Here is a 57,671-nt window from a genome sequence, read left to right as displayed (position 1 = left end):
CTTGTTATTGCTACTCATTTCCACGACGATCCCCTTCTGAGTGGTTTGTGCCCAAACACATTGAAAGCCAGTCAGAAAGATAGAAAGCACTAAGAATATTTCCTTTTGATGATTCCCCATATCACAAATCCTAATCCATTTTATAGTTTTCCGTCCTGCTTCACAATCAAAAGCAGATGCCGTGTCAAAGCAATATCATATTTCTCACTGCCATTCCGCAAATCGTTGTAAGGGCGAATGTCATAATGAGCATATTCTTCATCCCGCTTTTTATTCTTCAAGGCTGCCTTTTGTTCTATCTCTTCCTGTTCCTTTTTTGTCACAGGTCTATATCCCAGTAACAGTTCTTCCACATTCCAGCGGTTGTGTTCCACTTCTGCCAAAATCGCCACCTGCTTTTCGCTAAGTTGCTTTCCGTTGTCCCAATGTTCCTTGGTGTAGCCGATTGAACGCAATTTGGTAGGAATGGCATTCGCATTATAAATATTAGACCATTTCTTTACCGTTTTGAACTTCGGATTGTGCCATAGTTCGTCCATTTCTTTCGCAGATGGCAGTTCTGTCAAGACTTTATCTCCTTCACACTTTTCATACACCGCATTTACACGCTTGGCATACATCTCGTCTGCCATGCACAAGTCGAAACAATCATCCAACATCCCGAACGGACGAAGATTCTTGAAACGCTGATTGGTTCCTCCTTTTCCCTTCAACGGATTACCGGATAATTTTTCAATGATAGCCGATGTTATCCGTTGCTGAACCAGCACCGGAACACCTTTCTCATAGACACAACGCGGGAGATAGACAGCAGAAGAAATAGACTGATGAGTCAGGTTCAGGCAGACTGCAACCGTCATCAGCGCATCCTCATCTTCACACCAGCCTGTAATCAAATCACGGACTTCCGGCGACTCGATAGTTCCCTGTACAAACTGCCATTCTATGTCTATAAAATCTGTTCCCAAATGAGCATAGACCTCAGCAGGTTCATCCCTGCGGACCATTCCGTTTTCTGTATCTATAAAGGTAGAATAAGATACATCAAACAGGTTTTCATACGCTTGTTTGAAGCTGTTCATCTCACGCATTGCTTCATTATCGATAAAAGTGATGCGCGTTTTCTTCTTTTTATCCCGGATAAAGTTGGGATAGTGGGCTATATGGGCAGCCTCGACAGCCAGAGCAATTCCCATCCTCGACATTCCCACAATTACCAGATGCACATATTTCTCTGATTCGTAAGTGACAGGCTGATAATCCAGAGGCAGATAATTAATCTCACGGATACTACACGCATTTCGCACAAATACTTTTTGCGCCCATGTTTCGTAAAAGTTAAACGGACAGAAATCAATATATTCCTTTATATCATCATCAATATCCGAGAATTGGAAGACAGCAAAAGTAGATTGATATTCAAAGAGTACGTTGCACTTCAAAGGAGGTTTCCGATTCTCTTCCTTGCAAAGTTCGCCTATCAGATTCAGACAGTCGACATTCATCGAGTCATGATAATATTCCACATCATCCAGCTCTCCGCTATCTCCCAATATAAAGACTTCTTTCGCATCCGCCACATACAACTTTTTCAGTTCTTCTTTAGAGTCTCTCATGGCATGAACCAAAACGATTCTCTTCTCCTCATCCTTTGTGAGATTGGAAAATAATTCCATCCGTACTTCATTGACGTCTTTGGAAGTCTGAATGACTAACGTGCAATCCTTCTCCCGTTGGCATAACTGTCGTATCAGACAGGGTAACATTGCATCTGCACCGATGATCACAAAATGATCAGATAGTTTATAATGAATCAACCCGTTTCTGCAATTTTCCACCCGCCTTTCAATGATATTGGAAAGCGTGGAGATCAACAATCCGCCCAAAACGACGGAACCCAGCAAACTAATAATCAATGCCCACGGGCGGTCTTCCGGACTTATGCTGATCAGGTTGCCCGAATCAACAAAGTTATTGTATACATTCCACAGGGTCTTCTGAAAAGAATGGTTCGCCGCAGAGTCAGTAGCCAGCACAGTCATCTCTTCCGAAGGAGTCATCTGATACTTGCTTCCCCAGTGCACTCCCAAACAAGATAAAACAATCAGCGAAACGACTATAATAATCAGGAAACGTATCTGTTTCCAAGCCCCGCCATAAATAATCCGGTCAAACCAACGAGCATTCATAACTTAATCCTCCTTTTCTATTCTGAAACCTAATTTCTTCACCATCTTGATCGTATTCATAGCCGTATTCCGGTCGTACTCTTTTTCTTCTTCCGGCAACTCATCATAAGGTACCAGACAAGGATGCTTTTTATGGATATCATCGCGTTTTTCGCCATATGTCCAGCCTTCATCTATACGGGCTTTTGCCCACACTTCATGTACATTTTCAGCGATGCGCTCTGATAATTGGATTAAAGATTCGGGAAGGTCAACCAATGAAAGGTCCATCGGTTCGGGGATGTAATCCAGTTTATTTTCTTTCATATTTTATATTCTGTATTTATCTAATGTATTAAGATGCAAGGCATGTCATTGATGCAAAGATAATAAAAAGACTAAGATTTACAGCTTTCAATACTATTTCTTAATGGCTATAGTGCTAAAATCTAAGTCTCGCATTGCATAAAACTATTCGTCTGACAGTTGTTGAACTTTCGTCTGACAACTGTTAATCTTTCGTCTAACAGCTGTCAGACGAAAAGAAAACAGCTGTCAGACGAATAAATTCAAGCATAAACAATGTTAGTTTACGGCTAGCAGAAGAGTAATCTCATGCTATTCTCCAAGTAATCCGTCGCATACGAAAAATTAAATTATACTATCAACGCCCTAAACTATTGTTTATCATCGGCAAACTACGTACTTTTGCACGCCATTTTTAAGAGGCTAAAATAATGAATAACAAGACCAAAGGTTTTATTTATGGAGCCATTGCCGCTGCAAGCTACGGTATGAATCCTCTCTTCACACTCCCGCTCTATGCTGCCGGCATGAGTGTCGATATTGTTTTATTCTACCGTTACGCATTTGCCGTAATTGTATTGGGTGTCTTGATGAAGCTGCAAGGGCAGTCTTTTACTCTTCGCAAGGCAGACATTCTCCCCTTGGTAATCATGGGATTGCTGTTTTCGTTTTCATCTCTGCTTCTATTCATGAGTTACAACTATATGGATGCCGGTATTGCTTCTACCATTCTGTTCGTTTATCCGGTGATGGTAGCTGTGATCATGGGCGCCTTTTTCAAAGAGAAGATTTCCGCAATCACCGTTTTTTCGATCCTGTTGGCACTTTCGGGCATTGCCCTGCTCTATCAGGGAGATGGCAACAAACCACTCTCCACCGTAGGAATTATCTTTGTTTTACTGTCGTCTCTCTCCTATGCCATTTATATCGTAGGAGTCAACCGGTCTTCATTAAAAACATTACCGACTACCAAACTGACTTTTTATGCTATATTATTCGGATTATCGGTTTACATAGTCCGCTTGAATTTCTGCACGGAATTGCAAATCATACCCTCTCCCTTATTGTGGGCAGATGTTCTGGCCTTGGCCATTCTCCCCACTGCCGTGTCATTGATTTGCACCGCATTAGCCATTCAATCTATAGGCTCCACTCCTACTGCTATACTCGGTGCTCTGGAGCCTGTGACAGCGTTATTTTTCGGGGTCCTCCTGTTTCACGAAAAACTGACTCCCCGATTAATGGTCGGTATTTTAATGATTATCACTGCCGTTACATTGATTATCATCGGCAAGTCGCTTATAAAAAAGATGAGTGTGCTGTTGCAGATAAGCAAAAAATAGTATACTTTTGCTAATCAATCAACCAAATAGCAACTTTAATTATCAAAAAATATGGTAGACGTAAAGACTTGCCTTGACAATGCACAAGAAAAAATGGATATGGCTGTAATGTATCTCGAAGAAGCATTGGCACATATCCGCGCTGGAAAAGCGAGTACCCGACTGTTGGATGGTATCCGCGTAGACTCTTACGGAAGTATGGTTCCTATCAGCAATGTAGCTGCTTTATCCACTCCGGATGCTCGCAGTATCACCATCAAACCGTGGGACAAAAGTATGTTCCGTGCCATCGAAAAAGCCATTATCGACTCTGACCTTGGCATTATGCCCGAAAATAATGGTGAAGTAATCCGTATTGGTATTCCTCCTCTGACGGAAGAACGTCGTAGACAGCTCGCTAAACAGTGTAAAGCGGAAGGCGAAACTGCCAAAGTAAGTGTACGCAACGCTCGTCGCGATGGCATCGACGCACTGAAAAAAGCAGTAAAAGACGGACTGGCAGAAGACGAGCAGAAGAATGCGGAAGCCAAGTTACAAAAAATCCATGATAAGTATATCAAACAGATTGAAGATATGCTTGCTGACAAGGATAAAGAAATCATGACGGTTTAATGGAAAATGGAGAATGGACAATGGATAATTACTATGCAGTCCCATTGCCCATTCTCCATTATCCATTATCCATTATCCATTATCCATTAAATAAATGAAGGGATTAGTAATCAAGAACACGGGCAGTTGGTATCAGGTGAAGACCGACGACGGACAATTTATTGAATGTAAAATCAAAGGTAATTTCCGGTTAAAAGGTATTCGCAGCACCAATCCGGTAGCCGTGGGCGACCGCGTTCAGATTATACTCAATCAGGAAGGTACTGCCTTTATCAATGAAATAGAAGACAGAAAGAACTACATCATCCGCCGTTCTTCCAATCTTTCCAAACAATCTCACATTCTTGCCGCTAACCTCGATCAATGTATGTTAGTGGTTACTGTCAACTATCCCGAAACATCCACCATTTTTATCGACCGTTTTCTCGCTTCTGCCGAAGCATATCGTGTACCTGTCAAACTGGTATTTAATAAGGTAGATGCTTATAACGAGGATGAGCTCCGTTATCTGGACGCTCTTATTAATCTGTATACGCATATCGGTTATCCTTGTTTCAAGGTTTCTGCCAAGGAAGGAACCGGAGTGGATGCCATCAAAAAAGACCTGGAAGGCAAGATCACACTTTTCTCCGGTCATTCGGGAGTTGGAAAATCGACGCTCATCAACGCCATTTTACCGGGAACCAAAGTAAAAACCGGTGAGATATCGACCTATCACAACAAAGGTATGCATACGACTACCTTCTCTGAAATGTTCTCTGTAGACGGGGATGGATATATTATCGATACTCCGGGAATCAAAGGATTCGGAACGTTCGATATGGAGGAAGAAGAAATCGGGCATTATTTCCCTGAAATATTCAAGGTTTCCGCTGATTGCAAATATGGTAACTGTACACATCGGCATGAGCCGGGATGTGCGGTACGTGAGGCAGTGGAAAAGCATCTTATCAGTGAGTCTCGTTATACTTCTTATCTGAATATGCTGGAGGATAAGGAGGAGGGAAAGTATCGGGCGGCATACTAATCTCTTAACTAATCAGCAAGAAATTACACATAAAAAATAAATCTAATTTCTATTAAAAAAACGACAACAATCGAACATTCTGATTCCAAAATTCAAACAACAAACACAACTTTGATTTTAATTTAAACTTCAAGCAAAATCTCACTAATTTAAATAAGTAAATTAGATGAAAAGTCGAAATTCTCCTTTTGTCTGTTATTAAAGCCAGACACAACATTAACTTTCTTTTACTTTATCCAGCATTAAACCTTTTCTTTCAAGTGTCGTCTAATCATCAGAAGATATTATATAACATGCTATATACTATACTAAACCATGAATAAAAAAACTAAATGGGGCATCATTATTCTTATCGGTGCCGGAATTATCGGTGGGGGAATTTACTCACAGTTACCAAAAACTAACGACGAACTGGCTGCTGCTGACAAGGTAAAAAATACCCAAAAGAATGGAAAAAAGATTCTGAACGTCAACGCCAAAGTAATAAAGCCTCAACTGTTAACAGACGAATACACTACTACCGGCGTACTTCTGCCGGATGAAGAAGTTGATTTGTCTTTTGAGACTTCCGGGAAAGTAATAGAGATCAACTTCGAAGAAGGAACTCCCGTAAAAAAAGGACAACTTCTTGCCAAAGTCAACGACCGCCAGCTACAAGCACAACTTCAACGGTTGGTTTCACAACTAAAGTTAGCTGAGGACCGTGTATTCCGACAAGATGCTCTGCTTAAACGAGATGCAGTCAGTAAAGAAGCTTATGAACAAGTAAAGACTGACCTGGCAACTCTAAATGCTGATATAGAAATAGTAAAAGCGAACATTGCCCTAACCGAGCTCCGTGCTCCATTTGACGGAATCATCGGACTTCGGCAAATCAGTGTCGGTTCATACGCTTCGCCGACAACTATCGTTGCCAAACTGACAAAGATTACTCCGCTGAAAGTAGAATTTTCAGTACCGGAACGCTATGCAAGCCAGATTAAGAAAGGTACGAACCTGAATTTTAGAATTGAAGGAAAACTAGATGCCTTCAGCGCAAAAGTATATGCTGTAGAATCAACGATTGATCCCAACCTGCATCAATTTACAGCACGCGCACTTTATCCAAATACCAATCGCGCCTTACTTCCCGGCCGATATACAAGTATCCAATTAAAGAAAGAAGAAATCCCGAATGCGATTGCCATTCCGACGGAAGCTATCGTACCGGAGATGGGAAAGGATAAAGTTTTCTTGTATAAATCAGGAAAAGCCGAACCTGTAGAAGTGACAACAGGCATTCGTACAGATGCTGAAGTACAAATTGTAAGAGGACTTCAAGTAGGAGATACCATTCTTACATCAGGAACACTGCAACTTCGCCTGGGACTTCCTGTTACATTGGATAATATTGACTAATACCTGCCATGCCTTATGAATATATCTGAATTAAGTATACGCCGTCCGGTATTAGCTACGGTACTGACAATCATTATTCTCCTTTTTGGATTTATCGGATACAGTTATCTGGGTGTCCGTGAATATCCATCGGTGGACAACCCGATCATTTCTGTCAGTTGTTCTTATCCGGGAGCCAATGCCGACGTCATTGAGAACCAGATAACCGAGCCACTGGAACAAAATATCAATGGTATCCCGGGCATCCGGTCTCTATCCAGCGTCAGCCAGCAGGGACAAAGCCGTATTACGGTAGAATTTGAACTTTCAGTCGATCTGGAAACTGCAGCAAATGACGTACGTGACAAAGTTTCCCGTGCCCAACGTTATCTGCCCCGGGACTGTGACCCGCCGACTGTATCAAAAGCCGATGCCGATGCGATGCCTATTTTAATGGTTGCCCTCCAAAGCGACAAACGCTCACTGCTTGAATTAAGTGAGATTGCAGACTTGACTGTCAAAGAGCAGTTACAGACCATCTCTGATGTAAGTAGTGTATCTATTTGGGGTGAAAAGCGTTATTCCATGCGCCTTTGGCTCGATCCGGTCAAGATGGCAGGATATGGCATCACTCCGATTGATGTAAAGAATGCGGTAGACAATGAGAATGTCGAACTTCCTTCGGGTAGTATTGAAGGAAACACTACCGAACTGACAATCCGTACATTGGGATTAATGCATACTGCCGATGAGTTCAATAATCTTATTGTAAAAGAAGATAACAACCGTATCGTCCGTTTCAGTGACATCGGACGTGCAGAACTTGGTCCTGCCGACATCAAGAGTTACATGAAAATGAACGGTGTACCCATGGTAGGTGTTGTTGTTATTCCACAGCCGGGAGCCAATCACATCGAAATTGCCGATGCTGTGTACAAACGCATGGAACAGATGAAGAAGGACCTGCCGGAAGATGTGACGTATAGCTATGGTTTTGATAATACCAAATTTATCCGGGCATCTATCAATGAGGTAAAAGAGACTGTATATGTAGCCTTTATTCTGGTTATCATCATCATCTTCCTTTTCTTACGCGACTGGCGGGTGACGCTGGTTCCGTGCATCGTAATTCCCGTATCGCTGATTGGAGCATTCTTCGTCATGTATCTTGCCGGATTCTCCATTAACGTACTTTCCATGCTTGCCATTGTGCTGGCCGTGGGACTGGTGGTGGATGACGCCATCGTAATGACGGAGAACATCTATATCCGTATCGAAAAAGGAATGAGTCCGAAAGAAGCGGGAATAGAAGGAGCCAAAGAGATCTTCTTTGCCGTTATTTCAACGACCATCACACTGGTTGCAGTATTCTTCCCGATTGTCTTCATGCAAGGTATGACAGGACGTTTGTTCCGGGAATTCAGTATTGTAATTTCGGGTTCTGTCATTATCTCTTCATTTGCGGCACTGACTTTCACTCCGATGCTGGCCACGAAGTTACTCATCAAACGTGAAAAACAAAACTGGTTCTACACTAAGACGGAACCGTTTTTTGAAGGGATGAACCGATGGTACAGCCGTTCGCTCGCTGCTTTTTTGCGTAAGCGCTGGCTAGCACTTCCGTTCACTTTTATAACCATCTGCCTGATCGGTTTCTTATGGAATGCTATTCCGGCAGAAATGGCTCCACTTGAAGACCGGTCGCAAATCTCTATCAACACCCGAGGTGCAGAAGGTGTCACTTATGAATATATCCGTGACTATACCGAAGATATCAACCAGCTTGTAGATTCTATTCTACCGGATGCGGAAGCGGTAACAGCACGTGTATCCAGTGGTAGCGGAAACGTACGCATTACACTGAAAGACATGAAAGACCGTGACTACACGCAGATGGAAGTTGCGGAAAAGATATCAAAGGCCGTACAGAAAAAGACCATGGCACGCTCGTTCGTACAACAGCAGTCTTCTTTCGGCGGACGCCGGGGAAGTATGCCTGTTCAATACGTACTCCAGGCTACCAATCTGGAAAAGCTGCAGGAGGTATTACCGCAGTTCATGGCCAAAGTATATGAGAATCCGGTTTTCCAGATGGCAGACGTAGACTTGAAGTTCAGTAAACCGGAAGCCCGTATCAGAATCAACCGTGACAAAGCGAGCGTAATGGGAGTCAGTACTAAAAATATCGCCCAAACGCTGCAATACGGATTGAGCGGCCAGCGTATGGGATATTTCTATATGAACGGAAAGCAGTATGAAATTTTAGGTGAAATCAACCGCCAGCAACGAAACAAGCCTGCCGATCTGAAAGCTATCTATATCCGTAGCAGCAATGGAGATATGATACAGCTGGACAATCTGATTGAACTGGAAAACGGTATCGCCCCTCCCAAACTGTACCGTTACAACCGATTTGTATCAGCCACAATTTCCGCCGGACTGGCTGACGGAAAGACCATCGGACAAGGACTGGATGAAATGGATAAGATTGCCAAGGAAACATTGGACGATACTTTCCGTACCGCATTATCCGGAGACTCCAAGGAATACCGTGAAAGTTCTTCGAGCCTGATGTTTGCTTTTATACTGGCTATCCTTCTGATTTATCTGATCCTGGCAGCACAGTTTGAAAGTTTCAAGGACCCGTTAATTATCATGTTAACAGTGCCTTTGGCTATTGCCGGAGCCTTGGTATTCATGTATTTCGGAGATATCACAATGAATATTTTCAGTCAGATCGGTATTATCATGCTGATTGGTCTCGTGGCTAAAAACGGTATCCTGATCGTGGAATTCGCCAATCAGAAACAAGAAGCAGGCGAGGATAAGATGAGTGCCATCAAAGATGCCGCATTACAGCGTCTGCGCCCGATTTTAATGACAAGCGCTTCTACTGTACTGGGACTTATTCCATTGGCATTTGCCAGCGGAGAAGGCGCCAATCAGCGTATCGCCATGGGTACGGCTGTAGTAGGTGGTATGGTTGTTTCCACACTGCTTACGATGTATATTGTGCCGGCCATCTACAGTTATATTTCGACTAACCGAATCAAAATAACAAAAGAATGAAACAGAAAGGTATTTGCATGAAACGAATCATATATATAGTTACCGCATGTGTCTTCGTATCAGTTTCTACTGCGAAGGCACAGCGAATCTATTCCTTAAGAGACTGCCTGGAAGAAGGGCTGCAAAACAATTATTCTCTGCGCATCGTCCATAACGAAGAACAGATCAGCAAGAATAACGCGACACTCGGAAATGCGGGTTATCTGCCTACCCTGGACTTTTCTGCCGGATATACCGGAAACCTGGACAATATCGAGACGAAAGCCCGTGCCACCGGAGAGGTCACCAAAAATAATGGAGTCTACGACCAGACAGTTAACGTCGGCCTCAACCTCAACTGGACCATCTTCGACGGATTCAACATCAGCACTACGTACAAGCAGCTAAAAGAACTGGAACGGCAGGGCGAAACCAACACCCGCATTGCCATTGAAGACTTCATCGCCGATCTTGCCTCGGAATACTACAACTTCATCCAACAAAAGATCCGTCTGAAGAACTTTCATTATGCGATGTCACTTTCCAAAGAACGCCTGCGTATAGCAGAAGCAAGCCATCTTGTCGGTAAATTCTCGGGTCTGGATTATCAGCAAGCCAAAGTGGACTTCAATGCGGACAGCGCCCAATACATCAAGCAACAGGAATTGCTGCACTCCTCGCGCATCCAACTTAATGAATTGATGGCCAACAATAATGTAAATCAGATTATCGTCATCAAAGATTCTACCATTGACGTACACAGTGACTTACTGTTCGACGATTTATGGAATGCTACCTTATCCACCAATGCTTCTTTGCTGAAAGCCGACCAGAACACTGTACTGGCACAGCTGGATTACAAAAAGATCAACTCCCGCAACTACCCATACCTCAAACTGAATACCGGCTATGGATATACCTTTAATAAATACGATATCAATGCAAACAGCAGAAGAGGCAACTTAGGCTTTAATGCCGGGGTTACTGTCGGTTTTAATATCTTCGACGGCAACCGCCGCCGTGAAAAGCGCAACGCAACCCTTGCCTTCAAGAATCGTCGTCTGGAACGACAGGAACTGGAGTTAGCCCTTCGTTCCGATCTCAGCAACTTGTGGCAAGCATACCGTAACAATCTTCAGCTGCTGAATCTGGAACGGCAGAATCTTGTGACCGCCAAAGACAATCATGATATCGCCATGGACCGTTATATACAGGGAGACCTTTCCGGTTTTGAAGTACGCGAGGCACAAAAGAGTCTGCTGGATGCCGAAGAACGTATTCTCTCGGCAGAATACAACACCAAACTTTGCGAGATATCACTACTGCAAATCAGCGGAAAAATCACCAAATATCTGGAGCAATAAGACTTTTATTCTCCTGTTTTCATTGGGCTAATCATCTGATAAAAGCGATTAGCCCAATTTTTATGCCATAAAGAACAGATATTACCCTTCATTCCCGACCTTTTCTTCTACATTTGCACGCACCATAACATTCACTTAACAATAGAAGTCATGAGACAAACAGCCTTTTTCTTTCTGTTACTTTTCATTCAGACTGGAATTTCAGCCCAAGCAACAGATTACAGGAAACAACAGAATTACAAAGAATGGGTACACCTCGCTCCCAAGTTCGATGATGCCTTTTTCCGGACAGAAGAAGCACAACGCATTGGAGACAATGTATTGCTATACCAGCAAGTCACCGGAGGCTGGCCCAAAAACATCTATATGCCGGCAGAACTGACAGAGCAGGAATACACCAAAGCATGGAATGCGAAAGGAGACGTCAACCAAAGTACCATTGACAACAACGCCACGACAACCGAAATTCAATATCTAGCCCGTCTTTATCAAGCTACACAAAAAGAGAAATACAAAGAAGGAGTACTGAAAGGTATCCAATATCTGCTCAAAGCACAATATGACAATGGCGGATGGCCTCAGTTTTATCCGCGTCCTACAGGATACTATATCCAAATCACCTACAATGATAACGCAATGGTCAGAGTCATGCAGCAGTTACGGGAAATCTACGAAAAGCAGTCCCCTTATACTTTCATCCCCGATGAAACCTGCCAGCAAGCACGTAAAGCCTTTGACAAAGGAATAGAATGTATCCTCCGGACACAGGTTCGCCAAAACGGGGAACTGACAGTATGGTGCGCGCAGCATGACCGCATCACACTGGAGCCCTGCAAGGCACGTGCATATGAGTTGCCTTCATTGAGCGGACAAGAATCTGACAATATCGTGCTTTTGCTCATGTCTCTCCCCCATCCATCGGAAAAAGTAATTGAATCGATAGAATCAGCCGTCAAATGGTTCAAGAAGTCCGAAATAAAAGGAATACAAAAAGAATACTTCACCAACAGTGACGGAAAAAGAGATTACCAGATGATCCCTTGCGAAGATTGTCCCGTACTATGGGCACGTTTTTATGAACTGGACACCAATCGTCCTTTCTTCTCCGACCGCGACGGAATTAAAAAATACGATATCTCAGAAATCGGACATGAACGCCGGAACGGATATAGCTGGTACAATAAAGACGGCAGCAAAGTACTGGCAAAATATGAGAAATGGAAGAAGGAATTAAATAGGAAATAATACCGGAGGATGCGATAAGAGGGGATGTCAAAAGTCAATAGTAACTAAACTCTCCTCCTTCCTGAAGGAGTTTAGTTACTATTGACTTTTGATAACCTCTCATCTATTTCTATTTTCTATGACTATCCTACTATATATTTAGCAACCTTTCCTGCACGATAGATCAGCCATACCAATCCCCATGAAACGGCGAAAGCAAGAATAGCGGCTACAGGTATCTGCAAACCAATCGGCATATTAATAGCTCTCATCAGCACGACCGACGGCCCTGTAAAGAAATAATGTATCATATAAATACCGAATCCGCAAACAGTGAGATTCGCCAATGCCTTTTTCATCCTTTCCGAGTTCACTTTTACTTTCTTTGCCAACATAAACACAGGTATCGTCATCATTACAACATTAAGAGAACAATAGGTAAAGAAGAGTTCCAGCATCTCATCCGTATATTCCGGCAATGCGGTTATATGCCTGAAACCTAAGAATGTCACCGCATAACCGACTGCAAACATCGGAATGCCAATCGCCAACGTTTTCTTCAAGCTCCATTCCAGATTTTTCAGATAATGCCCCAACAACAGATAGCCATTGAAACCGGCAAAAGCATACAGCATTCCAAAAGAGTTCCATGAACAGGTTCCCCATAAATAATTAGAAACAAACTGATAATAATAAGGAAGCAGCAAAGTTACCCCCCAAGCCAGCAGAAACATCAGTTTGGCACGTTCCGAAGCCTTCTCTACCCAAGCTGAGAAAACCGGCAAATACAGATACAGCCCGATAAGCAGATAAATATACCACATATGCACGGCTAAAATGGAGAAGTTGAACGGAATCATCAAAATATATTCCAAAGATACAGAGAATGATTGCTGCATCACTTCCTCTCCCGCATACGGGAAGAAATCAAGAATAATCTGAGGATTCAGTCCCAACAGGCCTGTAATCCAAGGGAACAGATTATAGAGCACCGACCATATCAGGAACGGATAAAAGACGCGGGGAATACGTTTCTTGTAAAAAGTAGAAGCATCACCTCTTACAGGCAGAAGCAATGCACCGGTAATCATCACAAACAGAGGCACGCACGGACGCAGTACAGATCCGTAAATAGCCCCCCAAAGTTTTATTTCTCCGATATTCGGAGCCGTGCCGGGATAAAAATTAAACGGATCGGTGCAATGACAGCAGACAACTGTAAACATCGCAATAAAACGAACGACATCCAGCCAAACAATATGCTGGTTCTTTTGATTGGATAAATTCATCACTAGTGGTTTCATGGTGTTTTAATTATTAGATAAGCAAGTTTATAAAAAAAGGGATACCCATACGAAAACTGACAGGTATCCCAAATGAATGTTTATGTAATCAACCGCAAGAATAACTTGCCATTACTTATTACTTGTTACTTATTACTTGTTATTTGGCACAACGTGGTTTTATCTGTTTGAAGAAGTCATTTCCTTTGTCATCTACCAAAATAAATGCCGGGAAATCTTCCACTTCAATTTTCCAGATTGCTTCCATGCCCAGTTCCGGATATTCTACGCACTCAATGCTCTTGATGTTGTTCTGAGCAAGGATTGCAGCCGGTCCGCCGATAGAACCCAGATAGAAGCCGCCATATTTCTGACAAGCATCTGTAACCTGCTGGCTACGGTTACCTTTCGCCAACATAACCATGCTGCCACCGTGGCTCTGGAACAGCTCAACATACGAGTCCATACGTCCGGCAGTTGTCGGGCCCATTGAACCGCAAGCCATACCAGCCGGAGTCTTGGCCGGACCAGCATAGTAAATAGGATGATCCTTGATATACTGAGGCAAATCTTCTCCACGATCCAAGCGTTCTTTCAGTTTAGCGTGAGCGATGTCACGGCCAACGATGATAGTACCGTTCAGTGACAGACGAGTAGATACAGGATATTTGGTCAGTTCTTTCAGAATCTCAGCCATCGGACGGTTCAGATCAATCTTCACTACATCACCTTCACCGGCCTGACGCAATTCTGCCGGAATCAGGCTACCCGGATTTGAATCCAGTTTCTCAATCCAGATACCATCTTTATTGATTTTACATTTGATGTTACGGTCGGCAGAACAAGATACGCCCAGACCTACCGGACAAGAAGCACCGTGACGAGGCAGACGAATGATACGAACATCATGTGCCAGATATTTACCGCCGAATTGTGCACCCAGACCTATCTTGCGAGCTTCTTCCAGTACTTGTTTTTCCAGTTCGATATCACGGAAAGCACGGCCAAATTCATTTCCCGTAGTCGGCAGATTATCGTAGAAGTGAGTAGAAGCCAGTTTCACTGTCAGCAGGTTCTTCTCAGCAGAAGTACCGCCGATCACAAAAGCGATATGATAAGGAGGACAAGCGGCAGTTCCCAGAGTCTTCATTTTTTCCACCAGGAACGGAACCAGTGTACCAGGGTTCAAAATTGCTTTTGTTTCCTGATACAGATATGTTTTGTTGGCAGAACCACCACCTTTCGTTACGCAGAGGAATTCGTATTCCATGCCTTCGGTAGCTTCGATGTCAATCTGTGCAGGCAGGTTACATTTTGTATTTACCTCATCATACATATTCAGAGGCGCATTCTGAGAGTAACGCAGGTTTTCTTCGGTATATGTTTTGTAAACACCCAGTGACAGAGCTTCCTCGTCGGTATAGCCGGTCCACACTTGCTGTCCCTTTTCACCGTGGATAATAGCAGTACCGGTATCCTGACAGAATGGAAGTACACCTTTGGCAGCCACTTCCGCATTACGCAGGAAAGTCAGTGCTACGTACTTATCGTTCTCGCTGGCTTCCGGATCACTCAGAATCTTAGCAACCTGTTCATTGTGCGAACGGCGAAGCATGAATGACACATCACGAAAAGCTGCATTTGCCATCGCAGTCAAGCCTTCTTTCTCAATTTTCAGGATAGGATTTCCTTCAAACTCGCTTACCGATACATAGTCTTTTGTAAGCAGATAATACTCAGTGGTATCTTTTCCCTTTTCAAACATGGGCTGATACTTAAACGGAGGTGTTGCCATAATCTCTTATTTTATTACGTAATGTTAGTTAGTGAGGCAAAGGTAGTAATTAAAAATAAAGAATGATAACGGAAGAATGAAGAATTAAGAATGAATAACGCAGAAAGGAACTATGCCCACCGCAACAAGAATTTATTCTCATTGCAGTGAGAACTTTTTCTCATACCTATGAGTATTTTTTCTCACTGCGATGAGAAAATTTTCTCATTATGGTGAGAATTTTTTCTCATCGATATGAGAATGGTCTGAGAACTTTATATCACAATAACTACTGTTAATGAGGCGACTAGCCAATAAGCCGGCTTTAGATTTTACTCTTGAATGGACCCGATTCTTTTGATCAATTCATTGCCAAGCGCAGTTTTGTCCTCAATATGCTTCAAGACAGCCGTCACAAACGTGTTACTTTCAAAATCACCACGTACTTGTTCGAAGTCCTGCTTCATTTCATCGTGAGAACCATCGGCTCCGAATCCTGTCATCGAAGACAGCGAGAACTCTTTACGGGCATCATCATATACCATTTTATCAAGACCGACTACCGCCTCTTTCCACGCTTTTACGATACGGATTATGTCCTGTGCCGTTATTTCGTCCGGATTCAAGCCGTAAAACTCCTGAATCTTGTTGTAAGCCCAGGTCCATTCATACGTATAATAATTCTCATGCATTTCTGCAAAGCTGGCGTTGATGGACTTTAACCGGTTGACAGAACCATTTTCGATGCCATCGAGCAGACGGTCTATTTCACTCTTAGGAGCGATCAGTCCGGACATATCCACCCATTCGCCGGTTCCGATTTCCGTGTCCGGTTTCAGACGCTGGCGTATTTCTTCGTTGCTCTGGAAATTAATGCCTTCCAGGCGTTTTATGATGGAGTTACCCAAAAACTTATGAATAGCGATCTCATAAAAACGGATACCATTATTTAAAGAGGAGTTCTTGATCTTTGCGCTCTGATAGGAATAGATTTCAGATGTTTCGCCGGATACCCGCTTAAGCTCTTTCAGAATAGAACGTCCCTTGAACATTTTCTGAATGGTGTATGGACTCAGAAGATTATAATTGATATAATCCAATCGGTTCGGGTCTTTCCGCTTGTCACGTTTCGGCCACTTCTGAGCATCGCGAATGGTACCCACACTTCTCAGATTCACTCCCGGAACCAGATAAGTCGTGTTCCGTTGCTCGATCAGATAAGAGAAAGGAAGATTGGAGGTATCGGCATGATTAACGTGACGTCCCATTACCAGAGAAAAGGCTCCGACACGTGCCGGCCATAAGATATAGGAGTCGGAGGTCGTTTTGGCCCCTCTTTCCATGGTTCCCTGATGGATAGGTCCCAATTTATACATATGGTTGCTCTGATTCGATCCCGATCCCGCATTCATAAACGAGAACATACCGGCAATCAATAAAGTCGATTTGTGGTGAGTCACCGTGAAAGGTCCCGCAAAGATGGCGCATGCCTCCCCGTTCTCTCCCTGGCAGTTACTGAAAAACAAGGAATCGGAGGCTGAATAGTTATGTCCCAGTTTGCAAGACTGACCGACAAAACAACGGGTCAGCATCGTTCCGTCATCTACTTCGGAGCCGGAAGAGATTATGAAATCATCACATATCACTCCATGTCCGATATGTACAGGCGCTGTCACATTACTGTTGACGCTACCGTTTGTCAAACGGCAAGTACCGCAGATATGGCAATAATCACCGATCCGTACATTCTTGATAGACCCTGTGTTCAGAATCATCACATGATCACCTATACTACCTACCGCAGAAGCATGCTTGTTGGAATAATAATCGGCAATCGCCTTCATGCGATTAATCAGTTCTGGACGGTGACGATACAATGCAAGTATGTATGCCTGGTGTGCCGACAATTTATCATTGATCAGCACTTCACGTCCGCCCGTTTCATTGAGCACTGTCGCTTCCACCCCATTACCAAAGGTGCTTAGCCCGTCTACCAAAATGATATCCACATTTTCAATGAAGGTATCATTTCCGATTTCATAATTAGCAATGTAGTTTTGAATGTTTTCAATGCAGCAGTTATCCCCTACTACCACATTGTGCAGAGTTACATGACGGAGTCCCGAATGTTTTCTGATCCCTCCGGGCAGTGTAAATTCGGCATCAAATACGCCTAATTTCACTTCACCCGAAAAGCGGGTATGGTGAACATACTCACAGTTAAACCCCTCGGCAACCAAAACATTTCCCCAATCATCAGCCAGACACGACTGGCTCTTCAACTGAAGCACTTCGTCCTCAGTCAATTTACGATAGTCTTTCATATAGATAAAAATAGATATGTACCGCCTCCCCCAATCAGTAAGCGGTACATTGATTATTATTCTTCCTCTTCGTAAGTCTGATAAAGAAAATCGTTATAGGGGTACTTTTGAACATGCAATTCTTTCACTCGCTGATAAACTACATCTTTCAGTTCGTCTATATTGATTCGTTCGCGGGCGGAAATAAAGAGGCAGTTGTCTTCCATCTTTGCCATCCACGTCTTCATCAGTTCTTCGAGTGTTAAGTTTTCCTTTGTTCGGGGGGTAAGGTCGTCCGGCGCTTTCTCCACGTAGGTGTAGGCGTCTATTTTATTGAATATAAGTATCATGGGTTTGCCACCGCCGCCAATGTCGGCAAGTGTCTTGTTCACCACTTCGATCTGTTCTTCAAATCCGGGGTGAGAGATGTCTACTACATGCACCAGTAAATCGGCTTCACGCACCTCATCCAAAGTCGATTTGAATGAGTCTACCAGATCAGTGGGCAACTTACGGATAAATCCGACCGTGTCCGACAGAAGAAATGGTAGGTTATCGATGATCACTTTGCGTACCGTTGTATCAAGCGTAGCGAACAGCTTGTTTTCGGCAAACACTTCGCTCTTTGACAGCAAGTTCATGATGGTCGATTTTCCAACGTTTGTATAGCCGACCAATGCGACACGGATCATACGTCCGCGATTCTTGCGCTGAGTGGCTTTCTGTTTGTCTATTTCCGCCAGACGTTCTTTCAACAGTGACATACGGTTGAGGATGATACGGCGGTCCATTTCGAGCTGCGTTTCACCCGGTCCGCGAAGTCCCACAGAACCTCCTTTACCGCTTCCGCTACCGGAGCCACCACCCTGACGTTCCAAGTGGGTCCAGAGTCGTTGCAAACGCGGTAACATGTATTTGTACTGAGCCAGTTCCACCTGCGTTTTCGCATTGGCAGTCTGTGCACGCATCGCAAATATATCGAGGATCAATGAAGTACGGTCTAGTATCTTTACTTTCAGTTCGGCTTCAATGTTACGTATTTGTTTCGCGGAAAGTTCATCGTCAAAGATGACCATTCCCACTTCACGTTCTTCTTCCTCTTCTGTCCGTATATATTGTCTGATCTCTTCCAGTTTTCCTTTTCCGACATAAGTAACCGAATTGGCTGTCGGTAATTTCTGTGTAAATCGTTTCACTACCTCCGCCCCAGCCGTCTCAGCAAGGAAAGCCAATTCATCCAGATACTCGTTCGTTTTCCGCTCATCCTGCATCTGGGTAATGAGTCCGACAAGTACTGCGGTTTCTACTTTGGCTTCGGATATTATAAATTCTTTCATTCTTTAACTTCTACTATATAAATCTAAATATGGTCGCAAATATAACAAAAAAAAAGAGGACAATGTTGTATTGTCCTCTTTTTCGTAACCATTTATAGTAATTCAATTATAAATCAAACCATAACTTTTCCCAAATCTTCGGAGATTCTTTCGGTGCATTGATATTAGCAGTCATCTCTTCCGGGCTATACTCCCATCTTCTGATCAGTTCTTTTGAAGTTGCATCTTCCGGCACTTGTAAGGTCGGGACTTCATTTCCAGCAGTACCAGAACGTCTCCACTGTACAAACTCCTCAAACGGACGATCCATTAAATCAATCCACTGCTGCATATGAATCTCATACAGTGCTTTCTCCTGAGTCAGCGCTGTCAATTCCGGCAAACCTGTAACATATGTATCAATATCCGCTTCCGCTACTCCATAAAATGCACATGCTTCCCGAATGCCTTTCTTATACAATTCATTAGCCTTCGACAAATTCTGAGCAACTCCCAAACCGCGCGCATAAGCTTCCGCTTCCAGAAGCAACTGCTCCTGGCAAGAGTATATTAACTCCGGTGCATCTTTTCTGAAAAGATAACTGCTCACAACAGATGATAACATATTATCTTTGTCATCAGTAACAGCAGGTTCACGGTTACCTAAGCCTCTATATACACCGTCGGCACCCGGTTCAAAATAACAAGGAATACGGGGGTCATTACGTTCCTGCATCGGCTTCAGCATATAGTTGCTGGCAAAAAACAATATCTGTGTACCGCCAACCAATTCTATAAGTTCATACTTAGGATTCTGGTTACCCGGTTCTGCAGAATAAGGGAACACCAAATTATCTGATGCTGATGATACCATGCCTCCAGCCTGTAACAACGTACCAATGGCAGTAGCTTTAGAAGGATCTTTGTCCACCATAACCATCAGTGTTCTGAACTTTAAAGATTTGGCCAAAGTCATCCATTTATTCATATCACCTTTATAATAGATATCGTATTCATCAATCGCATTGGCATCATTCAAATCCATGATCTGCAGTGCTTCATCAAGCAATGACAACACCCCATTCAATACACTTTCCTGAGAATCAAATTTCGGATACTTAATTGTTCCGTTCCAAGATTCAGTGAAAGGGATATCCCCCCATAGCATCGTCGCTTCATACATATGTTCAGCCAACAGAATCTTACACTGTGCAATAGCATTGTGATTCACCGGATCTGCTTCTTCCGCATTTTTAATAGCCAGCATCAAGTTATTACCACCGACAGAGTAGTAATGTTTCCACGTATTTCCTGTACTATAAGGGGAAATGGTATATACCGATTCATCCCAGCCACCATAATCAAGTCCACCATCAACCTGACACTGTGAACTCATTGATAACGGAATATAGAAGTCACCACCGGTACGTGTTCCGGCCCAGTTTACGGCTACATAGTTAAACAAATATCCGGGATCAACTTTCTCGGCAGTATTGGGGTCATGGTTGATATCAAGCCAGTCGCTGCATGAAGTAAATAACCCACATGTCAAAGCGCTCAATGCATATGCTAATATTTTCTTTTTCATAATCATGTTCGTTTAATTCTTACAATGTTAGTCTGAGATTAAATCCGAAACTTCTGGTAGAAGGGATACTGTTAAACTCTACACCGCCTCCGATCTGAGAAGGACCGAAGAAGTTAGCTTCCGGATCAATATGCGGCACATGATCTTTGATGATCCATAAGTTACGTGCCTCGAAGCCTAAATCCAATGATTTAACAAAGAAACTCTTAAACCATTTACGCGGAAAACTATAGGACAATTGCACTTCTCTAAGTTTCACAAATGATGCATTATAGATATTTCCTTCATTATTACTGGAGTTCGCCACATGCTGCCAGTAGTCCTGCATACTCTTCACCGGAACATCATTAGGTCTGTAAGTTCCGTCATCCTGAAGAATAACACCCGGTTCAATAAAAGAGGCATCTTCACGGTGAGCCACTGTTTCTGCAGCCAAACCACTGCTTCTCAAATTAGCTACTGTTTCCGAATATAAGGAACCTCCATGACGGATATCAATCAAGAAACTAAAAGTCAGCCCTTTATAAGTAAGTGTATTGTTGATACCCATTGTAAAGTCAGGATAAACGTCTCCCAAACGTACGTTATTGACTGTTTCTCTCAAACCTGTCTTAGAGTTAATTACATAATTACCTTGATCATCACGCTTCCAGGCAGTACCGTACAAACCGAACGAATCACCTTTGGCAGCCTTAATCTGCAAACCACTCAATCCGCTAGTCAATGTATATTCATCAAGTCCTTCAGCCAACTCTTCTACAGTCTGCTTATTAGAAGCAAACGTTGCATCCAAGTCCCATTTAAAGTTACGTGTTTCTACAGGAGTCAAGCCCAAAGTTACTTCGACACCCTTATTGGCAATCTTTCCGGCATTGATATTATTAGCAAAGTAACCTGTTGATAACGGGACATCAATACTTACAATCTGATTCTTTGTGATATTGCTATAATAAGTCATATCCAAACGAATCTTTCCACCAAAAAAACGTAAATCAGCTCCGACTTCGAATGAACTTTGGTTCTGAGGTTTCAAGTTTTCATTCGGCAGAACACGAGGCCCGGTAAAACCAACCAGTCCCATGTGTGGGAAAGTATTGACATTACCCAGATATTGCAAAAAGTAAGTACTAGCTGGAGTATATTTAAATGCCAAATTGTACGGATCTTCGTCACTACCCACATTCGCATAACTTAAACGAATCTTACCGTAATTCAGGATGTCTTTATTCTCCATCAATTCTGTGAAAATAAAGCTACCGCTGATAGATGGATAGAAATAAGAACGGTTATTAATAGGCAGAGTAGACGACCAGTCATTACGTCCTGTTACATTAATAAAAAGCATATCTTTGTATCCCAAGCTAATATCTCCGTATAAACCGACAAGACGTTTCTTTTCATAATAATTCACCGGAGTAGTAGATTTCGCATTAGTATATGTATACAATCCGTCAACTACCAGGTTCTGAGCTTGTACATTTTCATTCTTCCATTCTTCCTGATAGAGATTATGACCTACCATCGCCTTAAAATGATAATCATTGGCAAAAGTCTTCTCATAGGAAACCATTAAGTCATTATTTATAATTCTTTTATACAAATTCCAAGTCTGAAACTTACCATTTAAGGCTCCTACAGTACCCTTTGCGTAAAGTTTACGTCTTCCTTCTGTATAGAAGTCAGTTCCGGCATTGTTAGTGATAGTCAATCCTTCAATCGGCTTATAAGTCAATGTGATATTACCGATCATACGATCCAGATTATTGGTAAATTTATTCTTATTAATAATCCAGTACGGATTATTACTTTTGCCTTCCGGATCCAACGTAACCTGTTTGCCATTTTCATCAATCCAGTTCTGCTTAATATCATGAATATCAATCGTTCTTGGCAATCCATTGATTAAAGGAATCAGCAAGTTGCTATCATTTGCCCCCTGTGCCGGACGACCTTCAGAATCTGAACGTATATATTGGGCAGAGATGCGTCCTGTGAAGTTGCTAGTAAAGTTCATACCTGCATTCACAGAGAATGCATATTTGTTATAGTCAGAACCTGGCACAACACCGGTCTGATTAGTAGAAGTAAAGCTCAAACGGAAATCAGCCTTTTCACCACCTCCGGCTACTGACACATTATTAATATAGCTCATTCCGGTTTCATAGAAATCCTTCACATTATCAGGATTTGCTTTCAAGGTCACTTTATCTCCTTTATAATCTGTAAATTGCTGATCTTGTACCGATGAAATCTTCGGTCCCCATCCATTCAGCATTTTTACATTATATACTCCGTAGCTACCTTGTGCATACTCATTCTGGAAATCAGGCAATTTAAGTACATTCTCAAATCGTGTTGAAGAGTTTACCGTAACAAATACCGGTGAATTCTTCTTCCCTTTCTTAGTAGTAATAACAATTGCACCGTCTTTTGCACGCGCTCCATACAATGCAGTTGCAGCTGCCCCCTTCAATACGTTGATAGATTCAATATCGTCAGAGTTGATATCTCCTGCACGGTTACCTACATCGACTATACCATTGGTTCTGTCAGGATTGTAAGAACCATTGTCGATAGGAAGTCCGTCAATAATAAATAAAGGGGAAGAAACTGTGCCAATAGAAGAAGCACCACGAATCTGTATACTTGAACTACCACCTACCGTTCCAGACGACTGTGCAATTTGCAAACCTGCAATCTTACCGGACAATGAATTAAGCACATTACTTTCACGCGCTTTAGTTATCTCATCTCCTTTTACACTGGATACTGCATAACCTAAAGATTTTTCAGATCGCTTAATACCCATAGCTGTTACCACTACCTCTTCAAGATTCTGAGAATCAGACTTTAACAAAACTTTCAAAGTAGGTTTGATTACGACTTCTTGTGTTTGCATACCAATATACGAAATCTGCAAAGTCTTTGCAGAACTAATGGATTTATATATAACTGATAATCAGTTAGGTATATAGGGGATAAATCAGTAACACCAGTCGATATTTTATCAAGCAGAAATAGCTTATATATCTATTTGACAGTTAATTACCCTAATTCAGCTAATGTTTTACTCTCTTTTATGTAATACCACTTCTCTACCGAAATGAAAACTATTTATCTTATAATCAATATTATATCTATAAAACAAGGAGCTATTATAAACAAAAAATAGTATCATGCTATAAGAGGCGCTTTTATTTGTATACAATTAATCAGGTAATGGATGTTGCTAATTAAAAACATTGTCCCATTCATTTTTCTTTTAAAGGCAAGGAAATATTGTAAATATTGGAGACTGCTTATATATTGATCTGTCTTAGTTGAGGTTAGATTGCAAAAAAAGGCTGCTCCGATCATTGGAACAGCCCTCTCTATATTTAAACTCTTCTGTTAAAAATCGTCAGCAGGGAAACCTGTTCGACGGAAGCCTGAAACTTTATAAGTTAATCCATCTTCATCGTCGTCGAATTGTACCATATATACGATACTGTCAGCAGGCATACCACTAGGAGTTGTGGCAGCTTTTTCCAGTACCTTGCCATCAGTTATTTTCACTTTGGATTCATATGTTACATTATCCACAAAGCCTGTTGTCGAGAAAGTCCTCGCTGCATAATTCACGTTTACTTTCAGTTTATATTCCCAGAAGTTTCCTAAATCATCCAGCCACATTTCAGTTTCACTGTTGCTGGCTGTATTGTAAGTACTCATTTGCAGATGTCCTGCTCCAAAAGGATCTTCTACTTCTTTCCCGTCAATAAATGCATTCACTGTCACCCACCAGTCTCCTGCCATTTTTTCAACAGCAGTACCACCTGGTTCTGTATCGTTGTCGCATGCCACGAATGTAAAAGCCAGTGAAGCTAAAAGTAATATCATATATTTCTTCATAATCGTATTTTTATTGTTTTACTATAATGTCAAAAGATAGCTGACCGGCATAAGCAACAGTCCATTTCAGAGTCCCAGTCGCAGGGTCCAATAATGTATTAGTCATTTGATCCATGGAATCTCCCCAACCTGCAACATAACTTTCCAGAGGAGTAATGGTATTATCATCATTCAATTCGAATTTGCCAACCATTGCATAGTCCGGTCCATAGCCAGCACGCTGGTCATACCAGCCTCCTAAGAAATCGCTGATATAAAAAATCCCCGGTTCCATCTGGAAAATCACAATCTCATATCCACTGAAAGCTACCACAGAAGGGGCGGTACGTTTGCTTCCTTCGGCTACGGTATAAATTCCGGATTTCAAAGGAGAAGCAGTATTATCTGCCACATATACTGTTCGTGTAAATGTTTTGGCAAAACCGTCCTCGTTGTATGCCGCATATACTAAATTGTAGATTCCCGGAGTGTTGACATCAACACTACCTTTTATCTGAACAGATTCAGTGATATCCTCTCCGTTCATTTCCGCATAATATCCCGGTTCCACATAAGGCTGTCCTTTTTCCAGAACGATCTTTTCATCACCTTCTCTTTCCAACGTTACAAAATAGGTGACTTTAGAAGTGTCATCTGTTGATTTGTCGCAAGCTCCAAAGACAAACGGCAAACATACTAATATGCTGTATATTATATTTTTCATACGTAAAACTTACTAAGTTATTGGTTACTATTTGATATCCCACCAAACCGGAGTACTTCCCGGTACCCCTGCAGGAGTATTCACATTTTGCTGACGTGCGCTTAATGGATAAGTCATACGTTTCATCAGTCCACCCGCTTCCAGACCATTAGTCCATGGGGCAACTAACTCTCCCGGAGTGTATACTGACTCATTAGCCTGTATCTGTGCTGCTGAATAAGAAGACAGTTTCGGACAATCCGTACGACGAATTTCACTCCATGCTTCCATATGATCCATATAGAAAAGAGATACCCATTTCTGCATATAAATCAAGTTTAACTTGTCTGCCAGTGTAGAAGCAGCAGACCATGCACACGCTCCTTCCAAAATGGTATTCTCTTGACCTGCAAATCCACGAACGGCAAAGTCTGCAGTTACACCTGCTTCATAAGCACTCTTTGCATTCGCATCATCATTGTGAAAACGAGCATATACCTCAGCTATCAGGAATTGTAATTCAGCCTGAGTAAAGAAATAGACAGGTTTTGTGGCCCCGATAGAGTAATCAATCGCACTTACGTTTTTGTTTTTCCAGTTGTCAGTACCCAGAATGCTTTGCATATGTGTTTTTCCTCCGGGAAGTTGACCTACATACTTTCCATCCGCATCTGTTTTACTAATACCATAAGCGATTCGAGGGTCTCCCGTACTGCTTAAATAAGATACTAACGGATAGGCAGCACAATGATTACCGGTCAATCCGACCGCATTCGTATTATACCATGGATTCCGTTTGTCTGTTTCATCCAAGAAACAATCCAGTTTCACGTCACCGGTAAAGAATTCGTTGTTTTGTACTAAGGTCTTCACTTTCTCTGTATACGAAGCCGCATCTATGTTGGCATCAATGAAACGCAGATACATACGGAGGCGAAGAGCATTGGCAAAACCTTTCCATTGAGCGATATTTTTGTTGAATATCAAATCCGGCACATCCATACCACTTCCATCCAAAGCAGCTTCTGCCGCATCTATCTCACCTAATATACCTTTATATACTGTTTCACCCGTATCCCACTTAGGTGTGGCATTGGCATTACCTTGCAGAGCTTCCGAATAAGGTGAGTCACTAGTATTATCTACCATTATCTGAAAGGCATATGCTCTCAGTATGGTAGTAGCGAATCGGTCGGCAGGGTTTGTGGTCTTTTCCAGCACCTGCTTTGCATCTTCCAAAGCTCCTGCAAACAGGATTCTATACGAATAATCCATTTGCTGGGAAGATTCGGTAAATGTATATTCACATAGAGTGTTATACTGATTCGACTCCGGTTTCTGTTCATAGTACTGAGCGAAAAAGCCAGCGTAATTATAAATTTCTCCGCCTACCGCCGAAGCAATGGAAGCACTGATAGAGGGGAATATCAAATCCGCCGTTACCTGATCATTCATCGGGTAGTTCGGGTCGTCATTGATGTTCAGGTCGCAACCTGCAAACAATGCTGTTGTTGCTAATGATGCATATAATAATATTTTTTTCATTTTTATTCCTGTTTAAAATTTAACCATTAAGTTGAAACCGAAACGACGTGAGCTGGGATTAGCCGTGTATTCTCCATAGTTACCTTCAAGGTCATTACCAAATGAAGTCATTTCGGGATCAATAAATGTATTGCTGGATGGAGTCCAGACAAATAAGTTATTGCCATATGCAGACACTTTTACTGCCTGGAAAGGAGTTTTTGCCAACCATCTTTTGGGCAGGTCCCAACCTAATACAACAGAACGAAGCTTGACGTATGATTTGTCTACCAGGAAGCAGCTTCCCATATCAGAACCACCGTCGCCCCAGTATTTATAAATGTTAGAGCTTGTAATAGGAGTTGTATTTTCTACATAAGTAACGTTTTCTCCATTCACTATTTTATTTACTGAGTTAGGAACAATCAAAGGATTACGGTCATTGTAGGCAGTCTGTATCGCGTTACCGGTAAAATAGTTTATATCTTTAGTACGTGAATACATCACTCCGCCCTGACGGATATCAAAATCAATGCCTAAGCTTATACCTTTATATTTCAAGTTAGTAGAAACACCCATTTGATATTTGTTATTCATATCTCCGCAGATTCCGAATTCGCTGGCTTCAACCGGAAGACCTGTTGATGAATTTACTACAATACGTCCTTGCGGATCACGTTCGGCTACCTGAGCCTTGAAAACACCAACAGGCATGCCTGTTATAGCGTACATGCTGGTACCTCCATTGAGCCCATAAATCGTTGTAATGCCACCCAATTCTTCCGGCAAACTGATCACCTTACTCCAGTTCTTTGTGAAGTTCCATGTCAGTTCCCAACTGAAATCTTTTGTTCTTATCGGAGTGCCGCTGATCAGGAGTTCTATACCACGGTTACGAATCTTACCCAGGTTCATATTCTGTGCTGTATAGCCTGAAGCAGGGTCCATAGCCAAAGAGAAAATCTGCTTATCGGTATTCCTATTATAATAAGATACGTCAAAAGAGAGGCGGTTTTTGAAGAAAGCCATATTTAAACCGACTTCAGATTCTGTGGTCATTTCCGGACTTAATGTATTACTTCCGAGTACATTTCCTGCAGAGTAAGCGTTGACACCTCCCAAGGGGAAAGTCAGAGAACCGAAAGGTATTCTATTGGAAGATTGTGCATACACAGGATTAACCATATACACATCAGCATCGTTACCTGTTTTACCCCAGCTGGCGCGTATCTTACCAAAAGTTATCACATCTTGCAGATTGTCATTCAATAATTCGCTGAAAATAAAACTACCGGTAATACCAGGATAGAAGAAACTGCGATTTTCTTTCGGAAGAGTAGAAGACCAGTCATTACGGGCAGTAACCGTTAAATAGAGCATATTCTTCCATGAACCTTCAAACTGTCCGAAAACACCCATCAGACGTCTGAGTTCCATATGCTGTTCTACTATAGGAGTTTTGCCGGAGTTCTTCAGATTAAACCATGTAGGAATCGTTAAATCATTAACTTCTGAATATTGATAAGAGACTTTACGTTCATTGCCATTGAAACCGACCAGTGCATTGATATTAAAATCGTTAACCGGCATATTGAAATTAACCATAATATCCTGGTTTATCTCGCGACGACGGGTTATCTGCTCGGAATATTGTCCGGTTTCACCAGAGAAAGGACTGCTGGAGCCCTGACCTTCTCCATTAGGAGTACCTTCATAATAAAGAGCGTACAGATTCGGTTTTCCTTTGTCACTTTGTCCTGTTGTAGTATCCAAGCCCATACGGTACGTAAACTTGAAGTATTTCAGGAATTCATAATCCAATTGAAATTTTCCGTAGAATCTTTCAGATTCATATTCATTCAAATAGTTATTCAAAATATAATAAGGGTTCATAACTCCGTAGGGGGTATAATAATATCCCGGAGTGTTGAACGGATCATTCTGGTCTTCCAGTCCTATTATGCTGATATCTCTTGGTGTCTGATATAAAGAGTTTAGCATGGACAAACCTTGTCCCGTAGTAGCAAAGTTATTCTTTTGATAAGCGTAATTAAGTGAAGAAGAGAATGTCAACGCTCCTGCCTTATGGCTGCCGCGTGCAGAAAAAGTGTATTTATCGTAGCTGTCGGCATCTGTCGGGATCATACCATCATCGCTGATCTGAGAGAAGGATACATAATAATCACTTTTATCTGTAGCTCCATTGAATGAAAGGCTGTTGCTATATCTGAATCCCGCATCAAAAAAGTCTTTGATGTTATCAGGCATTGCGACATAAGGTTTCAGTTTCTGAGAGTTGTTGTACACATTACCCCACAACTGCATGGAACCATCGAAACGAGGTCCCCAGGAACCGTTCTCCAATTCTGTATGGTTGCCGTTCCATCCCATACCAAACTCATTTTGAAATTCCGGCAGACGCAGAACTGTTGACCACTGAACTCCGCCGTTATACTCGATTCCAACTCCTTTTTCTTTCCGGCCACTTTTGGTAGTAATCATGACTACACCGTTGGCAGCACGGCTACCATACAAAGCAGTAGCCGCAGCACCTTTCAAAATAGTCATGTTTGCCACATCATCCGGATTGATAGCGTTGGCACCGTTTCCAAAATCATATCCGCTATTCAAGCCATCTGTAGAGTATACGGTAGAGTTATTCAAAGGTACTCCATCCACGACATATAGTGGCTGGTTGGTACCGGAGAGTGAGCTAACTCCACGGATAATGACCGAATTAGAGGCTCCGGGGTCAGATGAAGTGCTGGAAATCTGTACACCTGCAATCTTACCTGCCAAGCTTGACATCACATCAGATGTACGGCTTTCCGCGATTTTTTCTCCACCCACTGAAGTCGCAGCATAACCTAATGCTTTTTCAGATCTTTTAATACCCATTGCTGTAACAACAACTTCATCGATCTGTTGAGCATCCGACCTAAGTACTACCTTTAAATTAGGCTTAATCGCTACTTCTTGAGTTTGCATACCGATGTACGAAATTTGCAAAGTCTTTGCAGAACTAATTCTTTATATAAAGTGTTGATTATTATAATAATGAGAAATATAAACCTGATCGTCATATATGTTATTGTATCCATATATAAACGTGATAATCAATTATTTATCAGCATTATAACTACCCTTTTCTTTAACGAATGATACCCTGTTTCTATCCATTTCAATTATTTAGTTCATTCATTATAAGAAAGTTATGTCTTTATTTTATTTATATGAGGTATTATTATTGGATACTATTTTTATATTTCCCGAATATTTCTCACCACCAATCATAATGAATGATTACTTTTTTGGCGTGATAGTAGAAAAAGATCAAATCTGAAGAAAAGCATATTTAGTTATGGTATAATTCAAAATATGCAGAACCTGCTTGGGAGAATGACAAAAATCGGCAGGATTTTAAAACAGCAGATCTACGGATGAAATACATCTGTCCGGTTTTTGTTCCCTTGTGCTATATGATTACTTATATCAGCTTGCACCTTTGAATATAAAAGAAATATTTAGTTTCGATATGATATATTTCCCTGTGACAGGAAAGTCTATCAGTTAGAACAGAATTAGAAATTAAAACTACTTTTGGCTCTTCCTTTTAAAGCAATTAGATGTTCCTCGGTGAGTAACGATCTGTTCCTTTTAAAGGAACGGATCGTTCCTTTAAAAGGAAAGAGTCCTGACATTGCACTTTTTATGTATATTACAGTCATTTATATGCGACAAATCATTTGTAAATTGCATATTCTTACATTGATTTATGCATTATTTCTGCCATATTGTTAGATTTTGAATCAACTCTGTTGAAACCAATCTTAAAAACAGGACATTCCCAGACAATCACTGCCTAGCTTTTTGGTCTATTAGCTAATTTTGAATAGGCTGCTTTCTCAAGGTCATGCACAATAGTCATGTCCATGATATTTGCATATACCTGAGTTGTCTTCACACTTTTGTGTCCCAGCAGCTTTTGTACAGTCGTTATATTTGCACCACTATATATCAATAAGGTGGCGTTTGTATGTCGGGCTGTATGGAATGATATCCGTTTGTCTATTTCTGCCAGCTTGGCTAATGCATTCAAGTCTTTATTCACATTAGAGTTATCTTTCAGCTTGAAGAATCCGTTTAAATCGTCTTTGTAGTTCTCCAACACCCGCAGTCCTTTACCTTCAAATAATAAATATAAAGGAAGGCGCACATCAATACCTGTTTTAACAGATTTGTAAATCAGCCACGTCTCCTGATGGAGTTCGACAATATTCGCGGCAGTCAGATTTATAAAATCAGAGTACCGCAAACCGGCGTAACAACAAAATAAAAAGGCATCCTTTGATTTTTGTAACTTCGTAAACTTCCCTTCCAGATTCACCTCCTCCATTTTATTCAGCTCTTCCGGCGACAAGTGCGTATGACTCCCTTCTATGCTTTTGATTTTATATTTTCTGAAAGCATACTTCTGAATATCCATATACTCTTTATTTATAGCCACATTCACATATCGTTTTAAATGCTTCATATGCTTGGCAATGGTATTGAGATGATACCCCTTGGACTGTAGATAATTATCAAATGAAGACACAAATTCGAATGTCAAATCAGTGAATACAATGTCCTTTTTATACTCTTGCAGCAATTCTAAAGTGGAAAGATGATTCTGCCTGGTGCTCTCTTTTAAAGAAGAGTTGTTGACTTCCTCTTTAAAAAAGGTCAGAAATGAATTCCCATTATTTTCCGGTTTTTCAATAGAGTCTTTCAACGAATCCAAGGATATTAATCTTCTCTGTTGCCATAATCCCAGTTCTTTCTGCTCAATGTCGGCTATAAAATCATATAGCATTCGATTTAATGCATCTGAATTAGGATGGTTTTTTACCATTCTACGTTTTACGTCCCACTGGTCTGGTTTGAGGTACACCCTGGTTGAGAAGTACATTTTTCTCCTGTTTAAGTAAGCTTCTACTTGTACCAATGCCATTCCCTTTTTGTTCAGCTTCTTTTTTCTGTTAAACACAAGGCTGTAACTAATCTTCTTCATTCTATTGTCTTTTAGTTAATACTAAGAACAAAATAAACTAAGTTCTGTGCTATAATTAAGGTTGAACCTGCATTAATTTCTGCAAAAATTAAAATTCAATAATTAAGTATTTACATAACTTTAATTTAAATGCTATTTTTTTATCGTCATTTCTTCATAATAAATCAAAAAGAAACGTTTGCAGGGTAGTTTTATATCCAAAAACAAGCAAATAGAATGTTAATTACTACACTTTGCATTCACAAAGTGACATTTCATGCTTGATAAATCACAATATTTATAGCAAATAAAGATGTTTATCAGCATATTTTCGATGTTATAAATAACAATATGTTATATATACAACCTTTTTTTATCAAATTAATTGTTAGTTTCATATTTATTAATAATTTTGCAACTTGTTAGAGTATAGAGACAATTAATGTAAAGTTGAACTTTAAGAGAGAATTTATGAAAAGAAAATTAATGCTGTTATTGGCATGCCTTTTTGTGGGCATAAGCCTAGTAACTGCTCAGACTCAGAAAGTCACAGGCGTTGTGATTTCTGAAGAAGATGGGCAACCAGTTGTTGGAGCCTCTGTGTTGGTAAAAGGTACTACTCAAGGTACAATCACAGACATCGATGGTAATTTTAATTTGGCGAACGTACCAAGTTCTGCAAAGACTTTGCAGATTTCGTATATTGGTATGCAAACACAAGAAGTGGCAATCAAGCCAATGGTGAAAGTTACACTGAAATCAGATGCACAAAATCTTGATGAGGTTATTGTTGTGGCTTATGGTACTGCGAAGAAGTCTTCATTCACAGGATCAGCTGCTGTCATTAAGGCAGATAAAATCGTTTCCGGTTCCAAAGAATCTTTTGACAAGGCATTGTCCGGTAAAATGGCAGGTGTGCGCACAGCCTCAGCAACTGGTGACCCAGGATCTATGGCCGAAATCAACATTCGCGGTGTCGGTTCTATCAGTGCTTCTAAAAGCCCGTTGTATGTTATTGACGGTGTCGTAACAAAGGCTGATGACGACATGAACTACTACGGTAAGACTCAAAGCGTATTGAGTACACTGAATCCTGAAGACATTGAGAGCATGACTGTTCTGAAAGATGCCGCTGCTGCTTCATTGTACGGTTCACGTGCCGCAAACGGTGTTATCATCATTACCACAAAGAAAGGTAAAGAAGGAAAAACGAATGTCAGCTATTCAGGTGAAGTAGGCTGGAACAAGATGGCTGTAAATGCTTTCAATATGATGGGATCAGCCGACTTGATTGACTACACTCGCGAATCATTAGCCAACTGTCTGGTTACTTACGGAATAACAGATAGCAAACAAGCAGCATTGAACAACATCGATAACGGAGGTGATATGTTCATTCCTCTGCTCGACTCACCGGCTACTGTTGCTGACTTTATCCATGACCCATCCGGTAAAGTAAATACGAACTGGAAGAAAGAAATCTATCGTACTGCTTTCACTCAAGATCACCAGGTATCTATCAACGGCGGTTCGTCAAAGACTCAGTTCTATGCCGGAGTTGGCTACAATAAGAGCGAGGGTATCGTTCTTGGTAGTGACTTCGAACGTATCTCCGGTCGTCTGAACGTTAATCACAAAGTAAATAACTGGCTGAACGTAGCTCTCAAGCAAATGATAGCCGCTACATCGCAAGATGGTTTCCGCGATCAGGGAGACCAGGCTCAAGGAATGGGTACTTCTTCTCCGATAGGTATTTTATTCGCAATGGACCCGACTGCTCCGGTAAAGAATGAAGATGGTTCATATAATAAAAATGCAGCATGGGGTAAAGTTACCAACCCGCATCTGATGCTAGGTGGTAAAGACAGCGATACAGCTCTGGAGTGGATTCAGACCAAAATGTTCCGTAGCATGACCAATGCAGATGTAACAATCAAATTCTGTGATAAGTTATCACTTAACTCTATCTTTGGTTATGACTATGTAGACAACAAGCACTTTGAATATTGGGATCGCAACAGTGTTAACGGTGGTTCCGTCAGCGGAATGGGTTCTCGTTATACCTTCGAAAGCCGCGTAGCTACCAGCTCTTCTACATTAAACTACACGGATACTTTTAAAGATATGCACAATCTGAACTTGATGGCCGGTTTCGAAGTTGAAAACAGAGACCTGCTGCAGATTGTAACTGTTGCCAAACGTTATTCAAGCCACTATCCCGAATTGGCCAACGGACAACCGGACCAAGCTGCAAGTTCAACCTTGGGAGCCGGCATGATGTCATATTTCGCAAGTGGCAATTATAACTATGATAACAAGTATTATCTTTCTGCCAGTTTCCGTCGTGATGGTTCGTCACGTTTGAGTGAAGACAATCGTTGGGCTAGTTTCTGGTCTGTATCCGGTGCATGGAGAATGAGTAAAGAAGGATTTATGCAAGATATGCCGTTATTTACCGACTTCAAGATCAAAGCATCTTATGGTACAAACGGTAACTTGCCCTCAGATTACTATGGTTACATGGACCTGTATACAGGTTCCGGATACGGAAGTGCTCCTGCTATTTACTGGTCAAGAATGGCAAACGACAAATTAAGCTGGGAAAAATCCAAGAACTTCAATATGGGAATTGAATGGAATATGTACGACCGCGTAAATCTGTCTCTGGAATATTACAATAAGAAGACTACGGATTTGCTGTTCGAAGTACCTACTTCATTAATCACCGGCTTTGACTCCCGTTGGGAAAATCTGGGTGCATTGAAGAACGACGGTTTCGAATTGGAACTCAATTCTAAAAATATCAGCAACAAGAACTTTACATGGACTTCAAACTTCAACCTGACTTACCAACGTGCATTGGTAGACAAACTTCCTGAAGGAAAAGATATCCAGTATGGAGACGGAGAAATGTATCTGCACCGTGAGGGAGAGTCAATGTATACATTCTATCTGCCCGAATGGAAAGGTGTAAATCCTGAAACTGGTTTGGGAGAATTCTGGTTAGATCCTGAAGATCACTCAAAGGGAGTGGTAAATGACTACTCCGAAGCAGGTAAGGGAATTGTAGGAAAAGCATTGCCTGATGTTATCGGTGGATTCAGCAACACTTTCACATACAAAGACTTTGACCTGTCATTCCTGATCACTTATCAGTTTGGTGGTGACATGTTCGATTATCCGGGATATTTCTCTCATCATGATGGCGTAAGAATCGGTTCCATGAATCTGTCAGAAGATGTAGCCGGAAACTACTGGAAAAATCCGGGTGATAAAGTAGACAACCCGATGCCTATCTACGCTAACCCTTATCGTTGGGACAGATTCTCAAGCCGCACAATCAAATCGACTGACAATATTCGTCTGAGAGAAATGACAGTAGGATATACTCTGCCGGTATTGAAGAAGCACATTTCCAACTTCCGCATCTACTTCAGAGCAAACAATCTGGCTATGTTGTGGTCGAAGACTAAAAACATTGACCCGGATGTAGCGATCAATGGTTATCGTCAGGCAGATACACCGGCATTGAGAAGCTGTGTATTCGGCATTAATATCAAATTATAATCTATAAACAGACTGAATAATGAAAAAAATATATTTACCCATTCTATTACTGACGTTGGCAGTATCCTCATGCGATACTTTCGACAAAGTGCCATCCAGTGAATGGCCTTCAGAAGGTGCTATTAAGACTCTCGAAGATTTACAGTTTGCAGTTAACGGTGTTTATGAGTCTCAGACTTCTTCTATAGACGCGGGAACTAATCCACGTGGCAGCTACGCAGGTGATTTCTTCTTGTACGCCGACCAAAGAGGCAGCGACTTCAAAGCCATCGGTAGCAATAAGCAAACAGTTGATGTATATGCCTACCAGGCTACTAAGAACAGTTCTGATTCATACTATTTCTACAAACGCTTTTATCTTTCTCTGGCAAGAATAAACAAAGTTTTGGAGGGAGTTAAGAAATCCGGTCTGGAAGGAGCTGAAGTTGATGTTCAGGTAGGCGAATTGTATGCTTTGCGGGCACTTTTCCACTTTGACTTGGCCCGCTTGTTCGCTAAACTTCCTGGCAATGCACAGGCCAGCGATCCGGGTATCGTATTGTCTACAGAAGTTTTCGAATCCGGATATACAGCAGAAAGAGCTACTATTGCGAAAACTTACGAAACCATCCTGGATGACTTGAAGACTGCATTGGATAATCTCCCAGAAACCAGCAAGGTAGTAACTGCCGGTCATATCGACTATTGGGGAGCCCGTGCACTGAGAGCCCGTGCATATCTCTACATGAATGAGAACAGTAAAGCACTTGAGGACGCCAAATATGTAATCGAAAAATCTCCATACAAGCTGTACACCAGAGATGAATACGAAACAGTATGGACCAAAGTTGGAAGTAGTGAAAGCATTTTCGAGTTCCTGATTACTTCACTCTACAATGCACAACGTAACTCTCTCGGATTCTACACACATGCCGAAGGTTATGCAGAAGCCGGTATCACCGATGCATTCAAAACTTTCCTTCAAGAACGTCCGGACGATGTTCGCAGCACTCTGATTGCTGAAGAAAGCGACGGTGGAGATAACGAAGGCTGGTATATCCAGAAGTATCCGGGACGCGACGGAGAAATATATGTAAATAATCCGAAAGTAATCCGCCTGTCCGAAGTATATCTGATTGCCGCAGAAGCTGCATTAAAAGCAGGTGGTGCTGATCCTGCCAGCTATATCAATGACTTGCGTAAGCAAAGAATAGCCGACTATGAAGATGTTGCTTCTGTTACTATCGATGATATTCTGACAGAACGCAGACTGGAACTTTATGGTGAAGGTCATAACGCCTGGGATACATGGAGAAACAAAAAGGCAGTAACGAATGCTCAGGTTCCGGCCGGTCCGATCAACTATGACGACTATCGTACTGTAATGCCTATTCCGGTTTCCGAGATCAATGTATCTAACGGTAAGCTGAAACAAAACGAAGGTTACTAATACACTGAAACCATTTTAATAACGAGCCCGTTTAACTTTAAGCAGTTAAACGGGCTCGCTTTTTATTTTTCATTTCCAAATTTACACATGAGAGTAATCTTATCCGTTCCTCCCCATATTCAAACTTCTACTTGCAGATACCACTCAGCCCTTCTCTCACAATATCCGCCAATATCGGCTTCGCTCCACTCACAAAGCATTCCACTGCAATCACCATCAGAATCAATCCCATCAAACGCATCATCACATTATTTCCGGTCTCTCCCAGTACTTTCACCAGTCGGGTGGAAGCACGGAGAATGAAGAACGTCAGCAGATAAATCAAAGCGATTGTTCCGATCAATATACCTTTCATGGCGTAAGTATGAGAGTCCTGCATCAAAACGATGGCGTTAGCGATAGCCCCGGGACCACACAACATCGGAATTCCAAGAGGAGTAATGGAGATGTCATCGGCATAGGTTTTAATCTCTTCATCTTTAAGTTTCATCGGAGTATAGCGTGCCTGAAGCATATCAAAACCAATCTTAAAGATAATTACTCCACCGGCAATACGGAAACCATTGGTAGAGATACCGAAGAATTTGAAAAGGAACTGCCCGGCAAAGACAAACACCATCAACGTTATAAACGACACGATGGTGGCACGGCGCACAATAGCCTGCCGCTCCTTATCTGTCATTCCGTGTGTCATGGTCAGAAAGACCGGCATTGTCCCCAAAGGATTGGTCAGCGTAAAGAACGAAGTAAAACAAAGTAAGGCAAATGGCAGAAGCGTACTATCCATGATGTTATCGTATTTTATACATTTATTAAATGCAACAAAAATACGACTTAATCCATAAAACCTACAATAAATTCATTAATTCTTTCAGTGAATGGATATGATAGGTAGGCTGAAAAGGAAAGACGGTTCGTTCCGTCACATTATAGAAAGCCTGATGCATCCCTACCCCATGCGCTCCGGTCATATCAGCCTCCCAACTGTCACCGATCATTAACGATTCGCATAACTCGGACTGGGTGGCAGATAAAGCAAAATGAAAGATTTCGGGCCAGGGCTTCAATACGCCGAGGTCCTCCGAAAGAATGATCTTCTTAAAATAACGATCTACTCCTGCCGAACGCATCTTACGCGACTGCAGCTCTCGGAAACCATTGGAAAGGATATACAGATTATATTGCGGGGCAAGATACTCCAACACTTCTTTGGCATGGGGCATCAGACCGCTTTTGGTAGGAATAATGGCAAAGAAATCTTCCGAGAAACGCTCAGCCAAAGCCTCATCCTCCACTCCTACTGCCTGTAAGGGATAAAAGAAACGCTGGCGGTTCAGTTCCTCCTTTGTCACCTTTCCCTCTCCATATTCAAGCCAGAGTTCGGTATTGCGTCGTTGATACAGTGTGTAATAATGATCGAATGAATCAAAATAGCGGTCAAATGAATATTTCTGATATACTTCTTCAAAGGTGTCGCGTGCATTTCGTGAGAAAGCCCAGATGGTGTCATCCAGGTCAAAAAAGAGATTTTTATATTTCATTGGCTCCGTGATATATATAATATGAGAAATAAAAAAGCCAATGTGCTAATTTCTTGAATTCAGGAATCAGCACATTGGCAATTCTAACCAGGTATGTCTACCTTATTTTACCTGAATAACCAAGTATCTGGATACGCTCCAGAATTCGGCAGGATTAGTAATTTTCAAAGTCAGCTGGCCTTTGTCATCTTTCACCTGTTCATAAGAACCTGTCGGATGAGTAGTCAACAGTTCAGCACGTTTGGAGTACAACTTGATTTCTTTTGTTGTACGGATATCGATCTGAGTAAAATAATCCTTGTTGAAATCAGCGCTCTTCAACACGTCACCGCTCTGAAGAATCTTCTGGGCTTTCAACTCTGATTTTGTTCCGAATACGAACCATGCGGCATTCAGACTCTTATCCTGTTCGGCAACGGTTTTAGCTTTCGCTTCGTTCTCGGCAGCCAAAGATTCTTTGGCAGCAGACAGGTCGCTGACAGCAGCATCCAGTTCCTGGATACGAATGTTCTTAGACGCCAGTTCAGTCTGAAGTTCTTCGATACGTTGTTGTTTAGCTTTCAATTCAGCAGTCAGAGCTTCTACAGCTTTCTTCATCTGAGTAGAGTTATACTTGCTGTTTTTCAGCTGAGCTTCCAGTTTTGCAATCTGAGCTTTGTTTTCTTCCATTTGCTTGGAGATGAATTCGATGTCAGAAGCAATCTGTTGCTTGGCACTGGCTGAATTTTCGGTAATAGTACCACGCTGCAAGTCCACACGGCTTTCGGCAGCATTGATCTTACGGAATCCTTCCTGCACTTCATTGAAAGTTCCCATCATATCATCCAATTCAGCGTTACGCTGTGTCAATTCCATTAAAAGAGAGTCATTTTCAGCCTTAAGGTCTTTGCTTCCACCTTTAAAGTCACACGAAGCCAACATGGCTGCGCACATAAATAAAACTGCTAACTTTTTCATACGTTTACGTTTTACGTTTTTAAATGAAGTTATTTTAATCGTCTATTCCTGCTAATACTATCACAATCTCGCCCCGGGGCTCGGTAGCGGTAAAGTGTTCTATCAATTCCGCCAAACTTCCCCGAACGGTTTCTTCGTGGAGTTTGGAAATTTCGCGAGACACGGTTGCCTGACGTTCAGTGCCGAAATATTCGGCAAACTGTGTCAACGTTTTCAACAAGCGGTGAGGCGATTCATAAAACACCATAGTACGATGTTCTTCTGCCAATGCCTTCAGTCGTGTCTGTCGTCCTTTCTTCTGAGGGAGGAACCCTTCGAAGCAGAACTTTTCATTCGGCAGTCCCGATGCTACCAGTGCCGGAACAAAAGCTGTCGCTCCCGGCAAACATTGCACTTCGATACCGTTGCGCACACATTCGCGGACTACCAAAAATCCCGGATCGGAAATCCCGGGTGTTCCGGCATCCGAAATCAATGCCACAGTTTCACCTGCCTTTATTCTATTAACAACACTTTCCACCGTTTTATGTTCATTAAATTTGTGGTGAGATTGCATTGCGTTCTTTATTTCAAAGTGCTTCAGCAAAATACCGGAAGTACGTGTGTCCTCTGCCAAAATCAGATCGACCTCTTTCAGCACCTTGATTGCCCGAAAGGTCACGTCCTCCAGATTTCCTACCGGCGTAGGTACTACATATAACTTTCCCATAAACTTTTATGCTGATTGATTAAAATACTTTTTTAGCAACTCCAGAAAGTCGGTCATCGCCTCATTCTCTTCGTTTACGCTGACTTTCGAGGCAAGAAATGCCACGGCAGTCTTATAAGAACTCATGACTGATATTTGCTCGATAACACGGTTCATCAGTTCAGGATCTCCACCGAATATCTCACGTGAGAAACGGAAAGAATCATTCAGGCTGATGGAATGACGTAATCCGGCAGCCATCTTTATGCTTTCGCCCAATACGGCAGCTTTCGGCTCCTCTATCAGAAGCGATTCGTCGTCTTCCGACTCATCTTCCGCTTCTTTCTCTTCCATTTCGTCTTCGACAACAGGTTCCTCAATAACTGTTTCTTCCACAACAGTCTGCGGTTCCTGTACTATCACAGGTTCATCTTCTCCCGGTGCTGTCGCTTCATTCTCTTCCACGACCGGTTCTTCTATCGCCGGACATTCAACTTCCTCTATTACAGAGGCTTGTTCTTCAACAATGGGAATGGGGGCTTCACTTTCCGCTTCCGCTACAGGAGAAGACGAGGCTTCCACCGGCACAGCACTTATCTCTTCCGACAACTGTTCCAAACGCTCCTGCATACGTAGGATGCTCCGCTTCAACAGTTCAGACAAAGTCTGAGTCGGCTCTTTAGAAAACGTATTCATGAGTAACTTCAGCTCATGAACATCCAGCTCAATATCTGTTAATAGCTTCTGTTTCATTTCCATCCATTGTTATTATGGTGCGAATGTAGGAATAATTTATGCAATAACTTAAAATAATGGATAATTTAACAGTTCTTGTACATCGAATTGTTTACCTTTGTCCACTCATTTATTTAATCAAGAAAGCACAAAAATCACATGGTATTATTTTCAGAAGACCACATACAAGAGACCAGAAGAAGAGGTAGAATAGAGGTAATCTGCGGTTCAATGTTCTCCGGAAAGACGGAGGAGCTGATCCGTAGAATGAAGAGAGCCAAGTTTGCACGCCAGCGTGTAGAGATATTCAAACCGGCCATCGACACCCGTTATTCGGAAGAAGACGTGGTATCACACGACAGTCATTCCATCGCGTCCACCCCTATCGATTCATCGGCTAGTATCCTGTTGTTCACTTCTGAAATAGATGTAGTCGGCATCGACGAAGCACAGTTCTTTGATGACGGACTGATTGACGTATGCAGACAGCTTGCCAATAACGGCATCCGTGTCATCATCGCCGGACTGGATATGGACTTCAAAGGGAATCCCTTCGGACCGATGCCTCAATTATGTGCCATTGCCGACGAGGTCTCCAAGGTTCATGCTATCTGCGTGAAGTGCGGTGATCTGGCATCTTTCTCTCATCGTACCGTCAAGAATGACAAGCAGGTACTTCTAGGAGAAACAGCCGAATACGAGCCGCTTTGCAGGGAGTGCTACCTCCGTGCACGGGGAGAGGACGGACAGAAGATATAAACTCTATATTAAAATAGATATGGAAAGAAAGAAGATAACATTCGACAGTTTTATACGTGGTTCCATCGGATGTGTACTGGTGGTAGGGATACTAATGCTTGTGGAACGGCTCAGCGGAGTGTTATTACCTTTCTTTATAGCCTGGCTGATCGCCTACATGGTTTATCCGTTAGTCAAGTTTTTCCAGTATAAGCTACGGTTAAAGAGCCGTATTGTTTCTATCTTCTGCGCCTTGTTTCTGATTACTCTTGTCGGAGTATCCTTATTTTATTTGTTGGTGCCTCCCATGGTTTCGGAAATAGGCAGGATGAATGACTTACTGGTAACCTACCTCACCAATGGAGCCGGGAATAATGTGCCCAAGAATCTTTCCGAATTCATTCATGAGAATATTGATCTTCAGGCACTCAACCGTATACTAAGCGAAGAGAATATACTTGCAGCCATCAAAGATACGGTGCCCAGAGTGTGGGCCCTGCTTGCGGAGTCGCTCAATATCCTGTTCAGCATTCTCGCCTCCTTTATCATATTATTATATGTAATCTTTATATTGCTGGATTATGAAGTCATAGCCGAAGGATGGCTGCATCTGCTGCCCAACAAGTATCGTACCTTCGCATCCAACCTCGTACATGATGTACAGGACGGCATGAACCGGTATTTCCGTGGTCAGGCACTGGTTGCCTTTTGTGTGGGGATTCTGTTCAGTATAGGCTTCCTTATTATCGATTTTCCGATGGCTATCGCTCTGGGGCTTTTCATTGGAGCGCTTAATATGGTTCCTTACCTGCAAATCATCGGTTTCCTCCCTACGGTCCTATTGGCGATCCTCAAAGCTGCCGATACGGGAGAGAATTTCTGGATTATCATTGCATGCGCACTGGCAGTCTTCGCCATCGTCCAAATTATACAGGATACTTTCCTCGTCCCCAAAATCATGGGAAAGATTACGGGGCTGAATCCTGCCATCATCCTTTTATCCCTTTCTATATGGGGTTCATTAATGGGAATGCTGGGCATGATAATTGCCTTGCCTCTGACCACTTTAATGCTTTCCTACTATCAACGCTTTATTATCAACAAAGAAAGAATAAAATATGATGAAGTAGAAACTACTGATAATCAAGAAACAAGCGATAAAGAGGAAAAATAATTGGAACTTTTTTCTACGAAACACTTGCAAATTAAATAAAAGTAACTACCTTTGCACCCGCAATCAGGAAATAACTGATTCGCAAATAAGGATTGATTCAGTAGCTCAGCAGGTAGAGCACAACACTTTTAATGTTGGGGTCCTGGGTTCGAGCCCCAGCTGGATCACTGAAATTCAAAAAAGTAATTTAAGAAAATCCCTGATAATCAAACATTATCAGGGATTTCTTTTTTCTGGCAGATAGCAAGAAACATCTGTTTCAAGTATATTATTACTTTTTCTGAAACTTGAAGGACTACATCCCTTGTATTTCTTAAAGAATTTACTCAAATGGCTTTCATCAGTAAATCCTAGTTCTTCGGCAATCTCATTTATTCTCATTTGACTATGTAACAATCTGCTTTCGACCAATTTTAGTTTATAGCTTAATATGTATTGCTGCATTGTTTCGTTGGTGTGCTTTTTTATATAACGTCCCAAGTAACTTTCAGATATACCGAAGTGCTGACTGATTTCTTTTGCTCTAATTTTACCTGTTTGATAGATATTTACTTGGATATATTGAAGAATATCGAGAGACTTATCATCTGAACACTCATCGACTTGTTGAGGTAGAAACATAGCTATATTTCTTGCCACGACAATAATTATAGTATTTATCAACTGCGTGATAATCTCTTTACTGTACAGATTCCTATTTACATACTCCCGAATAATTGCTTCAATCATTGGTTTCACTAATAACTTATCCACCTTATTTCTAAGGATGCAACCCGGTTGATGATTTGCATGTTGCAAAATAAATTCTAATCTCTGGATATTCTCTGAACCAAATATGGCTGAATGTATATAGATGTCATTAAACTTGATGTTAATGAATTTTGTAGTTGTGTGAATCTCAAAGGAATGAGAATCATTTGGAGTTATCAAGAACAAGTGTCCATCATGATATGGGAACATATTATTGTTAATCCATTGAATACCTGTTCCTGTTAAGATGTAGACTAGTTCAAAAAAAGTATGCTCATGCTCAGTCAATAACGATTCATTATGCTCGCTAAAGCTGATCTCAAATGGTTGATGAAGATTTTCTTTTTTCATACTCCAAATATAACACATAAAGCAGAATTATACCAATATAACGAAAACATATACCTTTATTTGAAATAAAATAGGTATAACTTTGCCACAAATCAAAATTAGATTACTTATGAACTTTTTAGAACCATCAAAACAACGTTATTCAGGAAGAAGCAGAAAAGATATAACCGAAATAGTTTCAATCTTATAAACGTAACAATTATGAAAACAGAAATGGAAAAATGTCTGGCTGGTGAATGGTATGATTGCCACAACCAAGTTTTCTTGGATTTAAAGACCCGAACACATAAGTTATTGATGAAATATAATTCATTACCTTATGAGGATAAAGAAGAAAAACACAGCTTGCTAAAAAAGATGCTAGGTAGTATCGGAATGAAAGTCTCGGTTGCCAGTCCATTTATTTGTGATTATGGCTGCAATATACATATAGGGGATAATGTTACTGTAAATACCGGTTGTACCTTTGTGGATTGTAATAAAATCACTATCGGAAGTAATGTTCTTATTGCCCCTAATGTTCAGCTTTATACAGCAACTCACCCTATTGATTTAGATGAACGGCTAGCGCCTGTTGAAACAGAAGATGGAATAAAGCGAGTTCGCCGCACTTACGCTTTGCCTATTACAATTGAGGACGGATGCTGGATTGGTGGAGGTGTAATAATCCTTTCCGGAATAACAATTGGGTACGGTAGTGTAATTGGAGCAGGTAGTGTTGTTACAAAAGATATTCCGGCAAATAGTTTAGCTGTTGGAAATCCATGTAAAGTGATACGTCAAATCAATCAAACTAAGAAACTATGATAAAATTGGTCGCTTTTGATTTGGATGGTACAATTGCCGATACAATCCCAATGTGTATCGAAGCCTTTAAGCAGGCAGTATCTCCCTATGCATCAAAAATATTGTCAGAAGATGATATTGTAAAAACATTCGGACTTAATGAAGAAGGAATGATTAAAGAGGTCGTTTCAGAAGATTGGGAAAAAGCTCTGATTGATTTTTATGTGAAATACAAAGAAATGCACACAGTCTACATTCAACCATTTGTGGGGATAAGAGAATTGATAACAGAGTTGAAGAAGAACTCAATTATTGTATCTTTAATAACAGGTAAAGGTCAAAGGAGTTGTGATATTACACTTCACCATTTTGAAATGGAAGCTCTTTTTGATAGTATTTCAATCGGATCGCCAGATAGAAACACAAAAGCGGAATCAATGACGGAACTAATGTCAAAATATAATATCCAACCAGCAGAAATGGTATATGTTGGAGATGAATTTTCCGATATTACCGCTTGTAGTAAAGTTGGAATACAATGCTTATCTGCTGCATGGATAGCCTCACTCTCAAAAATGAAGAAATTAGAAAAGGAAAATCAAGGATATGTGTTTAGTTCTATCAAATCACTTCATTCTTTTCTAAAGAAAGAAGCTCATTTAGTTTAGATTCATATTCGTAGATTGATTTTAGTATTTTCTGGCATAATGGATATTTATTGGTAACATAAAAGCATGAAATCAGACGTTAAGTCTTTCTATATAATACTTACCATTAAAATTATGCTTATGAATGTATTGTTAAACATGAGGATGTTTGGACTATTCTCTGAAACCTCACAAGAAGTAACTAATAATGAAATGCAAGAAGCCTATGGCGAATTTGTTGAACAGATTAGAACTATAAGTAATGGAAATGATTATTCAACTACTTATCGAATTCTTGCAGCTACCCGTATCGAGATAGCTTTACTTGAAACAATACCTCTTTACGGGCAGGGGAAAAAATACGCTTAAAAAGCTGTTCATACAAAAGGTACAGGCTACTATTACCGCAGAAATAGAACTGCTGAATCTAAAAATTCAGTACCCCAGCCAATTTCAAAATAGAATAAACAGCCTTCCACCTTCACCACTCTATTTGACCGACAATACCAACCTAGTTGAAATCATGGAGTTGATTAGTGGACTATTCCTATCACAAAGAGTAGTAACCCATGCTGGAACAAAATCACCATTAACAGAAATTGGGAGAGCATTTGAACACCTCTTTAATATCAAATTAGGAGATGTTCACAAGAAACACGAAAGCGTCATAAAGCGCAAGCCATCTAAAGTAACTGATTTTTTAGATACACTTCGCAAAGCTATTGCCGAAGAAAGTAAAAATAAAGGCTATCTATAAATCAGGAACTTACCAACAATTGTTGAGGTTGTGCCAACGTTTTGACACAACCTCGTAATGACGCCTGTAATAAGCATTTTCTTTGCAACGCTTATTATCAGGTATTATCTATTCATATTTCTATAAAAAAGTAATTACCATGCCAAATAGTAGTCGAAAAACGATATTCACTACCATTTCCATAGACAAGAAAACAGCAGCTTTGGTAGAGAAAATATGCAAACGCTATTCACTGAAAAAGAGTGAAATTGTAAAACTGGCGTTCGGATATATAGACAAGGCACATATCAACCCATCCGAAGCACCGGAACCTGTAAAATCAAAACTGGCGAAAATAAATAAGAGACAAGATGATATTATCCGTTTCATTCGTCACTACGAAGAAGAATAACTGAATCCCATAATACGGGCTACAAATTCTATCGCTTTGCGTTTCGATGCTATCGGCAAAACTTTAGAAACTATTATTCTCTCTCAACTGGAAGCCAGTCTGGAAAGACAAACAGCCGTACTTAAAAAACTAAGTGAGCAGTTTTGTAATCATGCCGATGTAATAAACAACCAATCCAAACAAATAAATACTCTCTACCAGATACACCAACGGAATTATAAAAAGTTGTTTCACCTAATATAACTCTATTCGGAACTTTCTGCTTGTGGGGTTATGGATAGCAAACGGAAAGAGAACCTAAAAGCCGAAATCAATAATTTGATAAAAACATAGGATTATGCACATAGACTTTGCTCCACCATCAAACGGAACATATAATAATTCTGGAAAATACTGACAGCTAGCTAATTACATGGAACACGAAGATTTAGAACGAATGGAAAAGGGTATCTATACCGAAGGCTTTTTCAATCTTACAGAGGATAATATCTATAAATCAAAGGTTATAAAAGATATAGATACCAATATAGAGCAACTCCTAAAGACAGATGCTAAGTTTTATGCTATCCATGCCAGCCCATCGGAAAAAGAACTCCAGGTGATGGGTAATACAGAGCAGGAACAAGCCAAAGCTATGAAACGGTATATTCGTGAGGTATTTATTCCTGAATATGCCAAGAACTTCAACAAAGAATTATCCGCTTCGGATATAAAATTCTATGGTAAGATTCATATTGGCCGTAGCCGTTCAGACAATGACTAAATACACACTCTCATTTGATAGTAAGTCGAAAAGATCAATCTAATAAGAAAAAACTATCCCCACTTACCAACCATAAGAATACTAAGAAAGGAACTGTTAAAGGCGGTTTTGATAGAAAAGACTTATTTCAACAAGCAGAACTAGGATTTGACAGGTTATTCAACTATGATAAACAACTAACCGAATCTTTTAAATATTATAACGCGATGAAGAATGGCAGTATCTCCGACCAACTCAGTATGCAGGAACGACAGATTGCCAGTAAAAAAACAGGGTTGTATGCAGATAAGCAGGACGAACAGGTTGAAAACAAGGTTATATATAAACAAGCCGATAACCTTTTAAACAATACTGAAAATAAGCAAAGTTTTAATCTTCCAGATTTGGGATTATCTTCTGCATTAAGTTTGCTTACTCCTGAACCTAACAGTAATGATGAACAACAAATCCCCGTGAAAAGAAAAAAGAAGAAGTCCCAACGAGGCTTTAAGTGGTAATAATCCATTTTATATTTGTGAAACAAGGTATATTCCAAGTCTGAAACGGAAATGCCAAGCCCTTCGGGTTTTAGAAGATTTCTTCCTTTTCGCTTACAATAAGAGTAAATCTTCTAAAAACATTGCTTTATGCAATCTTCCCATAGGAGAAGTGTTTAACAAGAATAAAAAGGAAAATATATGCGTTGATATTGGGATCTTTATCTTCCTATGCCTTTCAGTCGTTTACTTGGACGTATTCTTGATAAATTCTGTATCTTTCATAATAAATAATTTGCGATTACGAACACATTTCGTACATTTGTGCTAATTATTTACGAATTGGAAAAGAGAAAAAAACATGAGTATATTGATGATTGTCTGCTTAGTATTCGATTTAAAGGCAGGTTTTCATTTACTTTTGATGAGTTAAAAAACGTTTTTGACCCATCAAAACAAGCTGTTCGCAAAAAAAAAATTCACTTAAAAGCAGATAGCATAATAGCGACTATCCGAAAAGACTTTTATATAGTACTTTCTCCTGAATACGCAGAAAATGGCACCTTTCCTGTCTATCTGTATATCGATGAACTGATGAGGTATTTGAAAAAGACTACGATATAAGCTTATATTTCGCAGTTGCTTTATATGGTGCTGACCACCAACATATGGAATATCAAATTAATGTGCAACAGCCTATTCGAGATTTTGTTGTAGGAAATACAAAAAATAGTTTTTTTTCTAATATGGAGGAAAAGATGATAGACAGAGAGTTTTTGAATGATATTTTTATTATTTTTAAAACAAGGCGTTAAATATGATAATAAGAGAATGTGGGATAAGACAAAAGTGAATTTAGTTGAAAAGATACAGCTAATCTATATAAATTCATTTTTCTGAATGTAAATAGTGACAAAATGGAAGAGCAAAAGAATATAGTAAAATTTTTTAAATCAGAATTAGGTTCTCTAATTCAAGGTAATTCCATAGAATTACTCAAGAGCAAGAAATATTTAAACAAGCTAAAAGGAAAAGTGAATTTAATTGTCACATCTCCCCCTTTCCCACTTAACAATAAGAAGCAATATGGCAATGAAAAGGGAGATGAATACTTGAAGTGGTTTACTGACCTTGCTCCAATTTTTTCAGATTTGCTGGCCGATGATGGTTCTCTTGTTATAGAAATAGGGAATGCGTGGGAACCTGAAAGACCTGTTCAGTCTCTGTTACATTTAGAATGTTTATTTGGATTAGTAAAGCATCCCACTGCAAATTTAAGGTTAATACAAGAATTTATATGCTATAATCCATCTAAACTACCATCGCCAGCTCAATGGGTAACTGTAAATCGTATAAGAACAGTAGATAGCTATACTCATGTGTGGTGGTTGGCGAAAAATGATTATCCCAAAGCGGATAATACTAAAGTATTACGACCATATAGCAAAAGTATGGAACAACTTTTAAAGAAAGGGAAATACAATGCAGGAAAGCGCCCTTCTGAACATAATATTAGTGAATCAGGTTTTTTAAAAGATCATGGAGGGAGCATTTCTCATAATTTTTTTGAAATGGAATCTGTTGATGAAAAAAGAAAAGTCAGACTCCCTCATAGCGTTCTGAGTTTCTCAAATACGAACTCGAATGATTACTTTTTGAAAACTTGCAGAAAAAAAAATATAACACCTCATCCAGCTCGAATGAATGGTGGGTTAATTAATTTTTTCATTAATTTTCTCACTGATGAGGATGATCTCGTATTAGATCCGTTTTCAGGAAGCAACACAACAGGATATTGCGCTGAAAAATTAAAAAGAAAATGGATATCTTTTGAAGTAAAAGAAAATTACATTAAACAAGCCATTCTCAGATTTAGTGAACCGGAATTAAACTCATCTTTAAAAGAAACTAGCAATGGAAGAAAACATAAAAAATAGACTTGAGAAGATCGCGGAAACAGATATTTTTCAAGTAGCAACTTTAGCAGATAATTTTGTAGGTTATCCATTTTATCTAGACTATAAAAAAGCCAACCTACTTACTTGTGATGATTGGAAGTATAAATCAGGAGGCGTCCCTCAAGGATGTCTAATGCTTGCATTTTACAACAACCCTTTTAACACTGTTCAAAGTGAAGAAGCTATATTATTAAGAGCTATAAAGCCATGTGCAATTCCAAGTGACAGTGACTTAATAACCTCTAAAATTGAATTTTACAAGGAAGATGTTGATATCACTACCACGAAATCAAAAGGTAATGCATTAGATGATTTTACACGTTTCGAGTTTAGCTTTTCTGGCATTGAATGTTCTATTTTAGGAACTTTCTACAAAAATGAAAATGGTAAAATTGAATTTGGAGCAGATGTAGAGAATTTTTTTTCTGCGCATTATTATAAAGTTTATAAAATAACAAATGAATACCTAGAATTTGTTGTAAATAATCCCGATGATGCAACACCACTAAATCCAGATGCAACATTTCCTATTGGCAAAGTGAGATATAGCTCGAGTAAAACTGTTCAATCGACAAAGATATCTACTGGTGACGCAAAAGTATACGTTCATACAAAAGATATTTTAGGCAAAAGAACTGCACTCTTTGGAATGACTCGTACAGGAAAATCGAATACAGTAAAAAAAATCATAGAAGCAACAGAAAAATTATCTCAAAAAGCTCCACTCAATTTAAAATCAGCAAATGAACGTTTTGAAGAAAGATTAAAACCTCTCACAAAAGACGATATACCTAAATATCCTGTTGGACAGATTATATTTGATATAAATGGTGAATACGCCAATAAAAATCTACAGGATGGAACTGCAATTTTTGAAAAATACAAAGATAAGGTTACAAGATATAGCGTATTAAAAAAGGATGGATTTAAACAAATGAAAGTAAATTTTTATGAAGAAATTGAAGCTGGATTTGAGCTAATAAGAAGTCATTTAATCAATTTTAGTTCAACATATCACAATAGTTTTAAAGCCATTACTTTAGAAAAGCCTGATAACTACGAGCCTACATCGTCGGAAGGCACTCGTTATGATCGATTAAAAGCAGCATATTTATGCTGTTTATATAGGGCTGGTTTTCCTATAAAAAACAGCTTTAAAATCATATTTAGAGGAAATGCAGATCTAAATAAAATGGTGACTACTGATAGTTCCGTTATCCCTGATTCTGGACTATCCTTAGAGCAAGCAACCAATTGGTTTTTATCCATTTGGAAAGAATATAATACAAACAAATATTTTGTAGATTATAAAAACAAACACCAGGGCAAAGAATGGGCAGATGAAGATTTAAAAGCAGCCTTAACTTATTTATCTAGAGAAAAAGATGGGAGAAGAATTGATGGATATACTGTTCTGAGAGATCTAAAAGAATTACATACAGAAACGATCGATACCGCATTTGATATCGAAATAAATAATCAATTAACAGCTGGTAATATTGTGATTATCGACTTATCTCAAGGAGAGCCGAGCATTCAAAGATTATTTTCGGAAAGAATATGCCGTAAATTGTTTAAAACAGCGATGAATAATTTTGTCAATGCAAAACCAAATAATTTCATGCAATTTTATTTCGAAGAAGCTCATAACCTATTTCCTAAAAAAGACGATAAAGATTTGAGCCAAATATATAATCGTATTGCCAAGGAAGGAGCAAAACTTAATTTAGGTCTTATTTATGCAACTCAGGAAGTTAGTTCTATAAGCTCTAATATACTAAAAAACACACAGAATTGGTTCATTGCTCATTTGAATAATGAAGATGAGATCAGAGAGCTTCGTAAATTCTACGATTTTAGTGATTTTGCAGACTCTCTTATTCGTTTTAGTGCAAAAAATGACAAAGGATTTGTGCGTATGAAAACCTATTCCAATCCTTTTGTAGTACCTGTTCAAATAGATCTATTCGAGTAAAATTTATTATATATGTCATATAGCAAATCATCCGGAAAACCTTTTGAATATGCGAGTAAAATCTCGCATCGGCATATAATTGCAGACAAAGATATTCAACAATATATAAATAAATGTGTAATTCCCTTTGAAGGAAAAGATGTAGAATTAAACCCTAGTTTACTCCATGACATCACTTATCCAACTAAAAATAGAATTCAAAATATAATAGCCATAGATGGAGGTTATACTACCATTGCTGTAAAAAAGAAATTTCCATCATCTTTAATCTCTTATTTCCAATTTGGGACACTGCTAATCGAAAGGAAGTATTTAGAGGGTTTGCACGCAAAACCATTCATTTCGCCTAAAGATATGGCTGAACTAAAAAAACTAATGCCTGATAAGCTTGCATTGCCAACCAAAAATCTTCTCCTAGAAGGACAGACAAGTCTTAAATATGCGGTAAGAAAAGTCATTTATGATTTCTTTATGCATAAAGATCAAGATGATACATCATTGATGAATACTTTATATTGGTTCCTTTTTAGGAAATATGAATTTGCTGAGCTTGTTAATAATTCGAATGATTGTACTTGTTCTTTTCATAAAATAAGTACAGAAGATTATCTATATAAATGCACTTCATGCAATAATAAAGCATATCAGCTCTCTCGATGTCCAAATTGTGAGGAGCCAGAGATTCTACTCAATGAAGCTAATCTAAATAAGAACTCTTATATATGGAAATGTCCTCATTGTAGAGAAGATATATTCTTAACTGATGTTTTTAGGATGTTTGAAGCTGTTGACAATGAGTTAGGCGCAGGAGGTGTCCTGGGCTATCTTTTATCAGCCATAGAGAATCTTTTATTGGTTCATATTATAAGAATATTAACTCAAATAAAGCATGGTTTTTTGGATGAGTTTCTCCTTGTTAAAGATGGACCTCTAAGTTTTGTGGGGCAAACAGCAAACATGTATAAACCTATGAGACATTTGTTGAATTTTTTACGAAAAAACAACAATGTAAATATTATTGGAATTGAGAAAAGCGGTGCTTTTGTGGATCATGCAAAGGAAATTGCAGATAAGATGAAACCGGGACAGATATTTCTGATGGACAATGATCACATTTACAAATATATCATGCCAGCCGATGGAAATATGGAGTATGCAAGAACATCGTATTATGGAGGTAAGTTTATATATAAATCAAAAGAAGAGAAGCTTTATGTATTGACTTTACCAGTAGAGACTCATCATTACTATTCACGACCACAATTAGGCGATTTGAAAAATATAGAAGAGATATTATTAAATATTGACTTGCTGAAATGTGATATTTATCAAGATGCAATAATCCCTATAGCACTTGTTAATAAACTAGTATCACTCTCAAATTATCCAGGCTCTAATATTATTCGTCACTTTACCAAACAGAATATTTCAGAATGATAAAAATAGAAAAAGGAAAAGCACCGGAGTTTTTATCCTCAGAGAAAGTTGAAATTGCCCGTGAAAGAATGAGAACATTCTATGCCTCAAATCGGGAACAAAAAAGATATCTATTTCCTTTTAATAAGGAAATAGATATAAAATTAAAAGAAGATTTACACAAAATATTTTATGGAAAATGCGGTTACTGTGAAACAATAATTGAATCTCCAGAAAAAGGTGTAATTGATAGATATAGACCACATAATGGAGTAAGAGATAAAGATGGATACAATCAAGATCTGTATTGGTGGCTTACTTTTGAATGGGACAATTTAATTTATAGTTGCAAGGAGTGCAATCAATATAAAGCAAATTATTTCCCTATTCAGGGTGTCCGAGCATTAAAAGTAAAAGATAATTTGGATCAAGAAAAGAGACTTCTCTTAAACCCATGTGTGGATGATCCTCAAGAGCATTTCTATTATAATCATGATGGCCATATCCAAATAAAAACACGTGAAGGGGAGCAAACCGTAGATCTATTAAGACTTAATGATAGAACCGACTTAATAGAAGGAAGAAAGAAAGCGAGAAAAGAGATAATAACTATTTTAGAAAAAATAAATAAAAATGGAGTACGGTCTATTGATAAAAATGAGATAAGTTATCTACAACGGATACTTGAGTATGACAATGATTCTACTGCTTTTTTCGGATATAAAAAATGGGTACTATTGAATGAATTAGGAGATAATCTTCTTTTAGATTTAGAGTTTAATATCAAAAATCATGATAGGGAATGGCTTAACGATAGAAATCAAAATAATAAAATACTAATAAAGAATGAAGACAAGAGATATTTGGCGAATGACTATTTCCCCATCGAATACATTCATATCAAAAATTTCAAGTCTATTGAAAATTTGAAAATTGAGTTTAAGGAAGATGAATTAAATAATAAATCATGGTTAATTCTTCTTGGTGAAAATGGAGTAGGAAAAAGTTCTATATTACAAGCAATAGCCGTTGGCTTAAATGCAAATGCAAAAATCATAACTTCCACTCTTATTAAAAGTCTTATAAAGAAACGAAAGCAAAAAGCAGAGATTGAGATAAAAGAGAGAAATAGCAGTAATATAATTCGCACTATACTTACAAGAAAAGATAATACAATTAAGCAAGAAGGTTCTTTTAATTCTTATTTAATGGGATATGGTTCACTAAGGCTTTCTGTTGAAGAAGTCGATTCTGAATCTATAAAAATACAAGATACAAATAATGTTAGTTATGAAAATCTATTTCAGCCTATAAAACCGCTTAATGATATTACTAAATGGTTAAAATCAATCTATCGGAAAGATCCAGTGTTTTTTGAAAGAGTAGCATATTCAATAAAGCAACTACTACCACATGATTTTTCATGCAATGAATTGACTATAAAAGATAATAACATAATGTTTAAAAAATCAGAAGAACTGTTTTCTGAACTAAGTGATGGTTTTAAAAGCACGATTATCCTTGCAGTTGATATAATGATGAAGTTATCTGATGCACAGTCTGATATGGATAAAATGACAGGTATTATTTTAATAGATGAACTCGGAAACCAACTACATCCTAGATGGCAAATGTCCATAGTCAAGCAATTACGTACAGTATTTCCCAATATTAATTTTATTATATCAACTCATCATCCTCTTTGCCTGAGAGGTGCTAAAAGGGATGAAATCCTTCTTCTTAAGAATATTGAAGGTGAAGTTATAGGAATAAGACAATTACCTGATCCATCGACTTTACGCGTGGATCAAATTTTAGCTTCTGAGTTTTTTGGCTTAAGCAGCTTGGTTGATCCTGAGACAGAAGCTTATTTTAATAGATACTACGAATTATTGGCTAAAGATGAAAAAGCTTCTGTGGAAGATCAAGAAGAAATTACTCGCTTAAGAGATAAACTTAGAGATAAACAGCAATTAGGGATATCTTTGCGGGAAGAGTTGATGTATTCCGTTATCGATAAATTGCTAGCTAAAGAAATTGCATATAATAAAAATCCTTTAGATAGAGAAAATTTGAAGAGAGAAGTTATAAATCGAGTGAAAGATATCTGGACGAATTTAAACCTTGATTATTATGATAACGATTAATAGAATAGATTGTCCAGATATCCTTAAACAAGGTAAAAATCCTAAAAGTAAAGGTGAACTTGAAACGATAGACGCTTTAAAATTCTTTAGTGATCAAAATAATCATACATCTACTTACAGGAAAACTGGGACTACAACGGTCGGATATAAAATATATTCGGACGATAGTGTGAGGAAGGTTCTACTTAATATGTTTAATGGGAAATGTGCATATTGCGAAAGTAAAATAACCAGTATATATAATGGTGATATAGAACATTTCAGACCTAAAGGAGAAATAAAAGAGGCAACTCCGACAAAACCTGGATATTATTGGCTGGCAGCAGAATGGGAAAACTTATTATTTGCTTGCCCTTTTTGCAATCAAACAAATACCCATACGATAATTGCTAATGGAATATTGAAAGAAACTGTCTTAGGTAAATTGCATCAATTCCCACTTGTTTCTGAACAATATCGATTAAAATACACTCATGGACAAATTTATTTTTCTGACAGGAATGCTTATCAACAAGCTTTTGACTTAGAAGAAACAGAGAGATTGTTGCTTAATCCTTGTAAAGATCTAAATATAGAAAATTATTTTAAATATGAGGATAGCGGTGTTATTATTGTCAATAGTGATTTAACAGAGCAGAGAAATATACTTAGAGCAGAGAAATCCATTCAAGTATATGCATTAAATAGGTTAGCTCTTGTTCAAGCTCGCAGAGAAAAAATTATTCAAATAAAAGCTCAAATAAAACGAACCGAAGAGTCTATTATTAATTATAATAGGTATGCAAAGCAATCTGATGAAGAGAAAATTTGGTTTGAAGGTATTATGAGAAAAGAGATAAAAATTCTCAAGAGATATAAGAACATAAATCAAGAATACTCAGGGCTAGCAAAATATATAATTAGAAAATACTTTGAAGAAATATATTTTATATGACTGGGAATGTATTAATTAAAATATTAGACATAGAGGCTAAACAGGCACTCTATCGGGAAGATGGGAAGTGGTATCATAATCTCACTAAATTTCCGGGTGTTTTGTTTGACAAGGGAGGTTATGTTATTTTCTCAAATAAAGAGGAATATCATGCTAATTATAATTTGCAAATAAAGCAAGACTTGCATATTAAAAATGGATTAAGTTCTTTGGTTGAATACATCCATTTTAATAATCTGGACAAATTGTATATTGAAGAAATTGTTAGTTTAAAAAAATCTCCAGAAGAAGCAAGACGAATAAGACGAGAAATAGAGGCAATCCTTCGAAATCAAAAATTAGTAGATGAACTTAAAATAAGATACAATAACGTATGTCAAATTTGTGGTACACAAATAAAGATTGGTGAAAATAAATATTATTCAGAAGTTCATCATATTTGGCCTCTTGGCAAGCCTCACAATGGTAGTGACACTTTAGACAATATGGTTTGTGTATGTCCCAATTGCCATACTCTATTAGAGTATAAAGCAATTTACTTAAATAAAGAAATATTTAAGGTGCTTAAGCATAATATAGCGAATGCGAATATTAAATATCACAATACTCTTAATGAAAAATGGAATCAAAAAACACTGAAAAAATAATTGCGAAATTCCTTAAAGATCTAGATATATCCTCGGATGATTATATCACTGTTGCTGAACTTAGTACAACATTTGCTGATGGACTAACTAAAACAATAGACACAAATACAGCTTTAATTTCCGACACATTGATAAGAAAAATTAAATCATCACATATAAATCCAGTTGTAAATAATTCAAGTGCATATTACGATAAAGATTACAGATACAAACCTTCCTTTTGGTTATACCTTTCAAAATCTTCTGGGTTAAAAAAAGCAGAACCATTAGTTGTTTCTTGGTGTTTAGGAAATCATACCACATTAATGATTGACCAAGGCTTTTTAAGTGCATTCAAATTATCACCACGTTTGCTGAAGGACGAAATTTTATGGGATGACTTAAAGGAACCTGAATATGATGTAGTGAGAAACAAGCTTTTATCCCAATATAAATATCCTACTCATTCTAAAACTTATGTGAGGATCAAAAAAGAATATCTAGAAGCTTATTTGACTTTCAGAAAGAAAACTGCCATACAGATATTTACGATAAAAAGAGATATTCCAATAGATGAAGAAATCTACATTCTGCTTAAAGATAAGAAACACTTTTTAGAAGATTTCAAACAGTTTGAAGTAAAAATTAGTAGATTGGACCACAAAGAGAATATAGCTCGCTTAGAAATAAATGGATTCAAAGTTTTACTAGAAAATAGTGATCATAATAATGAAGAGAAAACAGTTGTAGGACATTATTGGAAAGGAATTGATGGATTAGTAACAGAGTGGCGAGCAAGACATGAAATACCATTTGAATATGTATATGTTTCCGACAAAGTATTGGCAGTATATGAAGCAGATGAAGATTATGAGGTTCATCCCTTGTCTGGAAGTGTCAATTATAAAAATCAATGGGCTGTAACGCATTGCGAACGTGTAGGCAAAAGTAAGCCCCCGATAAAGTACCCGTTGTCTTTGTATCTTTAAGTCTCGATCTTTGC

The 57,671-nt window shown here is 39.5% G+C and carries 42 protein-coding genes, 1 tRNA gene and 3 pseudogenes (1 of these 46 running past the window's edge); 26 read left to right on the top strand and 20 right to left on the bottom strand.

Annotated features, from left to right (window positions below):
- The 3 genes in view from KTR07_RS13020 to KTR07_RS13010 are tightly spaced (at most 20 nt apart) and all read right to left on the bottom strand, a layout consistent with a single transcriptional unit that may run on beyond the window.
- Window positions 1-120: the beginning of a hypothetical protein gene (locus KTR07_RS13020; protein WP_008764010.1), read on the bottom strand. 936 nt of this gene lie to the left of the window's left edge; 120 of the gene's 1,056 nt are visible here — the first part of the coding sequence; it begins with the start codon at window positions 118-120; the stop codon falls past the left edge of the window.
- A 20-nt stretch (window positions 121-140) separates the two neighbouring features.
- Window positions 141-2,189 carry a hypothetical protein gene (locus tag KTR07_RS13015; protein WP_008764011.1) on the bottom strand — a complete coding sequence of 683 codons (2,049 nt, stop codon included), beginning with the start codon at window positions 2,187-2,189 and terminating at the stop codon, window positions 141-143.
- A gap of 3 nt (window positions 2,190-2,192) precedes the next feature.
- Entirely contained in the window at window positions 2,193-2,495 is a 303-nt protein-coding gene (locus tag KTR07_RS13010; RefSeq protein WP_008764012.1) for a RyR domain-containing protein, read from the bottom strand.
- Between the two features lie 410 nt (window positions 2,496-2,905).
- Here KTR07_RS13010 and KTR07_RS13005 point away from each other — a divergent pair, with 410 nt between their 5' ends.
- The 7 genes from KTR07_RS13005 to pelA all read left to right on the top strand — a co-directional run bounded on the left by KTR07_RS13005 (window position 2,906) and on the right by pelA (window position 12,490).
- Entirely contained in the window at window positions 2,906-3,817 is a 912-nt protein-coding gene (locus KTR07_RS13005) for a DMT family transporter (RefSeq protein ID WP_217315436.1), read from the top strand.
- Between the two features lie 51 nt (window positions 3,818-3,868).
- Entirely contained in the window at window positions 3,869-4,429 is a 561-nt protein-coding gene (gene frr / locus KTR07_RS13000) for a ribosome recycling factor (RefSeq protein WP_008764014.1), read from the top strand.
- Window positions 4,430-4,523: 94 nt separating this feature from the next.
- Window positions 4,524-5,456, top strand: coding sequence for a ribosome small subunit-dependent GTPase A (gene rsgA, locus KTR07_RS12995; protein ID WP_008764015.1), 933 nt, complete (start codon window positions 4,524-4,526; stop codon window positions 5,454-5,456).
- A 315-nt stretch (window positions 5,457-5,771) separates the two neighbouring features.
- The gene (locus tag KTR07_RS12990; RefSeq protein WP_008764016.1) at window positions 5,772-6,854 is read left to right on the top strand and encodes an efflux RND transporter periplasmic adaptor subunit; all 1,083 of its coding nucleotides are present in this window, start codon (window positions 5,772-5,774) and stop codon (window positions 6,852-6,854) included.
- A gap of 15 nt (window positions 6,855-6,869) precedes the next feature.
- Window positions 6,870-9,902 (top strand): efflux RND transporter permease subunit, encoded by a 3,033-nt coding sequence (locus tag KTR07_RS12985; protein ID WP_008764017.1) that lies wholly within the window; start codon window positions 6,870-6,872, stop codon window positions 9,900-9,902.
- Window positions 9,899-11,245 carry a TolC family protein gene (locus KTR07_RS12980; RefSeq protein ID WP_008764018.1) on the top strand — a complete coding sequence of 449 codons (1,347 nt, stop codon included), beginning with the start codon at window positions 9,899-9,901 and terminating at the stop codon, window positions 11,243-11,245. The genes KTR07_RS12985 and KTR07_RS12980 overlap by 4 nt, the downstream gene beginning before the upstream one ends.
- Window positions 11,246-11,395: 150 nt before the next feature.
- Window positions 11,396-12,490, top strand: coding sequence for a pectate lyase (gene pelA / locus KTR07_RS12975; protein ID WP_113748178.1), 1,095 nt, complete (start codon window positions 11,396-11,398; stop codon window positions 12,488-12,490).
- Between the two features lie 122 nt (window positions 12,491-12,612).
- Here the strand turns inward: pelA and KTR07_RS12970 are convergent, their stop codons facing one another.
- From KTR07_RS12970 to KTR07_RS12920, 11 genes and pseudogenes are all read right to left on the bottom strand, one after another.
- Window positions 12,613-13,773: an acyltransferase gene (locus KTR07_RS12970; protein WP_054960037.1), complete on the bottom strand. Its 1,161-nt coding sequence runs from the start codon at window positions 13,771-13,773 to the stop codon at window positions 12,613-12,615.
- A 139-nt stretch (window positions 13,774-13,912) separates the two neighbouring features.
- The gene (locus KTR07_RS12965; protein WP_113747840.1) at window positions 13,913-15,547 is read right to left on the bottom strand and encodes a fumarate hydratase; all 1,635 of its coding nucleotides are present in this window, start codon (window positions 15,545-15,547) and stop codon (window positions 13,913-13,915) included.
- 311 nt (window positions 15,548-15,858) lie between these two features.
- The gene (locus KTR07_RS12960) at window positions 15,859-17,850 is read right to left on the bottom strand and encodes a DUF4954 family protein (protein WP_008759582.1); all 1,992 of its coding nucleotides are present in this window, start codon (window positions 17,848-17,850) and stop codon (window positions 15,859-15,861) included.
- 56 nt (window positions 17,851-17,906) lie between these two features.
- Complete coding sequence (gene hflX, locus KTR07_RS12955) at window positions 17,907-19,166, bottom strand: GTPase HflX (protein WP_008764021.1); 1,260 nt, start codon at window positions 19,164-19,166, stop codon at window positions 17,907-17,909.
- A 106-nt stretch (window positions 19,167-19,272) separates the two neighbouring features.
- Window positions 19,273-20,733, bottom strand: a complete 1,461-nt coding sequence (locus tag KTR07_RS12950) for a SusD/RagB family nutrient-binding outer membrane lipoprotein (RefSeq protein ID WP_008764022.1) — start codon at window positions 20,731-20,733, stop codon at window positions 19,273-19,275.
- 19 nt (window positions 20,734-20,752) lie between these two features.
- Window positions 20,753-23,683 (bottom strand): SusC/RagA family TonB-linked outer membrane protein, encoded by a 2,931-nt coding sequence (locus KTR07_RS12945; RefSeq protein ID WP_238618409.1) that lies wholly within the window; start codon window positions 23,681-23,683, stop codon window positions 20,753-20,755.
- Window positions 23,684-24,123: 440 nt separating this feature from the next.
- The gene (locus tag KTR07_RS12940; protein ID WP_008759578.1) at window positions 24,124-24,624 is read right to left on the bottom strand and encodes a lipid-binding protein; all 501 of its coding nucleotides are present in this window, start codon (window positions 24,622-24,624) and stop codon (window positions 24,124-24,126) included.
- A gap of 10 nt (window positions 24,625-24,634) precedes the next feature.
- Window positions 24,635-25,327, bottom strand: coding sequence for a BT_2262 family domain-containing protein (locus KTR07_RS12935; RefSeq protein ID WP_113747843.1), 693 nt, complete (start codon window positions 25,325-25,327; stop codon window positions 24,635-24,637).
- Between the two features lie 27 nt (window positions 25,328-25,354).
- Window positions 25,355-26,851, bottom strand: coding sequence for a SusD/RagB family nutrient-binding outer membrane lipoprotein (locus KTR07_RS12930; RefSeq protein ID WP_113747842.1), 1,497 nt, complete (start codon window positions 26,849-26,851; stop codon window positions 25,355-25,357).
- Between the two features lie 12 nt (window positions 26,852-26,863).
- A pseudogene (locus KTR07_RS12925) lies at window positions 26,864-29,848 on the bottom strand (SusC/RagA family TonB-linked outer membrane protein); the annotation flags it as partial.
- A gap of 844 nt (window positions 29,849-30,692) precedes the next feature.
- Window positions 30,693-31,883, bottom strand: a complete 1,191-nt coding sequence (locus KTR07_RS12920; protein ID WP_217315435.1) for a site-specific integrase — start codon at window positions 31,881-31,883, stop codon at window positions 30,693-30,695.
- Window positions 31,884-32,333: 450 nt separating this feature from the next.
- On the opposite strand from KTR07_RS12920, the gene KTR07_RS12915 reads away from it, so the two are divergent.
- Window positions 32,334-35,429, top strand: coding sequence for a TonB-dependent receptor (locus tag KTR07_RS12915; protein ID WP_224200478.1), 3,096 nt, complete (start codon window positions 32,334-32,336; stop codon window positions 35,427-35,429).
- Window positions 35,430-35,448: 19 nt separating this feature from the next.
- Complete coding sequence (locus tag KTR07_RS12910) at window positions 35,449-36,858, top strand: RagB/SusD family nutrient uptake outer membrane protein (protein WP_113747844.1); 1,410 nt, start codon at window positions 35,449-35,451, stop codon at window positions 36,856-36,858.
- A 127-nt stretch (window positions 36,859-36,985) separates the two neighbouring features.
- Here KTR07_RS12910 and KTR07_RS12905 read toward each other — a convergent pair whose 3' ends face one another.
- From KTR07_RS12905 to KTR07_RS12885, 5 genes are all read right to left on the bottom strand, one after another.
- Entirely contained in the window at window positions 36,986-37,645 is a 660-nt protein-coding gene (locus KTR07_RS12905; RefSeq protein ID WP_010535335.1) for a MarC family protein, read from the bottom strand.
- 61 nt (window positions 37,646-37,706) lie between these two features.
- Window positions 37,707-38,399, bottom strand: coding sequence for a YjjG family noncanonical pyrimidine nucleotidase (locus KTR07_RS12900; protein ID WP_113747846.1), 693 nt, complete (start codon window positions 38,397-38,399; stop codon window positions 37,707-37,709).
- Between the two features lie 102 nt (window positions 38,400-38,501).
- The gene (locus KTR07_RS12895; RefSeq protein WP_217315434.1) at window positions 38,502-39,356 is read right to left on the bottom strand and encodes a hypothetical protein; all 855 of its coding nucleotides are present in this window, start codon (window positions 39,354-39,356) and stop codon (window positions 38,502-38,504) included.
- A gap of 34 nt (window positions 39,357-39,390) precedes the next feature.
- A complete protein-coding gene (gene rsmI, locus KTR07_RS12890; RefSeq protein ID WP_113748177.1) occupies window positions 39,391-40,065 on the bottom strand; it encodes a 16S rRNA (cytidine(1402)-2'-O)-methyltransferase in 675 nt (224 codons plus the stop codon).
- Window positions 40,066-40,071: 6 nt separating this feature from the next.
- The gene (locus KTR07_RS12885; RefSeq protein ID WP_165938104.1) at window positions 40,072-40,797 is read right to left on the bottom strand and encodes a hypothetical protein; all 726 of its coding nucleotides are present in this window, start codon (window positions 40,795-40,797) and stop codon (window positions 40,072-40,074) included.
- Window positions 40,798-40,938: 141 nt separating this feature from the next.
- Here KTR07_RS12885 and KTR07_RS12880 point away from each other — a divergent pair, with 141 nt between their 5' ends.
- From KTR07_RS12880 to KTR07_RS12870, 3 genes are all read left to right on the top strand, one after another.
- Window positions 40,939-41,538, top strand: a complete 600-nt coding sequence (locus KTR07_RS12880) for a thymidine kinase (protein WP_008763837.1) — start codon at window positions 40,939-40,941, stop codon at window positions 41,536-41,538.
- 19 nt (window positions 41,539-41,557) lie between these two features.
- On the top strand, window positions 41,558-42,691 hold the full coding sequence (locus KTR07_RS12875) for an AI-2E family transporter (RefSeq protein WP_008764031.1): 1,134 nt from the start codon (window positions 41,558-41,560) through the stop codon (window positions 42,689-42,691).
- A gap of 94 nt (window positions 42,692-42,785) precedes the next feature.
- Window positions 42,786-42,858, top strand: a tRNA-Lys gene (locus KTR07_RS12870).
- A 49-nt stretch (window positions 42,859-42,907) separates the two neighbouring features.
- Here the strand turns inward: KTR07_RS12870 and KTR07_RS12865 are convergent.
- Window positions 42,908-43,792 carry an AraC family transcriptional regulator gene (locus KTR07_RS12865; protein ID WP_113748175.1) on the bottom strand — a complete coding sequence of 295 codons (885 nt, stop codon included), beginning with the start codon at window positions 43,790-43,792 and terminating at the stop codon, window positions 42,908-42,910.
- Window positions 43,793-43,993: 201 nt separating this feature from the next.
- Here KTR07_RS12865 and KTR07_RS12860 point away from each other — a divergent pair, with 201 nt between their 5' ends.
- The 14 genes and pseudogenes from KTR07_RS12860 to KTR07_RS12795 all read left to right on the top strand — a co-directional run bounded on the left by KTR07_RS12860 (window position 43,994) and on the right by KTR07_RS12795 (window position 57,657).
- Window positions 43,994-44,599 (top strand): sugar O-acetyltransferase, encoded by a 606-nt coding sequence (locus KTR07_RS12860; protein WP_117981767.1) that lies wholly within the window; start codon window positions 43,994-43,996, stop codon window positions 44,597-44,599.
- Window positions 44,596-45,246: an HAD family hydrolase gene (locus tag KTR07_RS12855; protein WP_113748173.1), complete on the top strand. Its 651-nt coding sequence runs from the start codon at window positions 44,596-44,598 to the stop codon at window positions 45,244-45,246. The genes KTR07_RS12860 and KTR07_RS12855 overlap by 4 nt, the downstream gene beginning before the upstream one ends.
- A 66-nt stretch (window positions 45,247-45,312) precedes the next feature.
- Complete coding sequence (locus KTR07_RS12850) at window positions 45,313-45,594, top strand: hypothetical protein (protein WP_062694520.1); 282 nt, start codon at window positions 45,313-45,315, stop codon at window positions 45,592-45,594.
- 4 nt (window positions 45,595-45,598) lie between these two features.
- Window positions 45,599-45,982 (top strand): RteC domain-containing protein, encoded by a 384-nt coding sequence (locus KTR07_RS12845; RefSeq protein WP_062695893.1) that lies wholly within the window; start codon window positions 45,599-45,601, stop codon window positions 45,980-45,982.
- Window positions 45,983-46,121: 139 nt separating this feature from the next.
- Window positions 46,122-46,706: pseudogene (locus KTR07_RS12840) on the top strand (BfmA/BtgA family mobilization protein).
- Window positions 46,707-46,710: 4 nt separating this feature from the next.
- Window positions 46,711-47,633 (top strand): annotated as a pseudogene (locus KTR07_RS12835) (DUF5712 family protein).
- A 321-nt stretch (window positions 47,634-47,954) separates the two neighbouring features.
- Complete coding sequence (locus KTR07_RS12830) at window positions 47,955-48,236, top strand: hypothetical protein (RefSeq protein ID WP_254306551.1); 282 nt, start codon at window positions 47,955-47,957, stop codon at window positions 48,234-48,236.
- Window positions 48,237-48,529: 293 nt separating this feature from the next.
- Window positions 48,530-49,549 carry a site-specific DNA-methyltransferase gene (locus tag KTR07_RS12825; RefSeq protein ID WP_062694518.1) on the top strand — a complete coding sequence of 340 codons (1,020 nt, stop codon included), beginning with the start codon at window positions 48,530-48,532 and terminating at the stop codon, window positions 49,547-49,549.
- Window positions 49,527-51,545, top strand: a complete 2,019-nt coding sequence (locus tag KTR07_RS12820) for an ATP-binding protein (RefSeq protein WP_062694517.1) — start codon at window positions 49,527-49,529, stop codon at window positions 51,543-51,545. The genes KTR07_RS12825 and KTR07_RS12820 overlap by 23 nt, the downstream gene beginning before the upstream one ends.
- Before the next feature lie 12 nt (window positions 51,546-51,557).
- Window positions 51,558-52,982 carry a DNA double-strand break repair nuclease NurA gene (locus KTR07_RS12815; RefSeq protein ID WP_062694515.1) on the top strand — a complete coding sequence of 475 codons (1,425 nt, stop codon included), beginning with the start codon at window positions 51,558-51,560 and terminating at the stop codon, window positions 52,980-52,982.
- Window positions 52,979-55,108, top strand: a complete 2,130-nt coding sequence (locus tag KTR07_RS12810) for an AAA family ATPase (RefSeq protein ID WP_062694513.1) — start codon at window positions 52,979-52,981, stop codon at window positions 55,106-55,108. Before KTR07_RS12815 ends, KTR07_RS12810 begins: the two co-directional genes overlap by 4 nt.
- Window positions 55,095-56,042, top strand: a complete 948-nt coding sequence (locus KTR07_RS12805; protein ID WP_062694511.1) for a hypothetical protein — start codon at window positions 55,095-55,097, stop codon at window positions 56,040-56,042. The genes KTR07_RS12810 and KTR07_RS12805 overlap by 14 nt, the downstream gene beginning before the upstream one ends.
- Complete coding sequence (locus KTR07_RS12800; RefSeq protein ID WP_117981763.1) at window positions 56,039-56,689, top strand: HNH endonuclease; 651 nt, start codon at window positions 56,039-56,041, stop codon at window positions 56,687-56,689. Before KTR07_RS12805 ends, KTR07_RS12800 begins: the two co-directional genes overlap by 4 nt.
- Window positions 56,662-57,657, top strand: coding sequence for a hypothetical protein (locus tag KTR07_RS12795; protein ID WP_254306550.1), 996 nt, complete (start codon window positions 56,662-56,664; stop codon window positions 57,655-57,657). The genes KTR07_RS12800 and KTR07_RS12795 overlap by 28 nt, the downstream gene beginning before the upstream one ends.
- The last annotated feature ends 14 nt before the right edge of the window (window positions 57,658-57,671 follow it).

Source organism: Bacteroides sp. MSK.20.82 (assembly GCF_019052485.1).
GTDB lineage: Bacteria > Bacteroidota > Bacteroidia > Bacteroidales > Bacteroidaceae > Bacteroides > Bacteroides thetaiotaomicron.
Note: the sequence above shows the minus strand (reverse complement) of the source record. Positions and strands in the feature narration are given on the sequence as shown.

Coding starts and splice junctions, on each gene's coding strand:
- KTR07_RS13015 (WP_008764011.1), bottom strand. CDS start 2,189: ATGAATGCTCGTTGGTTTGACCGGATTATTTATGGCGGGGCTTGGAAA.
- KTR07_RS13010 (WP_008764012.1), bottom strand. CDS start 2,495: ATGAAAGAAAATAAACTGGATTACATCCCCGAACCGATGGACCTTTCA.
- KTR07_RS13005 (WP_217315436.1), top strand. CDS start 2,906: ATGAATAACAAGACCAAAGGTTTTATTTATGGAGCCATTGCCGCTGCA.
- frr (WP_008764014.1), top strand. CDS start 3,869: ATGGTAGACGTAAAGACTTGCCTTGACAATGCACAAGAAAAAATGGAT.
- rsgA (WP_008764015.1), top strand. CDS start 4,524: ATGAAGGGATTAGTAATCAAGAACACGGGCAGTTGGTATCAGGTGAAG.
- KTR07_RS12990 (WP_008764016.1), top strand. CDS start 5,772: ATGAATAAAAAAACTAAATGGGGCATCATTATTCTTATCGGTGCCGGA.
- KTR07_RS12985 (WP_008764017.1), top strand. CDS start 6,870: ATGAATATATCTGAATTAAGTATACGCCGTCCGGTATTAGCTACGGTA.
- KTR07_RS12980 (WP_008764018.1), top strand. CDS start 9,899: ATGAAACAGAAAGGTATTTGCATGAAACGAATCATATATATAGTTACC.
- pelA (WP_113748178.1), top strand. CDS start 11,396: ATGAGACAAACAGCCTTTTTCTTTCTGTTACTTTTCATTCAGACTGGA.
- KTR07_RS12970 (WP_054960037.1), bottom strand. CDS start 13,773: ATGAAACCACTAGTGATGAATTTATCCAATCAAAAGAACCAGCATATT.
- KTR07_RS12965 (WP_113747840.1), bottom strand. CDS start 15,547: ATGGCAACACCTCCGTTTAAGTATCAGCCCATGTTTGAAAAGGGAAAA.
- KTR07_RS12960 (WP_008759582.1), bottom strand. CDS start 17,850: ATGAAAGACTATCGTAAATTGACTGAGGACGAAGTGCTTCAGTTGAAG.
- hflX (WP_008764021.1), bottom strand. CDS start 19,166: ATGAAAGAATTTATAATATCCGAAGCCAAAGTAGAAACCGCAGTACTT.
- KTR07_RS12950 (WP_008764022.1), bottom strand. CDS start 20,733: ATGAAAAAGAAAATATTAGCATATGCATTGAGCGCTTTGACATGTGGG.
- KTR07_RS12940 (WP_008759578.1), bottom strand. CDS start 24,624: ATGAAGAAATATATGATATTACTTTTAGCTTCACTGGCTTTTACATTC.
- KTR07_RS12935 (WP_113747843.1), bottom strand. CDS start 25,327: ATGAAAAATATAATATACAGCATATTAGTATGTTTGCCGTTTGTCTTT.
- KTR07_RS12930 (WP_113747842.1), bottom strand. CDS start 26,851: ATGAAAAAAATATTATTATATGCATCATTAGCAACAACAGCATTGTTT.
- KTR07_RS12920 (WP_217315435.1), bottom strand. CDS start 31,883: ATGAAGAAGATTAGTTACAGCCTTGTGTTTAACAGAAAAAAGAAGCTG.
- KTR07_RS12915 (WP_224200478.1), top strand. CDS start 32,334: ATGAAAAGAAAATTAATGCTGTTATTGGCATGCCTTTTTGTGGGCATA.
- KTR07_RS12910 (WP_113747844.1), top strand. CDS start 35,449: ATGAAAAAAATATATTTACCCATTCTATTACTGACGTTGGCAGTATCC.
- KTR07_RS12905 (WP_010535335.1), bottom strand. CDS start 37,645: ATGGATAGTACGCTTCTGCCATTTGCCTTACTTTGTTTTACTTCGTTC.
- KTR07_RS12900 (WP_113747846.1), bottom strand. CDS start 38,399: ATGAAATATAAAAATCTCTTTTTTGACCTGGATGACACCATCTGGGCT.
- KTR07_RS12895 (WP_217315434.1), bottom strand. CDS start 39,356: ATGAAAAAGTTAGCAGTTTTATTTATGTGCGCAGCCATGTTGGCTTCG.
- rsmI (WP_113748177.1), bottom strand. CDS start 40,065: ATGGGAAAGTTATATGTAGTACCTACGCCGGTAGGAAATCTGGAGGAC.
- KTR07_RS12885 (WP_165938104.1), bottom strand. CDS start 40,797: ATGAAACAGAAGCTATTAACAGATATTGAGCTGGATGTTCATGAGCTG.
- KTR07_RS12880 (WP_008763837.1), top strand. CDS start 40,939: ATGGTATTATTTTCAGAAGACCACATACAAGAGACCAGAAGAAGAGGT.
- KTR07_RS12875 (WP_008764031.1), top strand. CDS start 41,558: ATGGAAAGAAAGAAGATAACATTCGACAGTTTTATACGTGGTTCCATC.
- KTR07_RS12865 (WP_113748175.1), bottom strand. CDS start 43,792: ATGAAAAAAGAAAATCTTCATCAACCATTTGAGATCAGCTTTAGCGAG.
- KTR07_RS12860 (WP_117981767.1), top strand. CDS start 43,994: ATGAAAACAGAAATGGAAAAATGTCTGGCTGGTGAATGGTATGATTGC.
- KTR07_RS12855 (WP_113748173.1), top strand. CDS start 44,596: ATGATAAAATTGGTCGCTTTTGATTTGGATGGTACAATTGCCGATACA.
- KTR07_RS12850 (WP_062694520.1), top strand. CDS start 45,313: ATGAAATCAGACGTTAAGTCTTTCTATATAATACTTACCATTAAAATT.
- KTR07_RS12825 (WP_062694518.1), top strand. CDS start 48,530: ATGGAAGAGCAAAAGAATATAGTAAAATTTTTTAAATCAGAATTAGGT.
- KTR07_RS12820 (WP_062694517.1), top strand. CDS start 49,527: ATGGAAGAAAACATAAAAAATAGACTTGAGAAGATCGCGGAAACAGAT.
- KTR07_RS12815 (WP_062694515.1), top strand. CDS start 51,558: ATGTCATATAGCAAATCATCCGGAAAACCTTTTGAATATGCGAGTAAA.
- KTR07_RS12810 (WP_062694513.1), top strand. CDS start 52,979: ATGATAAAAATAGAAAAAGGAAAAGCACCGGAGTTTTTATCCTCAGAG.
- KTR07_RS12805 (WP_062694511.1), top strand. CDS start 55,095: ATGATAACGATTAATAGAATAGATTGTCCAGATATCCTTAAACAAGGT.
- KTR07_RS12800 (WP_117981763.1), top strand. CDS start 56,039: ATGACTGGGAATGTATTAATTAAAATATTAGACATAGAGGCTAAACAG.
- KTR07_RS12795 (WP_254306550.1), top strand. CDS start 56,662: ATGGAATCAAAAAACACTGAAAAAATAATTGCGAAATTCCTTAAAGAT.